The 46,250-nt window shown below is 39.1% G+C and carries 49 protein-coding genes; 27 read left to right on the forward strand and 22 right to left on the reverse strand.

All coding sequences use genetic code 11. The features are described 5' to 3' along the window. Positions 1-159: 159 nt before the first annotated feature. The 5 genes from VB713_RS23300 to VB713_RS23320 all read left to right on the forward strand — a co-directional run bounded on the left by VB713_RS23300 (position 160) and on the right by VB713_RS23320 (position 4,517). Positions 160-420, forward strand: coding sequence for a hypothetical protein (locus VB713_RS23300; protein ID WP_127056394.1), 261 nt, complete (start codon positions 160-162; stop codon positions 418-420). Beyond that, positions 410-814 carry a type II toxin-antitoxin system VapC family toxin gene (locus tag VB713_RS23305; RefSeq protein WP_323313887.1) on the forward strand — a complete coding sequence of 135 codons (405 nt, stop codon included), beginning with the start codon at positions 410-412 and terminating at the stop codon, positions 812-814. The genes VB713_RS23300 and VB713_RS23305 overlap by 11 nt, the downstream gene beginning before the upstream one ends. 190 nt (positions 815-1,004) lie before the next feature. Next, positions 1,005-1,919 (forward strand): homoserine kinase, encoded by a 915-nt coding sequence (gene thrB / locus VB713_RS23310; RefSeq protein WP_323313888.1) that lies wholly within the window; start codon positions 1,005-1,007, stop codon positions 1,917-1,919. 198 nt (positions 1,920-2,117) lie between these two features. Then, positions 2,118-2,651 (forward strand): hypothetical protein, encoded by a 534-nt coding sequence (locus VB713_RS23315; protein ID WP_323313929.1) that lies wholly within the window; start codon positions 2,118-2,120, stop codon positions 2,649-2,651. 261 nt (positions 2,652-2,912) lie between these two features. Beyond that, positions 2,913-4,517 (forward strand): NAD(P)H-quinone oxidoreductase subunit 4, encoded by a 1,605-nt coding sequence (locus VB713_RS23320; protein ID WP_323313889.1) that lies wholly within the window; start codon positions 2,913-2,915, stop codon positions 4,515-4,517. A 194-nt stretch (positions 4,518-4,711) separates the two neighbouring features. On the opposite strand, the gene VB713_RS23325 is transcribed toward VB713_RS23320, so the two are convergent. From VB713_RS23325 to VB713_RS23365, 9 genes are all read right to left on the reverse strand, one after another. Continuing rightward, positions 4,712-5,080 carry a 2TM domain-containing protein gene (locus VB713_RS23325; RefSeq protein WP_323313890.1) on the reverse strand — a complete coding sequence of 123 codons (369 nt, stop codon included), beginning with the start codon at positions 5,078-5,080 and terminating at the stop codon, positions 4,712-4,714. A gap of 365 nt (positions 5,081-5,445) precedes the next feature. Beyond that, positions 5,446-6,102: a DUF1361 domain-containing protein gene (locus VB713_RS23330; RefSeq protein WP_323313891.1), complete on the reverse strand. Its 657-nt coding sequence runs from the start codon at positions 6,100-6,102 to the stop codon at positions 5,446-5,448. 112 nt (positions 6,103-6,214) lie between these two features. Next, the gene (locus VB713_RS23335; protein WP_323313892.1) at positions 6,215-6,694 is read right to left on the reverse strand and encodes a hypothetical protein; all 480 of its coding nucleotides are present in this window, start codon (positions 6,692-6,694) and stop codon (positions 6,215-6,217) included. A 421-nt stretch (positions 6,695-7,115) separates the two neighbouring features. Then, a complete protein-coding gene (locus tag VB713_RS23340; RefSeq protein WP_323313893.1) occupies positions 7,116-7,880 on the reverse strand; it encodes an ABC transporter ATP-binding protein in 765 nt (254 codons plus the stop codon). 35 nt (positions 7,881-7,915) lie between these two features. Continuing rightward, on the reverse strand, positions 7,916-8,587 hold the full coding sequence (locus VB713_RS23345; RefSeq protein ID WP_323313894.1) for an energy-coupling factor transporter transmembrane protein EcfT: 672 nt from the start codon (positions 8,585-8,587) through the stop codon (positions 7,916-7,918). Beyond that, positions 8,580-9,503 (reverse strand): energy-coupling factor ABC transporter permease, encoded by a 924-nt coding sequence (locus tag VB713_RS23350; RefSeq protein ID WP_323313895.1) that lies wholly within the window; start codon positions 9,501-9,503, stop codon positions 8,580-8,582. Before VB713_RS23350 ends, VB713_RS23345 begins: the two co-directional genes overlap by 8 nt. Positions 9,504-9,752: 249 nt before the next feature. Next, positions 9,753-10,577, reverse strand: a complete 825-nt coding sequence (locus VB713_RS23355; RefSeq protein WP_323313896.1) for a hypothetical protein — start codon at positions 10,575-10,577, stop codon at positions 9,753-9,755. Between the two features lie 43 nt (positions 10,578-10,620). Further along, positions 10,621-10,779: an HNH endonuclease gene (locus VB713_RS23360; RefSeq protein ID WP_323313897.1), complete on the reverse strand. Its 159-nt coding sequence runs from the start codon at positions 10,777-10,779 to the stop codon at positions 10,621-10,623. A 5-nt stretch (positions 10,780-10,784) separates the two neighbouring features. After that, on the reverse strand, positions 10,785-11,147 hold the full coding sequence (locus tag VB713_RS23365) for a hypothetical protein (protein WP_323313898.1): 363 nt from the start codon (positions 11,145-11,147) through the stop codon (positions 10,785-10,787). Between the two features lie 346 nt (positions 11,148-11,493). Between VB713_RS23365 and VB713_RS23370 the strand changes: the two genes are divergently transcribed. Beyond that, complete coding sequence (locus VB713_RS23370; protein WP_323313899.1) at positions 11,494-11,736, forward strand: DUF433 domain-containing protein; 243 nt, start codon at positions 11,494-11,496, stop codon at positions 11,734-11,736. 108 nt (positions 11,737-11,844) lie between these two features. Here VB713_RS23370 and VB713_RS23375 read toward each other — a convergent pair whose 3' ends face one another. Together VB713_RS23375 and VB713_RS23380 are read right to left on the reverse strand one after the other, a co-directional pair. Beyond that, entirely contained in the window at positions 11,845-13,005 is a 1,161-nt protein-coding gene (locus tag VB713_RS23375) for a hypothetical protein (RefSeq protein ID WP_323313900.1), read from the reverse strand. A gap of 264 nt (positions 13,006-13,269) precedes the next feature. Beyond that, positions 13,270-13,461 carry a CbtB domain-containing protein gene (locus VB713_RS23380; protein ID WP_323313901.1) on the reverse strand — a complete coding sequence of 64 codons (192 nt, stop codon included), beginning with the start codon at positions 13,459-13,461 and terminating at the stop codon, positions 13,270-13,272. A 268-nt stretch (positions 13,462-13,729) separates the two neighbouring features. Here VB713_RS23380 and VB713_RS23385 point away from each other — a divergent pair, with 268 nt between their 5' ends. The 6 genes from VB713_RS23385 (at position 13,730) to VB713_RS23410 (ending at position 19,587) form a co-directional block, all read left to right on the forward strand. Next, entirely contained in the window at positions 13,730-14,755 is a 1,026-nt protein-coding gene (locus tag VB713_RS23385) for a multicopper oxidase domain-containing protein (RefSeq protein ID WP_323313930.1), read from the forward strand. Between the two features lie 154 nt (positions 14,756-14,909). After that, positions 14,910-15,440 carry a ferric reductase-like transmembrane domain-containing protein gene (locus VB713_RS23390; RefSeq protein ID WP_323313902.1) on the forward strand — a complete coding sequence of 177 codons (531 nt, stop codon included), beginning with the start codon at positions 14,910-14,912 and terminating at the stop codon, positions 15,438-15,440. Positions 15,441-15,576: 136 nt separating this feature from the next. Beyond that, on the forward strand, positions 15,577-16,803 hold the full coding sequence (locus VB713_RS23395; protein ID WP_323313903.1) for a WD40 repeat domain-containing protein: 1,227 nt from the start codon (positions 15,577-15,579) through the stop codon (positions 16,801-16,803). Positions 16,804-16,910: 107 nt separating this feature from the next. Further along, positions 16,911-17,939, forward strand: coding sequence for a helix-hairpin-helix domain-containing protein (locus tag VB713_RS23400; protein ID WP_323313904.1), 1,029 nt, complete (start codon positions 16,911-16,913; stop codon positions 17,937-17,939). A gap of 180 nt (positions 17,940-18,119) precedes the next feature. Then, positions 18,120-18,554 (forward strand): ferritin-like domain-containing protein, encoded by a 435-nt coding sequence (locus VB713_RS23405; RefSeq protein WP_323313905.1) that lies wholly within the window; start codon positions 18,120-18,122, stop codon positions 18,552-18,554. Positions 18,555-18,618: 64 nt separating this feature from the next. Continuing rightward, on the forward strand, positions 18,619-19,587 hold the full coding sequence (locus VB713_RS23410) for an FTR1 family protein (RefSeq protein ID WP_323313906.1): 969 nt from the start codon (positions 18,619-18,621) through the stop codon (positions 19,585-19,587). A gap of 95 nt (positions 19,588-19,682) precedes the next feature. Here the strand turns inward: VB713_RS23410 and VB713_RS23415 are convergent, their stop codons facing one another. The 3 genes from VB713_RS23415 to VB713_RS23425 form a co-directional block, all read right to left on the reverse strand. After that, positions 19,683-20,567: an ABC transporter substrate-binding protein gene (locus tag VB713_RS23415; RefSeq protein WP_323313907.1), complete on the reverse strand. Its 885-nt coding sequence runs from the start codon at positions 20,565-20,567 to the stop codon at positions 19,683-19,685. Between the two features lie 206 nt (positions 20,568-20,773). Then, a complete protein-coding gene (locus VB713_RS23420; RefSeq protein ID WP_323313908.1) occupies positions 20,774-22,855 on the reverse strand; it encodes a thioredoxin domain-containing protein in 2,082 nt (693 codons plus the stop codon). A 109-nt stretch (positions 22,856-22,964) separates the two neighbouring features. Next, complete coding sequence (locus VB713_RS23425) at positions 22,965-23,120, reverse strand: hypothetical protein (protein WP_323313909.1); 156 nt, start codon at positions 23,118-23,120, stop codon at positions 22,965-22,967. 508 nt (positions 23,121-23,628) lie between these two features. Here VB713_RS23425 and clpP point away from each other — a divergent pair. Beyond that, positions 23,629-24,234, forward strand: a complete 606-nt coding sequence (gene clpP / locus VB713_RS23430) for an ATP-dependent Clp endopeptidase proteolytic subunit ClpP (protein WP_015214995.1) — start codon at positions 23,629-23,631, stop codon at positions 24,232-24,234. A gap of 206 nt (positions 24,235-24,440) precedes the next feature. Here the strand turns inward: clpP and VB713_RS23435 are convergent, their stop codons facing one another. After that, positions 24,441-25,235: a hypothetical protein gene (locus VB713_RS23435; protein WP_323313910.1), complete on the reverse strand. Its 795-nt coding sequence runs from the start codon at positions 25,233-25,235 to the stop codon at positions 24,441-24,443. Between the two features lie 873 nt (positions 25,236-26,108). On the opposite strand from VB713_RS23435, the gene VB713_RS23440 reads away from it, so the two are divergent. The 3 genes from VB713_RS23440 (at position 26,109) to VB713_RS23450 (ending at position 29,834) form a co-directional block, all read left to right on the forward strand. Further along, positions 26,109-28,457 carry a ribonuclease R family protein gene (locus VB713_RS23440; protein ID WP_323313911.1) on the forward strand — a complete coding sequence of 783 codons (2,349 nt, stop codon included), beginning with the start codon at positions 26,109-26,111 and terminating at the stop codon, positions 28,455-28,457. A gap of 17 nt (positions 28,458-28,474) precedes the next feature. Further along, a complete protein-coding gene (locus VB713_RS23445) occupies positions 28,475-29,095 on the forward strand; it encodes a flavin prenyltransferase UbiX (protein WP_323313912.1) in 621 nt (206 codons plus the stop codon). Positions 29,096-29,165: 70 nt separating this feature from the next. Beyond that, positions 29,166-29,834: a LapA family protein gene (locus VB713_RS23450; protein ID WP_323313913.1), complete on the forward strand. Its 669-nt coding sequence runs from the start codon at positions 29,166-29,168 to the stop codon at positions 29,832-29,834. A 7-nt stretch (positions 29,835-29,841) separates the two neighbouring features. Here VB713_RS23450 and VB713_RS23455 read toward each other — a convergent pair whose 3' ends face one another. Then, on the reverse strand, positions 29,842-30,036 hold the full coding sequence (locus VB713_RS23455; protein WP_323313914.1) for a hypothetical protein: 195 nt from the start codon (positions 30,034-30,036) through the stop codon (positions 29,842-29,844). 395 nt (positions 30,037-30,431) lie between these two features. Here VB713_RS23455 and VB713_RS23460 point away from each other — a divergent pair, with 395 nt between their 5' ends. From VB713_RS23460 to VB713_RS23480, 5 genes are all read left to right on the forward strand, one after another. After that, positions 30,432-31,952, forward strand: a complete 1,521-nt coding sequence (locus tag VB713_RS23460) for a helix-turn-helix transcriptional regulator (RefSeq protein WP_323313915.1) — start codon at positions 30,432-30,434, stop codon at positions 31,950-31,952. A gap of 47 nt (positions 31,953-31,999) precedes the next feature. Further along, on the forward strand, positions 32,000-32,554 hold the full coding sequence (locus VB713_RS23465; RefSeq protein ID WP_323313916.1) for a shikimate kinase: 555 nt from the start codon (positions 32,000-32,002) through the stop codon (positions 32,552-32,554). 107 nt (positions 32,555-32,661) lie between these two features. Next, positions 32,662-33,552, forward strand: coding sequence for an acetylglutamate kinase (gene argB, locus VB713_RS23470; protein ID WP_323313917.1), 891 nt, complete (start codon positions 32,662-32,664; stop codon positions 33,550-33,552). Between the two features lie 113 nt (positions 33,553-33,665). Continuing rightward, complete coding sequence (locus tag VB713_RS23475; RefSeq protein ID WP_323313918.1) at positions 33,666-34,184, forward strand: hypothetical protein; 519 nt, start codon at positions 33,666-33,668, stop codon at positions 34,182-34,184. A 43-nt stretch (positions 34,185-34,227) separates the two neighbouring features. Beyond that, complete coding sequence (locus VB713_RS23480; protein ID WP_323313919.1) at positions 34,228-34,995, forward strand: DUF3153 domain-containing protein; 768 nt, start codon at positions 34,228-34,230, stop codon at positions 34,993-34,995. A gap of 352 nt (positions 34,996-35,347) precedes the next feature. Here the strand turns inward: VB713_RS23480 and pdxH are convergent, their stop codons facing one another. Further along, positions 35,348-35,992, reverse strand: a complete 645-nt coding sequence (pdxH, locus tag VB713_RS23485) for a pyridoxamine 5'-phosphate oxidase (RefSeq protein ID WP_323313920.1) — start codon at positions 35,990-35,992, stop codon at positions 35,348-35,350. Positions 35,993-36,175: 183 nt separating this feature from the next. Between pdxH and VB713_RS23490 the strand changes: the two genes are divergently transcribed. The 3 genes from VB713_RS23490 (at position 36,176) to VB713_RS23500 (ending at position 39,532) form a co-directional block, all read left to right on the forward strand. Further along, positions 36,176-37,270: an AI-2E family transporter gene (locus VB713_RS23490; protein ID WP_323313921.1), complete on the forward strand. Its 1,095-nt coding sequence runs from the start codon at positions 36,176-36,178 to the stop codon at positions 37,268-37,270. 120 nt (positions 37,271-37,390) lie between these two features. Continuing rightward, positions 37,391-38,206, forward strand: coding sequence for a ScpA family protein (locus VB713_RS23495; protein ID WP_323313922.1), 816 nt, complete (start codon positions 37,391-37,393; stop codon positions 38,204-38,206). 156 nt (positions 38,207-38,362) lie between these two features. Continuing rightward, the gene (locus tag VB713_RS23500) at positions 38,363-39,532 is read left to right on the forward strand and encodes an NDP-sugar synthase (protein WP_323313923.1); all 1,170 of its coding nucleotides are present in this window, start codon (positions 38,363-38,365) and stop codon (positions 39,530-39,532) included. A 75-nt stretch (positions 39,533-39,607) separates the two neighbouring features. Here the strand turns inward: VB713_RS23500 and speA are convergent, their stop codons facing one another. Then, positions 39,608-41,620: a biosynthetic arginine decarboxylase gene (gene speA, locus VB713_RS23505; RefSeq protein ID WP_323313924.1), complete on the reverse strand. Its 2,013-nt coding sequence runs from the start codon at positions 41,618-41,620 to the stop codon at positions 39,608-39,610. Between the two features lie 293 nt (positions 41,621-41,913). Between speA and ndk the strand changes: the two genes are divergently transcribed. Continuing rightward, positions 41,914-42,363, forward strand: coding sequence for a nucleoside-diphosphate kinase (gene ndk / locus VB713_RS23510; RefSeq protein ID WP_323313925.1), 450 nt, complete (start codon positions 41,914-41,916; stop codon positions 42,361-42,363). A gap of 87 nt (positions 42,364-42,450) precedes the next feature. Here the strand turns inward: ndk and VB713_RS23515 are convergent, their stop codons facing one another. Next, on the reverse strand, positions 42,451-43,176 hold the full coding sequence (locus VB713_RS23515; protein ID WP_323313926.1) for a TerC family protein: 726 nt from the start codon (positions 43,174-43,176) through the stop codon (positions 42,451-42,453). Positions 43,177-43,542: 366 nt separating this feature from the next. Here VB713_RS23515 and VB713_RS23520 point away from each other — a divergent pair, with 366 nt between their 5' ends. Further along, positions 43,543-43,977, forward strand: a complete 435-nt coding sequence (locus VB713_RS23520) for a hypothetical protein (RefSeq protein ID WP_323313927.1) — start codon at positions 43,543-43,545, stop codon at positions 43,975-43,977. Positions 43,978-44,455: 478 nt separating this feature from the next. Here the strand turns inward: VB713_RS23520 and VB713_RS23525 are convergent, their stop codons facing one another. The 3 genes from VB713_RS23525 to VB713_RS28340 form a co-directional block, all read right to left on the reverse strand. After that, positions 44,456-44,884, reverse strand: coding sequence for a hypothetical protein (locus VB713_RS23525; protein ID WP_323313931.1), 429 nt, complete (start codon positions 44,882-44,884; stop codon positions 44,456-44,458). A gap of 65 nt (positions 44,885-44,949) precedes the next feature. Beyond that, positions 44,950-45,642 carry a hypothetical protein gene (locus tag VB713_RS23530; protein WP_323313928.1) on the reverse strand — a complete coding sequence of 231 codons (693 nt, stop codon included), beginning with the start codon at positions 45,640-45,642 and terminating at the stop codon, positions 44,950-44,952. 387 nt (positions 45,643-46,029) lie between these two features. Next, positions 46,030-46,119: a PKD domain-containing protein gene (locus tag VB713_RS28340; RefSeq protein WP_416242477.1), complete on the reverse strand. Its 90-nt coding sequence runs from the start codon at positions 46,117-46,119 to the stop codon at positions 46,030-46,032. A 19-nt stretch (positions 46,120-46,138) separates the two neighbouring features. Here VB713_RS28340 and VB713_RS23535 point away from each other — a divergent pair. Continuing rightward, a partial coding sequence (locus tag VB713_RS23535; RefSeq protein WP_323313932.1) for a pentapeptide repeat-containing protein occupies positions 46,139-46,250 on the forward strand: 112 nt, incomplete at its 3' end.

Consider the following 46,250-nt stretch of genomic DNA (forward strand, 5'->3'; position numbering starts at 1 on the left):
GGAGATTCTTCACTTCGTTCAGAATGACACTTTTAACCCGTTTTTAGTATAGAAAGAATACTGCGATAGCTAATTTTGTAGATTGGGTTGATGAAAAGAAACCCAAGAGTAAAGGTTTCTAGCACTAAAATAGAAATATAATTCAATAGTGAGGTATTTATGGGTAAAGAAGAAGAACTACTAGAAAACTGGCGAGAACTCACACCGGAAAAGCAAAAAAAAGTCTTAGAATTTGTGGAACTCCTGAAATCTGAGTCAGAAACAACACCTCCCGAATCTGATTTTGTACCACAAACCCCCTTAGCCCAAAAATTATGGGAAATCCGACAACGAGCGATCGCTACTGGTTTACGACTGCTGAACGAGGACGAAATTGAACAGGAACTGGCTGCACGTCGAGGTGGATTCTGTGAGTCTTAGGAAGACATACTTGGACTCTGGTGTACTCATTGCCTCTTTTCAGGGTACGCAGTCAGTCAGCATCAGAGCAAATCAAATTCTTAACGACGAAAATCGGGAATTTGCCTCAAGTCGCTTTGTTCAGTTAGAAGTTTTGCCTAAAGCCATTTTTAACAAGCAACAAGACGAAACAGAATTTTACGAAACCTTTTTTAACGCGGTCATTCACTGGGCGACAGATTTAGAACAAATTATCCAAAATGCTCAACAAATTGCCTCTACTTACGGTTTAGCTGCGATGGATGCGATTCATGTTGCGGCTGCTTTGCAAATTCAAGCCGATCAACTGATCACCACAGAAAAGCCAACCAAACCAATGCACCGAGTCACAGAAATTCAGATTATTTCAATCTAAGGGCGATAGCGAAGCGCTGCTGCAAGCAGATCGCATATCTTCTAGCGACTATCTTGATTGTCAAGTGCGATAGCGCAAGCGCTGACTTGTAAGTTCGCTAATTTTTATTCTCCGCCAATGTCAGTTTTAGCAACAACTGAACCCTTAACATGAGATGCTGGTTAATCGATTGGTGAGTATTTACAAATAAATGTCTTTGGTTTCTACTGTTACTGTTAAAGTTCCCGCCACAACTGCTAATTTGGGGCCTGGTTTTGACTGCATTGGTGCTGCATTAAAGCTGTATAACGAAGTCAAGTTCACTCGCCTTGATGCTGGTGGGCTAATTATTGAAGTTTCTGGTGCTGAAGCCGAAAAGGTGCAAACTGATGAGAGTAACTTGCTCTATCAGGCGTTTGTCAAGTTATATCAATATATAGAACAGACACCGCCACCCGTGAAAATTGAAATTAAGTTGGGTGTACCTTTGGCTAGGGGTTTAGGGAGTTCGGCGACGGCAATTGTTGGGGGTTTGGTTGCTGCTAATCAACTAGCTGGTTCACCTTTGTCTGAGTTGCAGGTAATGGAACTTGCGATCGCAATGGAAGGACATCCTGATAATGTAGTACCAGCTTTATTAGGGGGATGTCGTCTGGCTGCTACTAGTCCAAAAGGTTGGGAAATTTGTGATATTACCTGGCATCGGCATATAGTACCAGTAGTGGCAATTCCTGATTTTGAGTTATCCACTTCCGAAGCACGGCGAGTTTTACCCACAGAAGTCAGTCGTGCAGATGCGATTTTTAATATTGCTCATTTTGGTTTATTGTTGCGTGGGTTGGCAACTAACCGCGAAGCATGGTTAAAAGCAGCTTTACAAGATAAGTTACATCAACCTTATCGACAAGCTTTAATTCCTGGTTACGATGCCGTGAATACTGCTGCTGTAGCTGCTGGTGCTTATGGCATGGTGATTAGTGGCGCAGGCCCCACACTCTTAGCTTTAGCAGATGCAACTGAGGCGAAAACAGTGGGAACAGCCATGTTAAATGCTTGGCAGCAAGCGGGAATTACATCTATTGTGCGATCGCTCCCCCTCGATACCCAAGGGGCAACAATTTTGTAGCAGGGGGCAGGGGGCAGGGAGCAGAAGAAAGATATAGCGGTATGCATTTGAATGAAATACATCATAGCCCCCTCATCGCTTGCGGGGAGGGGGTTGGGGGTGGGGTTCTTGTATCTCACTCAACCGAGAACCGCTATAAATACTCTTCTCCCCAATTACCAATTACCAATTACCAATTACCAAAATATATATATGGATATGCAGCAAATGCAGGTACAGATAAAAGAACTTAACTCGCAAATTCAGGCGCTTCAGCAAGAACGCAATACACTGACTAATAATAAAATAGAGTCTGGTGAAAATGATTCACCCCAGGCGATAGTTGAGGCTTACCGTCGTCAAGCTAGAGAAAATGTGCAATTGTCGGCTGAACTCAAAGGCATTGATGATGCGATCGCAGCACTCACCGGAAGTATCACATTTTTAGAAAAAGAGGCACAACAGAAACAAGGCTATCTAAGCAGGCGTTCAGCCCTATCTATTCGTATCTCTCAACAGCAAGAGCAGCTAGAAGAAGCCAAAAAAGTCGCTCAAGTTCACGCCCAGCGTGTGAATGAACTTGCACAGGAACTCGCCACCGAAATTAAATTCCTTAAAGCTTGTGCTGATGAACTTAGTCCCATGTATTGGCAAGTTTACTACAAACCCTTCATCACTGGATTTAAAACTATCTCCGTTCCCTACGTCCGTTCTGATGGTGAAGTATGGAATATTGTCAACCGCATTGTGTAAAGATATGGCAAGCAATTGTGTAGAAATGTAAACCCAATATTAAAAATCGAAATTATAACTCAAGACGGCAACATCAGTTGCCATTTTTTTGTTGACGTTACAAAACTTTGCTTTTAGAATGGACACGAGCCTATTTTAGTAAGTATTTATTACTAAAAATGCCCAAAACACTAAATATTAAGGCCAAAGTCGTTTACAAAAGTAACGATTCCTTAATATAATGTAATCAAAAGCGAAACCAAAAATATATTGTCAGAAGTGATGAATGCGATAGAACTTCCTTGGTTGTCAGCCATAATTTTTCTGCCTTTAGTCGCCACCCTAGCCATTCCCTTCATTCCCGATAAAGACGGCAAAACCGTTCGCTGGTATGGGTTAGGAGTAGCATTTGCAGACTTTGCCTTAATGATTTTTGCCTTCTGGCAGAGCTACGACTTCCAAAGTTCAGCCCTGCAACTGACAGAAAACTATGCTTGGATACCCCAGATTGGTTTTAACTGGGCTGTTGGGGTTGATGGTTTGTCAATGCCCCTAATACTTTTAACAGGCTTAATCAACACTCTCGCAGTATTCGCGGCTTGGAAAGTAGACAACAAGCCGCGATTATTTTATGCCTTGATGTTGGTGATGTACAGCGCCCAATTAGGCGTATTTCTCGCCCAAGACTTGCTAATGTTCTTCTTAATGTGGGAAATCGAGTTAGTACCCGTTTACTTACTAATTTCCATTTGGGGAGGAAAAAACCGCCGCTACGCAGCTACCAAATTCATTATTTATACCGCCGCAGCATCTATATTTATTCTGGTAGCTGGTTTTGCAATGGCATTCTATGGTGATAACTTCACCTTCAACATGACAGCATTGGGAATGAAAGAATATCCCCAAGCTTTAGAACTCGCACTATATGCAGGATTTTTAATTGCTTACGGTGTAAAACTACCAATTTTCCCCTTCCATACATGGTTGCCTGATGCTCACGGTGAAGCATCTGCTCCTGGTTCCATGATTTTGGCAGGTGTGTTATTGAAGATGGGTGGTTATGCACTTATCCGCTTCAACGTAGAAATGTTAACAGATGCCCACGCTGTTTTTGCTCCAGTCTTAGCAGTTTTAGGAGTAGTCAATATAGTTTATGGTGCTTGTTGCGCCTTTGCTCAAACCAACCTCAAACGCCGCTTGGCTTACTCTTCAATTGCCCACATGGGGTTTGTATTGATTGGGATTGCTTCTTACACAGAAATCGGTATCAGCGGTGCTGTATTACAGATGGTTTCTCACGGTTTAATTGCAGCTAGTTTGTTCTTTTTATCTGGTGTGACTTACGAACGTACCCACACCTTAATGATGGATAAAATGGGCGGCATGGCTAAGGTAATGCCCCGAACCTTCGCACTATTTACTATCGCTTCAATGGCTTCTCTAGCTTTACCCGGCATGAGTGGCTTCGTCGGTGAATTAATGATATTCTTGGGTATTGGTACCAGTGATGTTTACAGTTCTAGCTTCAAAATTGTCATCATCTTCTTATCAGCAGTTGGAGTAATTCTCACTCCCATTTATTTACTTTCCATGTTGCGTCAAGTGTTCTACGGTGAGCAAAGCCAAGAGTTACATTTAGATGCTGTAGTATCTGATGTTAAACCTCGTGAATTATTCATCACCGCTTGTTTATTGCTTCCTATCATCAGCATTGGTTTCTATCCTAAGTTAGCTACACAAGCTTATGATGTGAAAACAGTCGAAGTTGCTGCTCATGCTCGTCAAGCTTTACCAGTTTTTGCTCATCAACAACCAACAAACTTGTACTCGCAAATCTCCACAACACCAACATTAGCGAGTTCTGAAATTGTTAATATAGCCGAGTAATTATAAATCCCGAACAGGGTTCTGTAAGTAAATCTTAAATAAGAGGGTAATTAGGGGTAGTTTGATAACTACCCCTAATTAATATTTAGTAATGGTGGGTTAGGTTTATTTACGCCCACCTACTTACTATAAAAACTGGATAAGCATTGCATAAATTCAGATTGGATATTTTTATTTTCTAAATATCCTATTTATCAAGACTCAATTACATAAGTCTTTATCGCATGAAAAAATAAACCTAATCCCCATCCCAAAAGAGGAAAAATTGCCCAGAAATATGAAGGACTTACCAACAAGTTTAACAAAATCAAAAATCCATTTACCCCAATAAAAGCAACCAGATGTGATTTAAATTCCTTACGTTCTTGGGCTTTAGATTTATGTTGTTTTTTCACTTCTATTTCCCTTGTTAACCATTCTTGTTCCGCAGCTTGTAGTGAAGCTGATGAAAGTCCCAGTTCTGATGCTATTTCTATAATTTGCTCCCGTGTAAATTCTCCCTGTTGCTGACGGGCAAAAGCTACTTCCAGAATCTGTTGCATTTCTTCTGAGTTGTAAGCCATATAAATACCTAAGAATGTGAAAAATAGCCTGTAAAATTAACTTTTTTAGGTAAATATTCTTTTTAGAATTTTAATTAACTTCTGACGATTAATTAAAAAACTAGGTGCTGTAGCTAAAGCTTCAAAACCCTTAAAAAGTATTTGCCTGTTATTACGAACTAGTTAGAAATATATTTTATAGCTGAAAAAATAATCCATAAAGTAGTTGATAGTACAAATATGGATTTATTAGGTTTGTTTTTACAAAGTCCAGTTTTAAAGTATTTTATTAGACATCAAATTAATGGCAACCTTGGATAAGAAATTAGAAAATCTAATTCCTTTCTTGAGATAGAATCGGCATGAGTTGTAAATCAACCTGTTAATTATCCTGCCTTGGAGATGTGAGGATTACCTGGTGGTGAATTGGCATCTTTATTCACAAAACCTAAAGTTACTCGTTTCATAATCCAATACAGCCCGAAAAGAATAACAAAGGTGACATTAATAATCACGAAAGGCTGTTTACCAAAAAGTTCCTCCACACCTTTAGTGATTATGGCATCTGGTTGAGTAATAAAATCCCAACTGTTGAAACGCAAAAACCTGCCCCAATAAATACCAATAGCAGACAAAGCATGAGTAATTAATTCAACACCAAAAATCCATTTACTTTTACCAATGCGGTGCAAATAGTAACCTAAATTGATGAGGGAGATTACATAAGCTTCAAATCCACCGAGAATTACTATTAGATAAACGGGTATTAATACTAATGTAATTATCCACACAGATGGAATCTGACGGATATCATCTATTAAGTGAATGACATCAGTCAATAAATAAGGCGCATTTGGTAAAAAAGCATAAAAAGCTAGAAATCCTAGCCACCAAACCCAAGAACGTCTAATTTTAGTGCGAAATAGCCAAATACTCAAAGCCAAGGGGATAAAAGCCAGAAATAAATTCCAAGTCATCCAACGCATATTGGTTTGTAATACTTGGGTTACAATGGCTATTAATTCAAGTAATTCTGATTTCATATGCAATAAGTTTGATTAATCTAGAATCGGTTAATAAGTCCTATTAGAGTATGCTTGTTTTGGAATCCTTGTAGAGACATTCTATGGAATGTCTCTACTTGATCAGAGATGTCTATTTCGATTGACTACAGTACTCATTCAACTGATTCCCGAATGTATCTGATTGTTTACCAGCGGTTGTGGCTGCGACGGTGAGTGTGGAGTCAATGTCTGTTCTAGCTTTTTGGATTTTTTCTCTACCTTCTGTTGATGGTTTTGCCACTTTAGCTGCACCAAGAGCCTTAGCTGCTTTAGAAATTCCTTGACTGAGGTTATCAAAAACTTTGACAAAACTACTTTGAAATTCCTGGAGTTTGGGATCTGCTAATTTAAGTTCTTGAATCGACTTGGTAACGGTTTGCAAATCTCTGGATAATTGCAAGCTGGTTGTTACCTGTTTTCCTTTATTGTTATCAATCAGAGATGTTCCTTGATTAACGACTTTAATCAATCGTTGACACTGGGAAACTTTAGTCTCGTTACAACTAGTTACCAATAAAGAAATACTCAGACTAAGGGAAGTGATAATGGTATATTTACGTAGAATGAACATTAATATCCAGCAGCAGTAAAATCCTATTAATAGTACCGAATAATTTAGTAGTTGTGGTGTAAGTAAATAATCAATTCGCAATTTGAGTAAACAAAAGTTTTCGGTCGGATGTAATACAATCGAGGGCAGGGAAACCTATTGGTGTCAACTTACCTTAAAAGCCTTGTAAAAACTGGGTTTCATTCGGGAATGAATTCGCTGCGCTATCTTAATGACAGTAGAGGCGGAGCCTCTGTGATAGCATTCCTAGTCAGAGACTAGGAACGAGATAAACGAGATAATGGCGCTTATAACGAAGTGCTATTAATGAAAGGAGAGGCAGAACCTCTTGATAGCATTCCTAGTCGGAGATTAGGAACGAGTTCCCTCTCTCCAGTAATGAATTTAATTTAGTCCGACTACTTATTTTACGAATTACGAATTACCAATCTACTGGTAAACCTAACTGGTCTAAGGTTTTTCCGTCTTGCAAAAGTGGCTGAATAGGGCTGTCTATTTGAATTTGTCCAGCAGAGAGGACTAAAGCACGTTGTGTGACTCTGCCTAACCAATGTAGGTCATGGGAGGCAATTAACATGACCTGAACTGGCAATTTTAATAATACTTGGGCTAAATGCCGTCGCCATGAGGGATCAAGTCCCGTAGTTGGTTCATCTAGGATGAGAATTGCTGGCTCTAGGGCTAATATTGATGCTAGGGCTGCTAAACGTCTTTGTCCTCCTGATAGTTCATGGGCTGAACGGTGGGCGTATTCTTCTAGTCCAAAATCAGCTAATAATTGCAGTGCTTGATCAATTGCTGTTGCTGGTGAGACACCGTAGTTACGAGGGCCAAAGGTGACATCTTCTAAGATGGTGGGCATAAATAGTTGGTCGTTGGCATCTTGGAAGGTAAAGCCGATTTGCTTCCTGATTTGGGGTAGGGTTTTTGGTTCTACGGGAATGCCGTTGATGAAAATTGTGCCACTTTGGGGATGTTTTAAGCCGATGAGGTTTTCTAGGAGGGTGCTTTTGCCGGAGCCGGTAGCACCCATTAAAGCGACGCGATCGCCTGAATTTAGTTTAAAGGAAATTTCTTTTAATACTGGTTCCTGCTGGGAATAGGCATAAACCAGGCTCTGTACCTCAACTACAGCAGTATGAGGATGAGAGATAGAAGTTTGGGGATGAGATGTTAAAGATGTCAAAATTCACAATTCAAGATTCACAACTGCTCTTTTACTCACAAATTATGAGTAAAACTCTGAAGATAAGAACTGAGAGTTATACAAGTAGCGATCGCTCCAGCTGCTAATACTGTAAGACGTTCTTTTGGTCTGAGGGTGGAATCTATAGGCAGTTGCCCATGATAACCACGAGTGACCATTGCGGCGTAAACTCGCTCTGCCCTTTCCAGGGTACGGAGATATAAAGCCCCAATCATTGCACCACTAGCATAACGTATCCAGTCGGTTGCCCCATTAAGACCTCGTAATTGGGCGCTACGTTGCATTCTCACTACTTCTGAGAGCAAAATTTCTAAATATTGCCCTGCTAGGAGTAAATTTTCCTTTAATGGTAATGGCAGAGGTAGTCCTTTGAGGGCGATGCCAAAGCTGTGGGGGGGTAAGGTGAGCAAAAAGCTATTCATGGTAATTAAACAGATTAGCGATCGCACGAGCAAAAAACTAGCTCGCTCCCATCCCAAGGGTAAAGCCATCAATGACAGAAAGATTAATTCTGTACCTAGCAAACCGCCTAATTTACGAATGGGGACACGCAATAGCCACATCCACAAAAGTGCGATCGCACCATACACCATTAAGCTAGACCAAGCAGAATGCTTTAAAAAAGCTGCCCCAATCACAATTACTAAAGATAGTTGTAACCGTAAAGGCAAAGAAAGTTTAAGCATTCTTCGGTTTCATGACTTTGGCAATTCCAAAAGCCACCCCAAAACAAGCCGTTGCCCCTAGCAAACCAGCAATACTATTACCGATTGCTCCCAAACCATTAATCCCATAGTCAGCTAAGGGTGTGGGTACAATTACTCGCACATTCTCAGCTAAGTTGATAAAGCCGACATTTTCGGCAACTTTTTCTAATCCATCAGGCCATGCGGAAGCAAACAGCGATAACACACCTGCAACTAGAATAATACTGACGATGGGTACTAACCAGCCTTTAAATTTCTCTTCCTCTCCTGGTAACAAATCTGGTCTGGCGGTGGCTAGGTAAGTCAGCACACCCCCTGTAATCAACCCTTCACCAATTCCAATCAAAATATGTACACCTGTCATGGTGGGTAAAACTATGTTGACTGGTGCTGTTCCAGAAAGGGCTAATTCAATGGCACAAGCGATCGCGGCGACAACGACACCGAAAGCAGATGCAATCCCAGCGGCTAGGGGTAAACGCCCTTTGGAACCCCCAAATAGCCGTTGTAAGGTTTGGGTTAATCCCCAGCCTACCCAAACGCCAATAACTGCCATGTTCAAAATATTCGAGCCTAAAGCGGTAATCCCACCATCAGCAAATAATACTGCTTGTATAATTAACACCGTGGCAATACACAACATCCCTGCCCAAGGACTACCTAAAATAATGGCGGCTAAAGTGCCTCCTAATAGATGTCCACTGGTTCCTCCCGCTACGGGAAAGTTAATCATCTGGGCAGCAAAAATAAAGGCTGTGGTTAAACCAAGTATGGGAGCGCGGCGAATTCCATAGGCTTCTTGCGATCGCCCAAAGGCCACAAATAAAGCTGCCGCACTTGCTAAACTGGTAGCCCCTGCTACAGGAACTGAAATAAATCCATCTGGTATATGCATGAAAATCCCTGTTTTCGTGTTTTCTTTACACTAACTTAAGTAATATAACTACGTTCATCAATTTAATCAGAAAACCATAGTTTCACTTATTTTACAATGCCCTATCAGGGCATATTTTAGTATTACTAAAGATGGATTTGTTTTAAATAAAATACTGCAAATGATATATTTGTTTTTGTATTGTTAACTTTTGTAAAGCTTTATAACATAATCTCATATTTCTAACTGATTCAATATTTTGAGTATGGTTTAAAGTAATTGAAAGCCACCTAACTTTAATAAATATTGAGCGAATGGAGACTTTTCACAATTAGTAAATCCAAATCCTACTGTTAAATAACTTTTCTTAAACTCTTGAAATCCTGGTTGATCGTTAAGAATAACGTAGGGTTTAATAAATATTTTAGAATTACCACCATATACAATATAACTACGTTCGTAACTGTGATCAATTTCATATCCATAAGGAATAAATCGACTAATTAAAAGATAAATTTTTTCATGTTTATAGGTATCTAATTCATATAGATTATCATAATCTAAACTCTTATAATCTTGATAATTTCCAGATGCTATCAAAAAAATAGGACGCTTGTTTTCAATAGCTCTAGTTATAAAAGATAGTTTACTCTGGCTCGTATTAATTGCTAATTCTTCTCCGTCTTGCACATCGAAATGTGAACAATATCCTGCCATTGTAAGTTGATGAGTTTGAATATAAACCCCTCCAAGTGATAATTTAGGCTGAATAGGGACAGCTTTTCTATTAAGCTCTGGCTGATAATATTTAATAGCTTGCTTTTCTAGTCTCCTCAGACTTTCTGTAAGATTATAAATTCTATTTAATAAATCTTCGGTGACAACTCGATAACGTATCACAGCCTTTTCAATTACTTCAAACTCTGATTGGCGATGATGATTAATATGACGACTTCTCAAATTATGGGAAAATCCAACATACATTACTGGAGAATCACTATTACCGACATAATAAATACCAGGTTTGGCTGGTAAATTTTTCCGCTGATTATATGGTAAAAATGGCATCTCTTTAAAATTGAGATTTAATTTCATAACTTTTATATATATTTCAAATAAGACAAGCTAAACATGAAATTTATTCATTATTATTAACACCTTTAGCTATGGAAATAATATGTTCAATTTCCAAACGTGCCATTACTAAATGTTGAGGGCTTAAACAATAACCACAAAGATTTTGAGCATCTTTACGAACGCGACGTTCTATTTCAACAGGAATGTAAAAACGAGCCATGAATGTTAATTAATTGCAGGTATTAAACCACGTTCAACAGCCACTTTTAAGGCTTTGGCTTTACGTACTAAACCACGTCTGTAAACCTTCATAATTTCGTCTAGTTGGCTATTTTCTATATCATTTAGCTGTCCTTCTTGCTGACGTGCTAAAAGATCACTAAAAACTTCTTGTTGCTCAGTTTCCATTTGCAAATCGCACAAGGACAAAATCTGTTCATCTGGTAGTGATTCTACAGGTAATTCATTGCTGGCACGGTCAATCCATTCTAATAATACATCTTCAAGGCGGCGATGGCTGAAAGCAGCAATTTCTTTGGCTTTTTGAATCAGTGTTTCTGGTAGTTGGAGGGTGACATTTTCGGACATTTGGTTTTATTCGTTATACATCTAAGGGAATTATAGCTGTGAATCCAAATACAGTTTATAATTCATCCTGTCTTGATAAAGCGATTGCTAGTCGTGATTAAATCTCTTCGTAATTATTTTGCTCAAAAAAATTCTTACTTCTAAGTATATCAACTGAAACTATAATTGTCTACGCTATGCAATTTGTAGTTAATTTGAGTTACCCCGTCTTTAAATCAAGTATACACGCTTAAATAATCATGTATTATGTATGCCTTTGTGACTTTGTACAAAATAAAAAGGAGCGATCGCTTGAACTTGCTAACATTAAAATATAAAAACCAAGCAACCTGTAACTAATATGAATATGCAATATCAAAATATTATTACCATCGAACCAGGAAAAAGAGGAGGTAAACCTTGTATTCGAGGGATGCGAATGACTGTATATGATGTTTTATCATATCTTGCTTCTGGTATGACTTATGAAGAAATACTTTATGATTTTCCTTATTTGACACAAGAAGATATTTTAGCTTGTCTTAGTTATGCGGCTGATAGAGAAAGACAAATGCTGATGGTGCAAGGAAGATATCCAAGCTTTTACTGAAAATTCAGATTTAGGAGTTTTGACACTTTATTAAAAGTTCCTTCACTTCATGAGTGAATTTAATTTTGTCTTACTACTTGATACATTTTCCAATTTTTCAAACAACCTCTAAGACTTTAGAAATTCTCTTCTCTGCTGTATTAACAACCCAATCACCATGCCAATTCCGACAATTGCCGTAAAGTAGAATAAACCAATTAATCGGATGTATATTGGTGGTGCGATCGCATCCACTTCGACTTCCTGCGCTACTTTTATCGGTGTAAATGGCTTTTGAGAATCTGCTGAAGGCATTACTTCTACCTCGATTTTATGAGGTGCGCCATCAAAAAACTGTGACATCCATCTTAATTTACCTTCTTTGTTGGTAACGCCATTGTAGGCAAAGACTGTTAAATTATCTTCGAGTGCGATCGCTTTAACTTGCAATCTCACATCTGGGATAGGTTCTCCTGTAGTGCTATCTTTTACTTTTACTTCCAAGTTAGCGAGTCTGCCGACAGTTGCGGTTTTATCTCCCTCTAAACTAACTTCCATACCCTGAGATTTTTCAACTGAAGGTGCGGCAACTTCCTTATTATGAGAGTGTCCGTTACCGTGAGCTTCCGCCACTTCCGCAGTTACATTAATAAACAATAAAGTCACTATAGCCACCATTGTCAATGCACTTAACAACAAACGCACTGACTGCGGCGCAATTTCTCCTTGTTGCAGTTCTTCTTGTCCCCCAATCACCCAACCACCTAGCAATCCCAGTGACAACAAAATAGCTGCAATTACAGCAAAATATTTATATTTGACTGGATTTTCCCTAACATTTAAATCTAAAGTTTGCTGATAGGAAACAAAAGTATTTGCAACTAAAGGTGAAACATTTACTTTTAATTGATACTTCCCACGAATAGGAAAAATTTGCTGAATTTCTAATTTACCATCAGGTACTTTTGCTTCGATTTCCAACAATGTAGTTTCTTCAACAATAGGAAAATCCGTTGTTAATAAAGGATTACGTTGTGGTGTCAAAATTTCTAAATTAATCAGGGCATTTTTAAGAGGTTTACTAGCAGCATCCATCGCTTGCAACGTCAATTTAACAGGAGATTGTTCTTTTTCTGTTTGGGCTTCAAATGGTAAAATTTTTCCTAAAGCAGGATTGGTAGAAAGTTGCACATAAGGTTTAGTCGTTTGGGAAACTCCAACAACAGAATAGAGAATAGATAAGGTAATACAAACAGCACTGATAAATGCAAACAAGCGATATTTTTTCATCAAACTTTATGGTAAATAAAAAAGTAATAATTCAGGAGTCAGTATTTTCTTAGAGGACGTTTGAAAAGTCCCTCATTGTGTATCATATTATTTTCATCTCCCCCCAATCCCTCTTAGAAAGGGGGCTAAATTCATCAAAGTCCCCTTTTTTAAGGGGGATTTAGGGGGATCTGCCAGTGTTAAATACCACATGAAAAACTTTTCAAACAACCTCTTAGATGCGAAAACAGCATTATTGTCAAAAAATCTTCGAGTTATGATTATTTAGTGACAAGACACACCTAATGCATGGTGACGTAATGAGTGTGTAGTGTTATGCGCCGGAGAATAGTTGGAGAAAAGAACAGTCCAGATAATCAAAGAAGATAACATCATATAAAGCGTTACCTGTACAGGCTTGGACAGGGTAACACCTGCGGTCTTTTGCAATACTGAAGTAAGAGAAAAAGTAGTCATTTTTGACCTCGCATAAATTAGTTTGAGTTTAGGGATTTCCAAAAAATAAATTACCCAAGAATTATAAGGTGGGTAAGCGCAAAAAGCACGCCACTATTATCGCTTAAGTTAATGGTGGGTTACGAATTACCGTCCTCATACACCCTACACAGCAAACCAGTTGCTTAAGTCCTAGATAATTGACAATAATTCCTAATTCCTCTATTATACGCAGAAGTAATTGCAAATTATTTGCAATTTAATTCCTGTGCTTACCCTAATTAATCCCATGTTTGACAACTTTACCCTGAGTAAAGATAAACTTTGGAGTCGCCGTCAATTGCTGAAGCTAGGTTTAGCAGGTGCTGGTGTGACTGGTGCGGCTACAGTTTGGCAAATGTTAAATAGAAACAATCATGCCAATGTCAGAATACCACCAATGGAAATGGAGGCATCTAAGGGCGCGACCAATCCTATGCAGGTGCTACGCAATTTTGATTATGGGACACTCAAACAAGAAAATGGTCGCACAATCAGAGAATTTCAATTAACAGCGGGTACTTCCACAATTCAGCTTAATAGTGCCGTTTCATATAATATTTGGGATTTAAATGGTCGCATTCCAGGGCCAACCTTACGCGCCAAAGAAGGGGAACGGGTGCGGGTATTGTTTCTCAATCAAGCAGGACATTCCCATTCTCTCCATTTTCATGGTGTTCATCCCTCAGAAATGGATGGTGTGCGTCCAATTAGTAATAATAAGGCGACAATATACGAATTTGATGCTGAACCCTATGGCGTTCACTTGTATCACTGTCATGTAGCACCAGTTACCCGTCATATTGCTAAGGGTTTGTATGGAATGTTTATTATTGATCCTCCTCAACCCCGTCCTCCGGCTGATGAAATTGTGTTGATCATGTCTGGGTATGACGTGAATGATGATAACAAAAATGAATATTATGCGTTTAATGGTGTGCCACATCACTATATGCACCATCCAATTCCAATTTATCAAAATCAGTTAATTCGGGTTTATGTGCTGAATATTATTGAATTTGACCCTGCGGTGACGTTTCATCTCCACGCCAATTTTTTTGATGTTTATCGTTCAGGAATGACGATGATTCCTAGTGAGAAAACCGATGTTTTAACAATGGGTGTTGCAGAAAGGCATATCCTGGAATTTGCATTTCGTTATCCCGGTAAGTATATGTTTCATCCTCATCAAGATATTGTGGCCGAAAATGGATGTATGGGTCAATTTGAAGTCATAGCCGAAAAGGAAGTTAAAACACCTGGAAGGAACACCTGACCTAGTTTTTCAGTTTAGTCATTTGTCAATTTTCCTGTTTTTACTTCATTTTTAAGAATATTTAGTATTTGTCTAAAATCAATAAAAACCTAGTGTTTTATACTCATTTGTATTAAAGCCAAGTCATTTTTTAGATAATAAAGACTCAAATATTATGTTGATAAATGCTTCAGTTCCTTTAGCTAATCTACTAGGCTTTATTTCATTATTGAGTTATATATTAACCTTATTACCTAGTTCTATTAGAGCAGTTTTTCCACAAATTAAAAAAGCAAAAATCACCATTTATTTATTGAAATATCGTCGTCGATTAGGTATTATTACTTTTTTATTTGCACTAGTCCATGCAATATTAATAGTGAATAAAAGGAATTTAGATTTATTTGATATCCAAACTTATAAAATTTCTTTAGAAGGAACATTGACATTAATTATTTTTGCACTTCTAGCATTTACATCTAATGACTGGAGTATAAAAAAAATGAAGAACAACTGGCGAAAATTACATAAATTAACTTATATAGCTATGTTTTTATTATTGTGGCACATTCAAGAAAAAATGTCTGGACAATGGAATATTCTCACTCCTATAGAACTGATGCTAATAACAGTAATTATTAGCTTGTTTTGTAGACGAAGATGGTTGGAATATGCTAAGGAATATAATCAAAAACAAATAAGTTAAATTAGTAAAGATTCAGAATACAGAATATTTGATGCAGGGAACAGAAGAGAAAAATATTCTTCCTCCTGACTTCTTAAATTATTTATTAAATTGTTGAATTTGGAGTGTAACCTGAAAAAATTTGAGAGGATAAATAATGATAGTAAAAATATCTCATATTTCTAAAATAATTCTGAATATAGAAGGAGGTATTTTCTTCACTTTGTTAATGTTGGGCTTGATAAAATTCAATTTGAATAAAAGTAGTTATGGCGTAAATTTCAATCCTAAAACTATAAATAGTAAAGGTTTACGCGTTTATTCTTTAGCTATTAGCGCAGATGGAAAAACCATAGTTGATGGTAATTTAAATAAAGATATTGATGTCTGGGATTTACAAACTGGTAAAATTATTAATCAACTTTGTGGACATGGAAATTCCGTTAATTCTGTTGTTATTAGCCCAAATAATCAAATTATTGCTAGTGGTAGTTGGGATAAAACTATTAAAATTTGGAATTTACAAACTGGAAAATTAATTCGGACATTATCTGGACATACAGACGATGTGAAAACAGTTGCTTTTAGTCCAGATGCAAAATATTTAGCTAGTGGTAGCTGGGATAAAACTATTAAAATTTGGAATTTACAAACTGGAAATATTTTTATCAATTTACCACAATATGATGAAGTAAGAACAATTGCATTTAGTCCAGATGGTAAAATTTTGGCTGGTGGTGGAGAAGGTGGAAAAATAATGCTTTGGTATTTACCAACAGGAAAATTAAAAACTTCTTTAGCCGCACATCAAAAATCAATTTGGTCTATAGCTTTTAGTCCAGATGGTAAATATATTGCCAGTGCTAGTTCTGACCATACTATTAAATTATGGAATATCAAAAATGGAGCATTATCGACTGTGTTGACAGGACATAATAAAGCAGTTTATTCTGTAGTGTTTAGTCCTGATAGCCACACTTTAGCTAGTGGGAGTTATGATAAAACTGTTAAACTTTGGAATGTAGAAAATGGTAAATTAATTAATACTTTTACTGGTCATACTAAACCTGTTTGGTCTTTAGCTTTTAGCCCTAATACTCATACTCTATTAAGTGGTAGTGCAGATGCAACTATCAAAATTTGGACTTTACCTAAATCAGATATTTTTCGTCAAGCTGTTAACTATGCTATCAAAGCTGCTGATCTCACTCAAAGGGCGAAATCATCAGAGGAATGGAAAATAGTGATTAATAATTGGCAAAAGTCTATTAGTCTTCTATCTAAAATACCAACTTCTAGTATAGATTATGCGATCGCTCAAAAAAAGATTCTTGAGTATCAACGTAATTTACAATATGCGTATCATCCCGCTCATTTTAAGTAAAAAATCGCACTCATTATACTGTTTTTTTGAAAATAGTTGATAATAAATCTCATTTATGGTAGATAATTATCTAATGTTATAAATAAATTTCTTAATCAGGAACAAAAATGATCAAATCTCGGTACATATTTTTGTCGATCGCTGCTTGTGCCATAATTTCTCTAAGTTCTTGCACTGACAACGCACCAACAGCAGAAAGTCCGTCCAACCCAAGTACTACCCCAGTTACAGAAACAAAAAGTCACAGTAGTCACGGTGCTAAAGCGCAAATTAATATTAATACTGCTATTTTGTCCGAGTTAGATAAGTTTGAGGCTAAACTAGGTGTACCGGCATTATCAAACAAAATTCAAGCCAGCCGTCCCTATGGTTCTCCAGCAGATTTAGTTAGCAAAAAAGTAATTACTCAAGAACAGTTTGACCAAATTAAAGATATGGTGACTGTTCAGGAAGTAGTGCTGACAGGTGAGGCTAAAGATGTTGACTACATGACCAAGTTGGGATTAATGAAGGGACATCTTGTCGTCGCTAAAGAACTATTAGACCAAAATCAACCGAAACAAGCTGAACCACATATTGGACATCCGGTTGAAGAGATTTATGTGGATGTGGAAGATCAGCTCAATGAACGCAAAGTTAAAGAATTTAAAACAACTTTGGTAAGTTTGCAAGATTTAGTCAAATCTAACGCCAAGAGTGCCAAACTCAAAACAGACTTTGTTTCATCAGTACAAGCAGTGGATAATGCGATCGCAGCCTTACCAGCAGATCAACGTAATCAACCAGAATTTATCCTCCAAGTCATCAACGGTTTGCTAGATGCAGCTAACTCAGAATACGGTGCTGCAATCGCAAATGGCAAAATTAGCGCCCCAATTGAATATCAAGACTCCCGTGGCTTTGTAGTCTACTCTAATGAACTATATCAAGGCATTTCTAGCCAAATAGCACAAGAGAATCCGGAAGAACATAAAGCAATAGATACAGCTTTGGCTGAACTAGTGAAAGTTTGGCCGACTGCTATCCCACCAGCCCAAGCAATCAAAACTCCTGAAAATGTTACCAAACTAGTGAAAACCATAGAGGAAAACACTCAAAAAGTGCTGGAAAAAACTAGCACTAAAGCACAAAGTTAGTATTTTCATACCATTGGAAGTACAGAATAACAAGTTTAAAATGAATAAGAAGAGAAAAAAGAGTGAAGAGTTAAGAGTGAAGATAGTTTAGTTTTTCAACACCTGAAAAAAGTATAACTGCTAACTTAAAACTTGTAACTAAATATTCTCTAACGGTAATTTTGCTTATCTTAACAACTGATGCAAGAACTTGACCAAAAAAAGGCCATAGACCTACTAAATGCCATCATGGAATTTGAACTAGCTGGGGTAGTCCGCTACACCCATTATTCCTTAATGGTGACAGGGCCAAACCGCATTCCCATTGTAGCTTTTTTCAAAGCCCAAGCCGCTGAATCTCTACTCCATGCTCAACAAGTAGGCGAAATTCTCACAGGTTTAGATGGGCATCCCTCCCTCAAAATCGCTCAAATGGAGGAGACTTATAAGCACAACGTCAAGGACATTTTGCAAGAAAGCTTAACCCACGAAAAAACAGCACTGGATTTGTACAAAAATCTGCTAGAAACTGTAACTAATGCCAGCATCTATTTAGAAGAATTTGCTCGTGGCATGATTGGACAAGAAGAGATGCACAATCTCGAACTGAAAAAAATGTTACGCGATTTCAGCTAATAATCAATACTCATTAGTCCAAAACTTATTGGACTAATGACTCAATAACTAATAACTAATAACTATGAATTTTAGTACTGCTATACCTACTTTTGTAATTACCCTCCGAGAAGGCGTAGAAGCTGCCTTAGTGGTGGGTATTGTCTTGGCTTTATTAAAAAAAGCAAAACAATCTCGACTCAACCCTTGGGTATATGCAGGCGTTGCAGTCGGGCTTGTTGTTAGTGCATTGATAGGTATTTTATTTAGTTGGCTAATTAAAATATTAGGCGCAATTAACCCTCAATACACCCCTGTCGTTGAACCGATGTTAGAAGGTGTATTTAGTGTATTAGCAATAATTATGCTGAGTTGGATGCTGATCTGGATGACTAAACAAGCCAGATTTATGAAAGCACAAGTTGAAGGCGCAGTTACAGAAGCACTAACACAAAACTCAAATGCAGGTTGGGGAGTTTTTAGTTTAATTTTAGTCGCTGTTGTTCGTGAAGGGTTTGAAACGGTTCTATTTGTAGCGGCAAATTTTCAACAGGGATTAATACCTACATTAGGCGCACTTGGTGGTTTAGCATCAGCATCAGCAATTGGTGTGCTGTTATTTAAATGGGGTGTCAAAATTAATATCCGCCAGTTTTTCCAGGTAATGGGCATTTTATTAGTTTTGATTGTGGCTGGATTAGTAGTTTCAGCTTTACAACATTTTGATACCGCAATATCTACTCTTGCACTCAGCAGTCGCGCTTCCGAAAATCTTTGTTTCTATTACGAACGGTTTACCAAAATCCATTCTTGTATTTTAGGCCCAATGGTTTGGAATACTACCAATATCTTGTCTGATGACAATTTTCCCGGTATTATTTTTAAATCTTTGTTTGGCTACAGAGATAAAATCTATATCGTCCAAGCCGTAGGATATGTTGTGTTTCTACTCAGCATTGGTGGTTTGTATTTACGCAGTATTACAGGTGGTTCTCCTCAAGAGAAAAAGAATATTAGAGTTGATCAAAAATCAATTAGTCCTTTAAAGGATTAAAATAATTTGTAATATGCTCAACCACATCTAATTTTCCTATTCTTGTGGTGTGGGCAAGATGCCCGCCCTTGTATACCTCAATCAGATGAGATGTGCTATATTTCTTTTGCTACAAAGATTTTCTTTAACTCTAGAGAAGCTTTTTCAATTGTTTCTAGACTACCTGGATTTACAAGTCCGTAATAATCAAAAACATAAACTCGATTGTTTTTAGTGGCTTGTAACTGCTGCCAAAACGGTTCTTTTTTTAATGAATCTAACAGCGTTGGTTCAGCATTAACTACAATTAAAACTTCTGGGTTAGCCTCCAAAACTTTTTCAGCCGAGAGTGTCACATATCCACCTATGGGACTCGTACCTTGTAATTCTGCTGCAATATTTTTTGCACCAAATCTGGAAATTAAATCACCTGCCCAACTGTTTTTATTGGGTGTTAAAATCGGTTGACGACTAACCAGGACTAAAGTAGAAATATTTGGAGTTGAGTTAGCAGGTAAAAAGGTTTTGTAGCGATTTAATAAAGGCTGGGGATCTACATCAATTGTCTGAGCAAGTGTTTTAGTTAGTTCTTCAAGAGATTGCCAATTATTTACTTGAGTTGATAAAGTAGGTATTCCTAGTTGTTTAAGTTTCTGAATAGTTACATCAGAAAAACCTGCTGCACCAATAACTAAATCGGGTTTTAAAGAGACAATTTTTTCTAAATTTGGGATACTCCGACCTTCGCTAACGCGAGGAATATCTTGCAATTGGGGGTTATTTTTAAATAAGGTACTACCAGTTATTCCTACAAGTTTAGTTTGATCAAGTTGAGAAATAATATCAGCAGAAAGAGATGAAAGTGCTACAACTCTTTTAGCTGAGGTTTTTGGTAGTTGTTGTACTGGTATGACATTAGATTGGGTTTGAGTTGTTGCTGTGGTACAGGAGAATAGAAATAGAGTTAATATGAGTGCTATTACAGATGATTTCCAACGCATGATTATTGTTTTTTAACGCAGAGGTACGCGGAGGTAGCGCAGAGGAACACAGAGGTTTTTGAGGTTACTTACCTACTAGGGTCTTTGTGTTTCTGTGGATATTTCTTGAATAAATTCACATTCAGGTAAGTGCAAGTTTTTATTTCTGGCTTATGCAGCTTCAAATCAGTCGTTGATAGATTGTAATTTAGGGTTCAGATATAATACTACCCTCTATTTTGACTGCGCTGCACCTGTTCTAACAACTGCTCAATACTCGCTGGTGCGGGAAGACATTTCAAACCTTGACAGACTAAACCAACACTTCCTTCTGGTAAATCTGATACGATCGCAAAAGCAACAGTTGGCAGATATTTGTTGATTAATGATGTTATTTGTTCAGTACTAGTCCGAATTAAGGTTGAGTTACGATACCAATCTAAAGCAGTAAATAAACTAGGACAAGCTTGAGGAGAGTTACTCATTACACCTTGAAAGGCTGTCAAACCTTGTTCTGCTAAATCGAGATAATGCAAATTATCAGTCAATAAAGCTAGACGCACTAAATTAGCGATCGCAATCCCATTGGCTGAAGGTGTAGCATTATCAATATAACTACGCTCTCTGACAATTAAATCTTGACTATTATCACTAGATGTATTGAAGTAACCACCTAGTTCGATACTCCATAAAAATTCGTCAAATTCATCTTGGAGAGAAACAGCTTTTTCCAACCAATCAGAGTTCTGAGGGGAAGCATGATCAAGTTGTCCCACAGCCGCTTGGTGTAAATCTAGCAATGCTTTAATAAAAAAAGCATAATCTTCAGATTGAGCCAAAACCGTCGCTTCACCTTCATAATTGAGTCGGTGAAAACGTCCATCGACAAACTGATGATCTAAAATAAACTTAGCTGCACAAGCCGCTAATTCCAAATAATTTGGTTGTTGGAAAACCTCAGCAGCCCTAGCCAACCCAGAAATCATCAAGCTATTCCAGGCTACAATCATCTTAGTATCAGTCACCGCCGGAATCCGACCAGGCCAGTTAGTCGTTTTCGCTTCCTGATTATCTCGCGCTGGTGGAAAAGTTGACAGTGACTCAGGTGTAGCACCATAACGAGCCGTAAACAACTTACTCAAAGCAATTTCCAGCGTTTGGCTTAATTCCCCTGGATGTAACCTTTGTAAAACAATCTGTCCTTCAAAATTCCCGTTAGCAGTAACAGCAAACTGCTGTTGTAATTCTATTAGTTCTTCAGTCGTTAACAGTTGTTGTAATTCTCTGTAACTCCAAACATAAAAAGCACCTTCTTCTGGTTCTATAGCTGTGGAGTTAATGAAGCTATCAGCATCTTGAGCCGCATAAAAGTACCCTCCCTGTGCAGTCATTTCCCGTTGTAACCATTTTACAGTTCCAGTCACAGCCCTCTCAAAAGCTGGTTCCTGTATTCCTCCACTCCATAAATTCGCCAGATACTCGACAATTTGACCATTATCATAGAGCATCTTTTCAAAATGGGGGACAGTCCAAGTCGGGTCAACAGTGTAGCGATGAAAACCACCCCCCGCGTGATCATAAATACCACCCAAAGCTAAATCTAGTCCTCGTTGAGTACAAACTTGCTGTCCATCATATTGAGATTGATAATTAAACCGAGTTCCCCGCAATGCAAATTCAGCATAGGGGATCATCGGAAAACTATTACCAACCTGCTTAGAAGTGATGATCCCCGTGCAAGTTTCCCAACCTTTCTGCAATAATTGGTGATCTGCAACTTCCTGACTATTAACCTTTTGCAATACCGCAGATGTCAACAAAGCCTCAACAATTAACGCTTTGCGTTGGCGTAACTCTTCTTTTTCTGTATCGTAGTAACGGCGCAGAGCTTGCAAAACCTGTAAAAATCCAGGACGACCATAGCGGGGATCTACAGGAAAGTAAGTTCCAGCGTAAAACGGGACTAAATCATCTGCTGAAAGAAAAACATTTAACGGCCAACCCCCTTGACCACTCATGAATTGCAAAGTCTGCATATAGATACTATCAAGGTCGGGTCTTTCTTCCCTGTCTACTTTGATAGGTAGAAAGTTGCCATTCATATATTGAGCAATTTCTAAATCAGAAAATGCTTCCCCTTCCATCACAGTACACCAGTGGCAACTAGAGTAACCAATGGAGAGAAAAATCGGTTTATTTTGCACCCTTGCCGTTTCCAGTGCTTCATCACACCAAGGCCACCAATCAATCGGGTTTTCGGCGTGTTTGCGGAGATAAAGGCTTTTCTCTTCAGCAAGGCGATTAGTCATGATCAAAGCATCTGCTCTTTTATCACCAGTCTAGCCTGTTGATTGGGCATTGGAGAGATGGGGAGACTATTTATTGATATTTAGCCTGATCCTTGCCTTCTTGCATCTGTTACTTGAAAAAGTGAATCGTTGAACCGATAACAGCCGGCGGTATTTCTGTGATAGGTGATATAGTCTTGCGAGGAATTTGAGTACTAGCGTTTAGTCCAGCGATCAGATGCAGTAAAAAGGTAATTAAAGCAGCTTGTATAAATCTTTCGAGCATAGTACTTCTCTCTCTCTTGATGAATAGCATTTCAAGTAAGATTGGTTATTCTAAATACACCTCATACTCCCGGTTTACCGGATTTGCTAAATATGTCCGGATAATTAACCAAAAAAATGTGAAAAAATGTGAAAAAAGTTACTAACACCTGAAAAATAATTTCAACTAATCTGCGATCGCTAAATGAAGACAAACCAGCGGCATAAGTTACATAATTAGGGTGCAGTGTACAAAGGTTAGAAAAGGAATCTTCCTTTCATTTAGCCTCTTTTCACCTCACCATACCTAGTTAGACACCTATCGCTATCAAAAAGTGCCTGAGAAATTTTTGATTTGAGATATCTGATTTTAGACCGACCTTTCAGCCGAATCCGCTTGCTGAGAACCGATTAGGAAGTAAAAATTTTCGATTTATGAAGATTTTTGCCAAAGGTTAATTTAGCAGTCTCAACACAAATAGCCTTTGTCGTCGATAGAATAAATGACAAATAGCCTACAAATACGCTCAATGATTCCAATCGTTATTGAACAATCGGGTCGCGGCGAACGCGCCTTTGATATCTACTCACGGCTGTTACGTGAGCGCATTATCTTTTTAGGTCAACAGGTTGATAGCAGTCTCGCTAACTTGATTGTTGCCCAATTGTTGTTCTTAGATTCTGAAGACCCGGAGAAAGACATTTATATGTACATAAATTCTCCCGGTGGTTCGGTGACGGCGGGGATGGGTATTTTTGACACCATGAAACACATTCGCCCTGATGTTTGTACTATTTGTACCGGACTAGCCGCGAGTATGGGTGCTTTTCTTCTCAGTGCTGGTGCTAAGGGTAAACGGATGAGTTTACCCCATTCACGAATTATGATTCATCAACCTTTAGGTGGCGCTCAAGGACAAGCGACTGATATTGAAATTCAGGCGCGGGAAATTTTATACCACAAAAAACGGTTGAATGATTATTTAGCTGAACACACAGGCCAGCCAATTGAACGCATTGCTGAGGATACAGAACGTGACTTTTTCATGTCTCCAGAGGAAGCCCAGGAATACGGCTTAATTGATCAAGTGATTGACCGTCACGCCGTCGGTATTCGTCCAATGGCTGTAGTTTAAGAGAGTGCTGAGTGCTGAGTGCTGAGTGCTGAGTGCTGAGTGCTGAGTTCTGAGTTCTGAGTTCTGAGTTCTGAGTATGTAGTAACGGGTTTTGGGTAAATTTTTATCGCTCATTACTAATTTACTCATTACTCGTTACTCAGCACTCATTACTAATTTACTCATTACTCGTTACTCAGCACTCAGCACTCTTTACTCGGTACTCATTAAAACCCAGCGATAGGATCTGGTTCAGATTTCAGGTAGTTGAGAAAATCTAGTAACTCTTCTTCACTGAGTAAAGAACGTCCTAACTTACCGTAGGTTTTTTTGAGATATTCGCGTCCTTGTTCTTTTGTCCAGGCTAATCGCTCTATTTGTACATCTGTTTGAGCAATAACATCAGATAAATTGACTGGTTCATTTCTGTTTCTTGTTCCTATACCGGATGGAAAGCTCATATCTTCTGGAGCAGAATGACTGCGTGGTGTAAATGGGGTGACATTATTAGGAGTAATTTCTGGTAAAGATTGATGCTCAGGTTCTGAACTAGATGACATATCCCATTCTTCTAATGCTGTATCCAGTTGTTCTTTTCTGGTTAGACTTTTGGGAACACCTTGATTTGAGGTTTGGTTGTAGATATCACTATCGTTTTGGGCATACCTTTCTGTGTTTTTAATCACTGACCATTGAGTACTGGCAACATCCTCTGAAGAGGAGACAGACTCACGTAAAGCAGTTGTGGTATTTACGGTTGTCTTTACTGGGACTGGGGAAATAGGTTTTGGGGAAAATGCGATCGCACCCCCGGTAGCATTTGTGATTCCCAAAACCATCAACGCCCGATTTCTGGCCTGGTCTTCAGCGGCTTCTACGGTTTCTGCTGCTGCCATACCAGTGGCGCGGGTAACGCCTTCAATTTGTAGACTAACTCGGACGATATATTTTCCTTGGAAAATTTGTACTAATTCCGAAATCATGCTGCCATTGGGATACAAGCTCTGAAATTGAGCCAACATAATCATGCCACCCATCTAAATCTGTTTAACTTTAGTTGTACTTGTAAGATTTCCAGGTACTTTTCACGGTATGATCGTTTGTCACGATTGTAGCAGTAGCTGTTTTTTGCGAAAATTTTTAGCTACTGTTGACCAAATCAGGGTGTTCTTCCTTTCAATGCTATACTAATTACCCAATTCGATATCTAGAAGTATTTTGTGGAAGTGCGCTCTAAATCTACAATAATAAAGATAAGGTCCGCCCTCATTGCAAGTCACAGCTGCTTACCTGATTGTTACCGATTCTACAGATGGTAAAATTGGGTCAATAGGCAGTTTCTCTCAGTTAAATTTCAGATGATCATGGCGTGAAATTACCTTTAATCTAGACAATCAAACACCTGTACCTTCCCTGCGTAGCTGCTTTTGGGTAACATCGAGAGTTGTGTAAATCAAACCTCTCAACAATCCATTGGGTAATTACCGGGTGAGGCCAAGTAAAGTATCAGGAGTGCCTTGTTAAGATTGGTTAGCTGAAGAAAGTTTCACCCAGGTGAATTCTGAGAGTATCGTGCAGTGAGAAGTCCGAACAGAGGCTGACTCTGACAGGAACTTTGGCAGCCTTGCCTTAGCTTACTTCTTGGCAGGAGTACGGGCAATTCGTTGGTAGCAAGTGTCTGTAAGCCGTGAGGGTATACAGGTAAGAACCAGATTAAACACCGGACACTTTCACGCCAATCACAGGCCAGTTGCTACAACGGGAGGGAACTCCTGAAATGTAGTGGCTCCTCAAGTTGGGAAACTCTCCCATAGTGCTGGTTCCTGTACGGGGGGGAACTCCCGCACGCAGGTGTCCTCAAAAAATGATGTTTTGACCAAAGGTCGGTTCACTGCATGGAATTTTCAATCGCTACACTTCTTGCCAATTTTACGGATGATAAATTGGTAGCTCGTAAGGTTTTGGAAAAGAAACTGGGTTGTGAGGATGAAGACAGTTTAGAAAAACTTCACATTGCTTTGGAGGTGCTAGAAAAAATTGGGTTGTTGGTCAAGGAACGGGGTAAGTATCGTCGTGTATCCGAAGAGGGTCTAATTGAAGCTAAACTCCGTTGCTCTAGTAAGGGGTTTTGCTTTGCTATTCAAGATATAGAAGGCTCTGAGGATATTTATATCCGGGAAAGCTATCTGAGCAATGCCTGGAATGGCGATCGCGTTTTGGTCAGAGTTCTCAAGGAAGGTAGTCGCCGACGTTCTCCTGAAGGTGAGGTAAAGCTGATTCTGGAGCGTTCTAATCACACTTTACTAGCACGGATTAAACAGGTAGAAGGGGGTTTCCGTGCTGTTCCTTTAGACGATCGCTTGCTGTTTGAATTGAAACTGCTCACAAACGGCTTGAAATTGGCTGAAGCTATAGACCACCTAGCCCATGTAGAAGTCCTGCGTTATCCTCTGGCTCAGTATCCACCTTTGGGTCGGGTTGTACAAATCCTTGGTAGTGATGCAGAAGCTGCTGCTGATATAGATTTGGTAACTTGCAAACACGATTTATCACGGACTTTTTCAGATAATATCCTGGACGCAGCAGCTAAGTTGCCCAAAAAGTTGCTGAAAGCAGATTTAAAAAACCGCGTAGATTTACGCAGTTTGTTCACCATCACAATTGCGGGGGTAAATGGTGACGATAAAGTAGTAGAGAATGCCTTTAGCTTGGAAAAAACCCCAAGCGAACCTTGGCGATTGATGGTTCATATTACTGATTTATCTCACTACATTCAAGCTGATGAAGCCCTAGATAGGGAGGCACTCAAGCGCGGCCGGTCAGTATATCTGGGAGAATTAATTTTGCCGATGTTGCCAGAAGCAGTGGCTGAACGCTGTTCTTTGATATCTGGTAGCGATCGCCTAGCGCTCTCTTTTGTGATCACAATTGATCCCCAATCGGGAAAAGTGCTGGAGTGGGAAATTCAACCCAGCGTGATCAAAGTAGATACATCTGTCAGCAAAAAACAAGCAGAAGCAATACTCAGCGGTGATGCACCGAAAATGTCCGCTGAAACTATCCAGATGTTACATGACCTAGCAGCCCTAGCCAAAGCAGCTAAACAAGCTCGATTATCTCGCGGTAGCTTGCAATTAAATCTGCCACCTAGCCAAAATCCTTACTATGATGAGGGTCTGATGGGCGCTGTGGTAGTTAATGATTTACCAGTGCGATCGCTCCTCTCAGAGTTAGTACTATTGGTAAATGAACTAATAGCAGAACATCTCAATGCTTTGGGAGTTCCTGCCATTTGGCGAGTCCAAGGTACACCAGATCCTGAAGATGTTCAGGAAATGCTCAAACTAGCGATGAATTTAGGTGTGGAATTAACACTTGATCCAGAGTTAGACATTCAACCTCTCGATTATCAGCACTTAACCGGAGCTTTCGCTGAGTCACCATCTGAACAAGTTCTCACCTACCTGTTACAGGATACCCTCAAGCCATCTGCATACAACACAACCAAAGGATTACACTTTGGTTTGGCTCTGCCACAGTACATCCACTTTAGCGCCCCCTTACGGCGTTATCCAGATTTACTGATGCAACGGGTATATCATGCTTTATTAGAATACGGGCGCGATCGCCGCAACACCCGTGTCAAAGAGCGTGTCAACCTGCGCCATTCTTCTTCCCATGAAGAAATTAACTGGAATGTTCTCCCCCCAGAGTTACAACAAGAACTCCAAAGCGACTTAACTAGAGTACTCGTCCAGATTAATGACAGAGAAAAAGAAGTCCAAGAAGCCGAAGCTGATTTAGCAGGACTGCAAAAAGCCCAACTGATGAAACAGCGAATCGGTCAAGTATTTCCCGGTGTAATTACTGGGGTGCAATCTTACGGCTTCTTTGTCGAAATCGAAGTTCCCGCTACAGAGTCAGAAATCGGCTCCCAGCTAAGTACACCCCTACGAGTAGAAGGACTAGTACACGTCAGTTCACTCAAAGATGATTGGTATGAATACCGAGCTAGACAACAAGCTCTATTTGGCCGCAAAAATCGCGCTTCCTATAGATTGGGCGATCGCGTAGCCGTACAAGTCAAAAGTGTTGATTACTACCGCCAGCAAATTGATTTAGTCACCGTCGGCCCTGATGGTGTAGTCAAAGGCCTGGGAATTAACAATGAAGATACATCAGATATTTACTCACCCAACAACATGGAATCTTTTGACTTAGATCCCTATGGTGAAGATGAGTAAATTCCCTAGATAAATTCGTGTCCAATAACATAAAACCACTGATTTTAGGCGTATCAGGTGCATCCGGCCTGATTTACGCCGTTCGCGCCCTTAAATTTCTTCTAGAAGCAGAGTATAAAATTGAACTGGTTGCTTCAAAATCAACTTACATGGTTTGGCAAGCAGAACAAGATATCCGAATGCCGGCAGACCCTGAAGCACAAGAGCAATTCTGGCGAACTCAAGCCGGAATTCCCCTATCTGGGCAACTCCGCTGTCATCCTTGGAGTGATGTTGGTGCTGGTATCGCTAGTGGTTCCTTTAAAACTCTGGGGATGATCATCATGCCATGTAGCATGAGTACAGTAGCTAAACTAGCAGTAGGTCTGAGTTCAGACTTACTAGAACGGGCAGCAGATGTGCAAATTAAAGAAGGACGTAAACTGGTAATTGTCCCCAGGGAAACTCCTTTTAGCCTGATTCACCTACGGAACTTAACAACCTTAGCAGAAACAGGAGTGAGAGTTGTTCCCGCTATTCCAGCTTGGTATCACAACCCTCAAACCATTGAAGACTTAGTTGATTTTGTCGTAGCTCGTGCCTTAGATCAATTAGATATTGACTGCATTCCCATTCAGCGTTGGCAAGGTCATCTTTAAATAAGGGACTGAGGAGATGGGAGATGATAAGTATAACCACTAGTAACTGATAATTAATAACTGAATTAAAATGGCTGTAATTCGCTTAATTTTGTTGGTGGTGGTGCTGGGAGGACTAACACTGTTGTTAGTTCAAAACTTGTCTCCTACCCTCCCGCTAGTATTTTTAGGTATGCGGACTCAACCATTACCACTGGCATTATGGATTTTATTGAGCATCGCCGCTGGTGCTTTTACATCTTTGTTAATTTCTGCCTTGTTTAAAGTTGCTAATTATGTATCGACTCAACAGGTATCAACAAATTCATTTACATCAAATGCCACTACACCGCGTGCGAAGACAACTACTAGTAAAAAAACTACGCAGCCTACTAGTACTCCACGGATACCAGTAAATCCAACCGAGTACACTACCAGTAACGACTTTGATGATTGGGAGACAGATTCAAATCAAGGTGATGATTGGGATGATCAAGAATCACGACGTACTTCCAGCCCGAAAACCTACGAAAATCAACAAGCACCTCAAAATACTTCCCAATCTGACTCGGTTTACTCCTACAGTTCCCAAGAACCTAAAAATACTGGTGTAGGCAAAACTGAATCTATTTACGACGCTGATTACCGGGTAATTATCCCTCCTTATCAACCACCAACCACCAATCAAACAGATGATGATGATTGGGATTTTTTTGAAGACGAGGATTTAGATGATGAAAATAAACGCCCCCGTCGGTAAATTGAGTCTATTTTCTGGCACACTGTTCTCGTGACTCTTGCTTGATTTGACCCATCATCGCAGCTTCCTGTAAAGCCATAAAGGCATTTAAGTCTTCACAGTCATACTGACAAGTTAAAAGTTCTCTGAGTTGGTTTTCTGCTTGCAACGTTAAGTAGCCAGTTGCTAAAGCCATTTTCACAACGTCTCTAATTCGAGTCATAGCTGACATCCTATGCGTACCACATTATTTGATGAGAGCTTACTCAAGGGAGAAAAGCTTGTTTGTAAAAAGATAGAAACTCTGGTTATTTTTAGCACCTAGAAAACAATAGCCATTTGATTTAGAGAACTCCACAGCAGCATAATCTTGTGTTGTAAACAACATCATTGTGATGTACAACTCATTTCGCCTTTTTATATTGACAGAATTTATTTCCTTAAAGTTTCAAACAAGTTATATGAAATTTCCATTAAGCATAAGCATACCTAAGTAATAAATAAAAATGCACCTAACACTTGTTATGAAATTCGTTATAAATTTACTGTTACTTTACTCGGATTTTACGGAATAACCGTTAATATATCCCTAACGTAACTGTAAATACACTAATAACAATGGTGGTCGTAAATTCCCAAGTAACAGAAGAAGAATTTATAGAAGCTCAAAAAAATTGGGATTTAGAAAAATTATATGTAGATTTAGCTTCTGTCAAAAGAAAAGCTTTAACACCTGTTGAAAAGAAGCTTTTGAGGGGCTTGCTTTGTGGTTGTAGTCCTGCGGAAATAGCAAATAAAGTGTATCAAAGTCGCAGTAGTAGTACTGTGAGAGTTTATTTATCAAATGGATTATATAAATACATAGAAGATATGTTGGGTAATCAATTGGGACACTCAGTGAAGGTGAAAAATTGGAGTCATGTGACTCATTTATTAGAAAAAGCTGGGTATAAAAAAAATTGGTTTGATTTGAAATCAATAAATACTTTTAATAAAAGTACGAGAGAACAAGAAACTGAATTACTGAAAGTTAAATCCCCAAATATTCAAGATTGGGGTGAAGCTGTTGATGTTAATGGCTTCTCTGGAAGAATGAAAGAACTAACTACAGCCTCAAAATGGATTTTACAACAGCGCTGTCGGTTAGTTGTACTGTTAGGGATGGGTGGAATTGGTAAAACGGCTTTTTCGATTAAGTTAGCTGAGGAGATTCAAGACCAGTTTGAATATGTGATTTGGCGATCGCTACATCTATCTCCTTCGATAGATGCGATGTTGAATAATCTTGTGCAGATATTATCACCAACTCTACAGATAGACCAGTCTGTAACTTTGAATACTAAAATTTCCCAATTGATTAATTGTTTACGTAAGGTGCGTTGTCTTTTGGTCTTAGATAACATTGACTCGATTTTATCTAGCAATGACGGAGATGAGTCACAAGCTAAATCTTCCATAGCAGCTAGTAAACCTGATCTGGGTTCACAAATCCAATATCGTCCTGGTTATGAAGGTTACGGTGAATTAATTAGAAGGATAGGAGATTCTCAACATCAGAGTTGCTTGTTATTAGCTAGTCGGGAGAAACCACCAGAAATTGCTGTGATTGAAGGAGAAAAGCTACCTGTTCGGTCTTTAAAATTGACTGGTTTGAGCAAAACAGAAAGCTTGGTTATCCTCAATACTAAAGGATTAGGCGAATTAGAATATACAGAATGTACTGCATTGATTGACTTGTATGCGGGTAATCCGTTATTTTTGAAATTAGTGGCCACTACTATTCAAGATTTATTTGGTGGTAGTGTTTATCAGTTTTTGGAACAGGGTACTCTAGTTTTTGGTGAGATTCGCAGAAGTCTAGAACAGCAGTTTAATCGCTTGTCTGAGTTAGAGAAGTATATTATATATTGGCTGGTACTCAACCCAGATTGTACTTCTGTGATAACTTTAAAAACTAATATGATATCAGGATGGTCTGTGCGATTAGGACAGAGATTAATTCTGGAAACTATAGAATTGCTGCAACGGAGATCTTTGTTGGATATAGAAGCAGCCAATTTATCCCTCAGCAGAGTGTGGAGAGACTATCTAATTGAGCGGTTAATGGAAAAAGATTTTCAATCTTGGACTAAGTTCTGAGTAAAAATAAGAGAATTAAGAATTTTTAACTGGAGTTAAGGGTATTTGTGAGTAACTTATTAAGAGGAGTCAACCTGTATTTAATTGGGATGATGGGTGTTGGTAAGACAACTGTAGGGCGCTTACTAGCAAAGGAACTTGGTTATGGGTTTTTAGATACTGATGATGTGATAGTTAAAGCGGCTGGGAAATCTATCAATGAGATATTTGTTGATGAGGGTGAAGCAGAGTTTCGTCGGTTAGAAAGTGATGTTTTGGCTCAAGTTTGTGCTTATACAAAATTAACTATAGCTACTGGTGGGGGTATTGTGTTACGGCGGGAAAACTGGGGTTATCTGCATCATGGTTTGATTATATGGCTAGATGCACCAGTGGAAATATTATTAAATCGGTTAGCTGAGGATGATACAAGACCGCTGTTACAGGATTCTGACCTTGAAGGTAAATTGCTATCGCTCCTTGAACAACGTCAATCACTTTACTCCCAAGCGGATTTACATATTACCATCACCACAGCACAAACACCAGAACAAATTGTCACCTGCATCCTAGATGCAATTCCTCGTGTTCTCAAAAATCAGGATTCTCAACAGCAAAATTGATAGTCAAGAAATTTTATGATCTTAAAGTTGCTAAAGTTTTTGATAACACATAGACCTTGTCACCAAAGTCTCTAAAATTCAAAATCTAAAATTGGAAGATCCTCGGAATGGTAAACGATAAGGAATATATCAGGCAAGCTGAAGCTAATCGCGTTGAAATTCTCAGCGAAGCACTACCTTACATTCAAAAATTTGCAGGTCGCACTGTTGTTGTCAAATACGGAGGTGCGGCGATGAAAGATAGTACCCTGAAAGATAAAGTTATCCGCGACATTGTATTTTTATCCTGCGTCGGGTTGCGACCAATTTTAGTACATGGTGGTGGACCAGAAATTAACAGTTGGTTAGGTAAACTGGGTATTGAAGCTCAGTTTAAGAATGGTTTACGTGTCACTGATGCAGCGACAATGGATGTGGTCGAAATGGTGTTAGTGGGTAGAGTCAATAAAGAAATTGTCTCCCTGATTAACCAAGCTGGTGGTATGGCTGTGGGACTTTGTGGTAAAGATGGGAACTTAATTATGGCTCGTCCCCAAGGTGATGAGGGTATTGGTTTTGTCGGGGAAGTCAGTAATGTGAATATCAAGATTTTAGAAACTCTCTCTAGTAACGGCTATATTCCTGTAGTTTCTAGCGTCGCTGCTGATGATAGCGGACAAGCTTACAATATTAATGCTGACACTGTAGCGGGGGAAATAGCGGCTGCATTAGGAGCAGAAAAACTGATTTTGTTGACTGATACGCGGGGCATTTTAACAGATTACAAAGACCCATCTACCTTGATTCCCAAAGTAGATATTCGGGAAGCTCGCCAACTGATTAACGATGGTGTTGTCAGTGGGGGTATGATACCTAAAGTAACTTGTTGTGTGCGATCGCTCGCCCAAGGAGTCAAAGCTTCACATATCATTGATGGCCGCATTCCCCACGCCCTCCTGTTAGAAATATTTACAGATGTCGGGATTGGAACAATGATTCTAGGTTCTCAGTTTAAATAATTTGAGGACTGGTGATTGGTGATTGGTGATTGGAAAAACTGTAATCTGCTTGCTCTTCTTAATTCCCTATTACAAATCACCACCAATGACAACTGACTAATAACCAATGACTAATGACAGAAAGTTTAGAAATTGCTAAATCTCGTTACGAAACTGGAAAACTTGCCTTTGAAAATGGACAATATCGAGAAGCGGTAGAAAATTTGGAAAAAGCCAGTGCTTTATTAGCTCGGAATACGCGCTTTGCCGGTGAAGTGGATATTTGGTTAGTGACAGCTTATGAGGCTGCCGAAAGAACCGAAGATGCGATCGCACTTTGTCAACAACTTCGTCGTCATCCCCACGCGGAAACCAAAAAACAAGCACGACAACTAATTTATATCTTACAAGCTCCCAAACTCAAAAGACCAAAAGAGTGGATGAGCGAAATTCCCGATTTGGGCGCAATTGCAGACAAAGACTCCAAAAGACTTGTCACCGTCAAGCCCACCAAATCTACCCTAAAACAGAAGTCAGCAGAACCAGAATATGTTGATCTCAGCACAGTCAATACAAAAGATAATCGTTTTATCTGGGTAGCCTTTATTGCTGTTGCTATCACCATTTCTTATCTAGTTCGGTTAAGTATGTAAACAGGTAATCAAAATTTAAACTTTGTGGAGATGCCTAATTTTTATGAAAATATCTAATTTCCGAATCAAACCTATTTTGTGGTTGTTAATATGCGCCTCTTTCATATTATCTGGTTGTGTTCAATATGATTTAGGCATTAACTTTAATAATGCCAATAATGGCGAAATAATACAGCACATTCAATTATCTGAAAAACTAACCAGTTTTAGCAGTGATTATATTTCTGAATGGTTAAATAGTCTAGAGCGTCGCGCCCGAAAATTAGAAGGATCAGCAAGGAGAATTTCTCCAGAGGAAATTATTCTCAAAATTCCCTTTAGTAATGGAAGAGAATTACAAGAAAAATTTAGCGGATTCTTCAACTATCGCACTTCCCAAAAACCTGAAACCGTCTCCAGTGATTCAGAATTGCCGAATATTACCTCAAACTTACTCGTACAAAATAACAATTTTTTACTCTTATCTAGAAATCGCTTGATTTATGATTTAGATTTGCGTTCTCTTTCAGTTTTAACCAGCAAAGGAAATGTTTTAACTGGTACAGGTTCAATTATCAATTTAGACTTTAGCTTACAGACACCTTGGGGAGTTAAAAATATTCAACAAACTGAAGATGCTACCCAACTCGAAAAAAATGGCAATCAAATGGTATGGAAACTCAAACCAGGTGAATTAAACCATATAGAAGTAGTTTTTTGGCTTCCCAATATGTTGGGTATTGGGGCTTTGATAATTATTCTGTTTGTTTGGGGTGGTTTTTATTTGAGATATACATTGTTAGAATCAGGATTACAGGATTTGCAGAATTAAAAAATTGTTATTGTCTGAATCAGGATGTCCAGGATTTAAGGATTTACAGGATGAAATTGTCAAATACCTCTAAAACCTATTACCTTCGTGTCCTTTGCGTCTTTCGTGGTTCATTCTTCCATGACTTGTACGTAACCAAGCATCATTAAATAACATCCTGAAAATCCTGAAATCCTGGTTATCCTGATTCAGACAAAAAAGGTCAGACTATTCTCGTTCCCATACTCTGTATGGGGATGAATTATCGAAGGCTCTGCTTCCTTTATCAGGAAAGGCAGGAGGCAGAAGGGAATGCTGGCTCCTGTCCCTCTTGCCCGTGACCGTAGGAAGGGTCTAATAGCCCGCTAAAAAATTAAGGTGATAACCGCTCTATTTTCCAACTGCCATGATCTAAGCGAGTATAAAGCAAGCGATCGTGTAAACGGCTAGAACGTCCTTGCCAAAATTCAATTTCTTGGGGAATTACCCGAAATCCTCCCCAATGGGGTGGTCTGGGAACTTCTTGATTTTCATATTTGCGCTGGAATTCTTGTAATTGTTGTTCCAAAACTTCTCTTCCAGCAATTACTTCACTTTGATTAGAAGCCCATGCACCTAAGCGGCTTTTTGCTGGACGCATCTCAAAATACCCATCAGACTGCTCTTGGGAAATCTTTTCTACAGTCCCCACAATTCTGACTTGGCGTTCTAGTTCAGCCCACCAGAAAACCAAAGCTGCATGGGGATTTGCTGTGAGTTCTTGTCCTTTGTGACTGTTATAGTTAGTGAATAAGACAAAGCCTTGCTCATCAAAATCTTTGAGTAGCACCATTCTGGCTGAGGGTTTACCATCTGGTGTGCAGGTAGCCAGAGTCATTGCATTAGGTTCAGGTAATTGTGCTGTTGTTGCCTGATCAAACCAAGTTTTAAATTGTATAAAAGGGTTAGGGTCAATTTGATGTTTATTTAAATCTTGCAAAGTGTAATCTTTGCGTAGGTCTGCTATGTTTTTATCCATAGGTTTTTGCTTCCTTATTATTCAGAATTATTCAGATACGCTGATACTATTGTTGGATTGTTGGAGAAAAATATCTATCATAGAAATCAGTAGCAACACAGAGTCAAAAACCTACACTATCAAAAATTATGGTGGAGGACTTCTGTCGGGTTTAGTTGATAAATTCTCTTTAGTTTTCTCAAGATGCGCCGTTCAACCTCCCTTAAAAGTTTGCTAATTTACGGTTTGAGTGGCCCGATTATTGCTCTCAATGTTTGGCTACTGTCGGTGCTATTTCGCTATTTTCAGCACCCAATTACGATTTTGAGTATTGCGGCTATTTTGGCGTTTTTACTCAATTATCCGGTGAAATTATTTGAGAAGGCTAGAATTACTCACACTCAATCGGTGATTATAGTTTTACTCTTGACTTTAACTTTGTTAATTATTTTGGGTGTTACGCTTGTACCAATGGTAGTTGACCAAGCAATCCAACTTTTAAATAAGCTTCCTGATTGGTTGGTCTCTAGTCAAGACAGCCTAGGTAAATTACAGTTATTGGCGCGTCAACGACGTATAAATATTGATTTAAGCTTAGTGACTAATCAAGTCAATGCTAATATTCAAAATTTGGTACAACAGATAGCTTCTGGTGCGGTGGGATTTGCTGGGACGCTATTATCAGGATTATTGAACATAGTCTTAGTGGTTGTGCTGGCGTTTTATATGCTGTTATATGGCGATCGCGTCTGGTCTGGTCTGGTGAATCTCTTACCATCTAATATTGGAGTCCCTTTAACTAAATCCTTGCAACTAAATTTTCAGAACTTTTTCCTGAGCCAATTATTGCTGGGACTGTTTATGGTAGTAGGACTCACACCAATTTTCTTATTTATGAAAGTACCATTTGCTCTGCTATTTGCGATCATTATTGGTATTTCTGAACTGATTCCGTTTGTGGGGGCAGCTTTAGGTATAGGCTTAGTAACATTGTTGGTTTTATTACAAAATTCATGGTTAGCATTTCCAGTGGCAATGGTAGCAACCATCTTACAGCAAATTAAAGATAATCTCTTAGCGCCTAAGTTAATGGGCGAATTTATCGGACTCAATCCCATCTGGATTTTTGTATCTATTTTGATGGGATTTGAAATTGCTGGTTTGTTGGGAACACTGGTGGCAGTGCCAATAGCTGGTACTATCAAAGGCACTTTCGATGCTATTAAAAACAGTAAAAATAATGATTTCGTATCAAATTTTACAATAGACTATGATTCTCAATCCGATACAGAGCATTAAAATCATTGGTAATAGTGCCTCCGGCAGGCTACGCCAACGTAATTCGTAATTTAAGTTGTATCAATACAAACCTTGTCTTTAAAGGACAAGACAAATCTAAAATCTAAAATCTAAAAATTGATGGATGCTACCGAGCTATTAGAAACAATTACACATTTAATCCACCAAGCTGAACAGGGGGAAATTGATCCTTGGGATGTGCAGGTAATTGAGGTAATAGACCGCTACTTAGAGCTAATGGCACCAGAGTCAACAGCAAGAGGTTATGAGGCTGACTTGTCTCAATCTGGACAGGCTTTTTTATCAGCATCAATGCTTGTATTATTCAAAGCTAATACTTTGGTTCAATTGTCAACAGTAGACAATATCATAGATAATGTGTCCGATGATTCACTTTTGGATGGTGAAGATGGTGAGTTGTATCCCATTCAGCGGTTGCAATTAGAACGCCAGTTGCGTCGCCGTCCAGCCGCAATGCCACCACCAAAACGTCGTGTGACGCTGCAAGAGTTAATCGAGCAATTGCAGATTATGGCTAACCAGCTAAAACGGGTAGAAAAGGCCAACAAGCCTCACCGTCCTAAGCGTCAGCCTAGTATGCAAACCATGCGGGAAGCACTAGAATTAGCTCACCAAGAGAATCTAACAGAAGTAGCTTCAGAACTAGAACAGGTGTTGCATCTTTCGGCTCAAGACCTAAATTTAGAGGGACAATGTTTGAATTTAGAACAATTAGTACAGTTGTGGACACAAACAAAGCAACCAAATAAGCCTGGAGAGTCACATGAGTCGGAACATGGTAACTTAGTCAGTGTTTTTTGGGCCTTACTGCTGCTGTCTGCTCAATCTAAGGTAGAGCTATTTCAAGAAGAATTTTACCAGGAGATAAAAATCCGCTTGCCTAGTTTAGCCAACAGTTCCAACTCGATCAACTAAATTTTTGCTTCAGCAAAACCCAGAATCCTAGTAAATTGAAAAGATAACTGACTAATGATCATCTAGTTATACCTTTAGCTGAGAACAGAATAAAAACTGATGATTAAGAAGCTCTCGATGAAAGTAAACTGACCTGTGGTGGAGGTATAAAATCTTATGAAAGCAATGATTCTCGCAGCGGGTAAGGGTACTCGTGTACGTCCGATTACTTACACAATTCCTAAGCCGATGATTCCTATCCTGCAAAAGCCAGTGATGGAATTTTTATTAGAACTACTGCGCCAACACGGATTTGACGAGATTATGGTCAATGTTAGCCATTTGGCTGAGGAAATAGAAAATTATTTCCGTGATGGTCAACGGTTTGGGGTGCAGATTGCCTATTCTTTTGAAGGTAAAATTGATGATGATGGCAAGTTAGTAGGGGAAGCAATTGGTTCTGCTGGAGGGATGCGGCGTATCCAAGACTTCTCGCCATTTTTTGATGATACTTTTGTTGTGTTGTGCGGTGATGCTTTAATTGACTTAGATTTAACTGCGGCGGTGAAGTGGCATAAATCTAAGGGGTCTATTGCGACGATCATTACTAAATCTGTTCCACAGGAAGAGGTTTCTAGCTATGGGGTAGTGGTTACTGATGAGGATAATCGCATTAAAGCTTTCCAAGAAAAACCTTCAACGGAAGAAGCTCTTAGCACTAATATCAATACAGGTATTTACATTTTTGAACCAGAAGTATTTAACTATATTCCTTCTGGGGTGGAATATGATATTGGTGGCGATTTGTTTCCCAAATTGGTGGAAATTAATGCGCCTTTCTATGCTATCCCGATGGATTTTGAATGGGTAGATATTGGAAAAGTTCCAGATTATTGGCGGGCTATTCGCGGTGTGTTGCTAGGAGAAATCAAAAATGTGCAAATTCCTGGTCATGAGGTAGCACCGGGTATATACACTGGCTTAAATGTAGCGGTAAATTGGGATAAGGTAGATATTACAGGGCCAGTTTACATTGGTGGTATGACCAGAATTGAAGATGGAGCGAAGATTGTTGGCCCGGCGATGATTGGCCCCAATTGTTGGATTTGTAGCGGTGCAACTGTAGACAATAGTGTGATTTTTGAATGGTCGCGTCTAGCGCCGGGAGTGCGTTTGGTAGATAAGCTGGTGTTTGGACGTTATTGTGTAGATAAGACTGGGGCGGCGATTGATGTGCAAGCGGCTGCTTTAGATTGGCTGATTACAGATGCTCGTCAAACCCCACCTGCGGAGACTCCTTTGGAACACCAAGCGATCGCAGAATTGTTGGGAACGAATATCAATTAGGTAATGGGTAAGAGGTAATGGGTAATAGCTTTTTACCATTACCAATTACCAATTACCAATTACCAATTACCAATTCTAACTATTCAAGTAAGTGTATCTCCTGAGACTTTGTTCATAAGTTTGTAGCAGTCGCTGAGACTCAGCTAGGGTAATACGATTTTCTTCTAAGGCTTTTTCACAACGCTGGCGGATGTTTTCCACCATATCCTCAGAGTCATACTGCACGTAGCTAACTACTTCACTCATTGTATCACCCTTGACAACGTGTTTAATTTGGTAGCCTTTGGGTGTTAATTGGATATGAACAGCGTTAGTGTCACCAAAAAGATTATGTAAGTTGCCCATGATTTCTTGGTACGCTCCATTCAGGAACATTCCCAAATAATAGGGTTGTTCAGGTTTGAATTTATGCAATTCTAAAACTGATTTGACATCGCGCAGGTCAATAAAGCGGTCAATTTTACCATCACTATCACAGGTGAGGTCTGCTAAAATTCCTCGTTGTGTGGGTTCTTGATCTAGCTGATGTATGGGCATGATGGGAAATAGTTGATCAATTGCCCAACAATCCGGTGCTGATTGAAATACGGAAAGATTGATGTAGTAGATGGAAGCCATGATTTTCTCTAGGTCTTCCAATTCATCAGGTACGTATTCCTGCTGTCTGGTAATCTCCAGAATTTTTTGACAACAAGCCCAGTAGAGACGCTCGGCCTTTGCACGTTCTTTCAGGCGCAAAATTCCTAAGTTAAAGCGGCTGATGGCTTCTTCTTTAAATTGAGCAGCGTCGTGGTAAAACTCCTGATAGTTCTCTTGACTGATGGATTGGTAGGTTTCCCAAAGGTAATTAATAATTGGTGATTCTCCCTCTTGTGGGGGTTCTGGGAGTTCAAGGGGGACATCGCTAGTGCTAAGAACGTCAAAGATGAGGACTGATTGATGGGAAGCGATCGCTCTGCCACTTTCACTAATCAGTGTAGGTACGGGTAATTGACGTTCAGCACAAGTATCTTTTAATTCGGCTACAATATCGTTGGCATAGTTTTGCATATTGTAGTTTTTGGAGGCGTAGAAGTTGGTTTGAGAGCCATCGTAATCTACACCCAAGCCACCACCAACATCCAGATATTTCATATCTGCGCCTAACATCGCCAATTCTACATAAATGCGACTGGCTTCTTGAATGGCATCTTTAATGACATTGATGGCAGAGATTTGTGAACCGATATGGAAGTGTAGCAACTGCAAGGAATCGAGTAAATCAGCTTCCCGTAGCTTGTCAACCGCTTCCATAATTTCGGGAATGGTTAACCCAAATTTAGCGCGATCGCCTGTGGATGTTCCCCAACGTCCCATTCCTTGGGTGCTTAACTTCGCGCGTACTCCCAAAATTGGCTTGATTCCCAATTGCTTGTTAGCAGCAATCACCAAATCGACTTCTTCAATCTGTTCTATGACGATAATTGGTGTTTGTCCGAGCCTTTGGGATAACATTGCCGTTTCAATGTATTCTGCGTCTTTGTAGCCATTGCAAATTAACAATGCTCCTGGTGTATCCAGTACAGCCAGGGCAATCATTAATTCTGGCTTAGAACCAGCTTCTAGACCAAATTGATGGGGTTTGCCAAAACGCACCAAATCTTCAATTAAGTGCCTTTCCTGGTTGCATTTGACTGGAAATACACCACGATAAACACCAGTATAGTTATAACGAGCGATCGCTTTCGCAAAACAGGCATTCAACCGCTCAATCCGATCTTCCAAAATATCGGAAAAGCGAATTAACATGGGAAGCCCCAAATTACGCTGCTTTAAAGACTTAACTAATTCAAACAAATCTAGAGAACCGCCGCGATCGCCCTTGGGGGAAACTGTAACGTGTCCAGCCGCATTAATAGAAAAATAAGGCTTTCCCCAACCTTCAATTCGATAAAGGTCTTCGCTGTCCTCAATTTTCCAAGTACGAGGTAAATCGCTTGTCGTGGTAATAGGTGGCAGCAGCTTCTTGTGTTTGTGGTTTTTCAATTCAAATTTATGCCCGTTGGCAGGCATTTTGACAATCTCATCAGCGGTTGACTCGACACCCATTGATTCCTGACCTCTATTTTTCGCCCACGAGATAATAATTTAACAAATTAGTCCGGCAAGCGATATGTACCTAGCAATAATTTTTGATTGGTAATGGGTAATTGGGTAATGGGTAATGGGTAATGGGTAATGGGTAATTGGATTATTAACCTCCCCATCTCCCCTATCTCCCCATCTCTCCCATCCTCCCCATCGCCCTCATCTTCAGAGAATATTCTGGGAGTACTAGACAAAAAACTAAAGACGACTGACAATTAACGCATAAAAGCTTTATTAAGTTTTGGGAGATAGCTTTGGAACGCACATTTTTAGCAATTAAGCCTGATGGAGTCCAGCGCAGACTAGTGGGTGAAATTATCCGTCGCTTTGAAACTAAAGGCTTTACCCTCGTTGGCTTGAAGTTCCAGAAAGTCAGCCGGGAATTAGCTGAACAACACTATGATGTTCACCGGGAAAGACCATTTTTTCCAGGTTTAGTCGAATTTATCACTTCCGGACCTGTTGTGGCGATGGTTTGGGAAGGTGATGGCGTTATTGCTTCTGCCAGAAAAATCATTGGTGCAACAAATCCCTTAAACTCAGAACCAGGAACGATTCGCGGCGATTTTGGTATTAATGTTGGCCGCAATTTGATCCACGGTTCTGATGCTCCAGAAACTGCACAAAAGGAAATTGCACTGTGGTTCAAAGATGAAGAATTAGTAGCTTGGCAACCACACTCAACACCTTGGTTACATGAGTAATTAGGAACTGGTAATGGGTGATTGGTGATTGGTGATTGGAAAAAACTCTTACCCATTACCCATTACCCATTACCCATTACCCAATTCCTATTTCGATACTTCGCTTTTTTCTGGTTCTTCTGGGACTAATTCTTCAATAATGGTGCGTTTGGAAAATCCCCAGGCTAAGATAATAGCGATCGCACTAATCATGATCCATTGTGGTGGCACTAGATTATCATTAACGACTCTCAACAGTAGGCGTAAACCCACAAAAGCTACGGTGATATAGCCGGCATCTTCTAAATTTTCATATTCATCTAACCAGCGAATAAATAACCCAGCCATGAATCGGAGTGCAACAATACCGATTGTGGTTCCTGTGATTACCAACCACCATTCTTGAGAAACTGCGATCGCTGTTGTCACACTATCTAAGGAAAAAGCCAAATCGGTAAAAGCAATCACGGGTATAGCTTGCCACAGAGATTTAAAACGTGGACCGTGATGGTGATTTTCCTCGTCTTCCTGTGATGTAAAGTGTTGGAATACTAGCCACAGTAGGTAAGCAGCCCCCATTAGTTCAAATTGCCAGAATTTTTGTACCCAAGTGGCGGTGAGTAGTAGGGTAATTCTTAGTACATAGGCAAATACTAAACCGATGTTTAGCGCCTGATTTTCCAGCTTTTTGTCTTCTAGTCCCTGTGCGATCGCAGCCAGTGCGATCGCATTATCCGCCGATAGCACAGCCTCTAAAAACACTAGGATTAAGAGGACTATAAAGGCTTCTATGCTGAAATGTAAGTTTAATTGATTAAAAATTTGGTCTAGCATTCCAATTTCTCAGACAGTGAAAATCTCAATTAACAGGATTTAGATATTTTTTATGATCAAGAGTGCAAGAAATTGCTACTTTAGTCCAGTTTAACGTGTAGTTAGCGCATTTAATGACGACTTTCTTGAAAAATAAACCCCAAAAAATTTTATCATACTAGTATATTTACGGTGTTAACAATCCTCAAAAGCTGGCAGATATACAAGCATTTGTGATCATTAAGTTACACTTTTATACACAAAATGATTTATTAACGTTCGTTAGTATGAAATTAATATTGCGTGGGTAATTAACTACAAACAGAATTTATGCAAAAATGGTTTTATTAACATCTAAGGTAAAACTAAACAATCAAGAAAATCAAAATGAAAATTAGTAACATTAGATTACGTCCTCAGCAATTACTCTTATCACTGTCGGTGGTATGTGGTATTTTAGGTATAATAAATACCGATACTGTATCTTCTCAAACTACTTCTGTAGACCGAATTTTAAAGGTTAAACCTAATTTAAGTACTACTTTTAAGCGGCGAGAAAACTGGTATCAACAATCGAAAGATATAACCAGTAATGAGGAAAAATGCTCAGTTAGACAAGGTACGAAATTTTTTGTTTCTACCATCAGAAGACAAATTCAGAATGCACCAGCACGTCCTCAAGGTAACACTGAGAAATTGAGTGATTATTGGGAAGTTACATTTGAACAACCACTCCCTTGTCAACAGGATACAGACAATAATCCCACCTGGTTTGTCTATAAACAACACGTACAAGAACTAAGAACTATTCTTGTTCCTTAGAGGTTGTTTGAAAAGTCTCAATTATTACTCGCCCTGGCGACTAGAAGTCGCGGCTACACAGACAAAACCCACCTGCGTGGGTTTGAAAACCTTAATTTTGTGTTAGTCAACGGAGGTGGACTTCTCGGAGGGAAGCCACTTCGTGTCCTGCTTGTGTAGTAGCGTTCGCCCTTGGCGTGGCGAAGCCATATTATAATCGCCGAAAACTTTTAAAACATCCTCTTAGTGGTTGCTTTAAAATTCTAAAATGTCATCAGAAAGATGAAAGCATTACCTACTTTGAGTAATGCTCATTTTTTAGCGAATAAGTCAGGAGTTAGGAGTTAGAATTCAGGAGGAAGAAGAATATTTTTCTCTTCTGTTCCCTGCTATATCAAATATTCTGTATCCTGAATCCTTACGCGAATAAATTTGACTAGATGACTTAATAGGGCTTGCTGATAGTGTGCTGTAAGCCCTAAATATTTAATTTCCCGATTTACGAAAACCTAGAAAACCTATCAACTAGATTATTTGCTAAATCTAATAATTCTTGATTGCAAATATCACCATTACCAATTAAAATATCCCGCACAGCAAATAATTTTTCATCTCCTCTATAAATCCGCAAAGATTCTTCCAAATTTACGGCTAAATCAAACAGTGATTCATTTCTCAAATAATACCTAATTTTCACAGCTACATCATCATCACTAACTAGAAATTCCTTAATAGCATCAAATAAAGAATTAGAGATTTCATCATCTCCCCAAGTTTCTAACCAATCTCCATCTACATCTTCAACATAGAGATGAACAAAATTTAGCCCATTTTCTAACCAGTCTTGTTGCATTCTGCGGGCTGCTGCTAAAATTTCAGCAAATTCATCTACTTGAGTAGTGCTGTTCATTGTTTGTTGGTTAACCATAAATGCTGTTGTAAGCAGATAGCGATGTAGGAAAGGACTGAGATATTCAATATCGAAATTTGACATCAGGAAAAATTGACATACTTTCCTTGAGCAAGATGGTCGCTGTTATAGAGTGCCACGTTGACTAACTGATTAATGAAATCACTTTCTCCGGGGTTGTAACTTAAAAACAATCCTCTTTCTATTTCCCACAATTGCAGTGAATTTTGCCACTTCTCATACTTTCTGACATGAAACTCTTCACTAACACTGGTAACTTGAATACAAAGTGGTTTTTGCTGATGATTACTAATGATTAAGTCTGTTGCCATAGAGAGATCAGCAATATAGCGCTGCCAAAAGCTCCCTTCACGACGGACAATATCTTGAGCTATTGATTTAATGATATCACTATCAAACTGATTAAACTCTCCTGCCATTATTTTTTTCTTCCAAATATAAAATTTGGCATCTGTTGAGTTTATCCATCGAGGAAATAGGTAACTGTACCAATATCTTTCATTTGCGGTCATTTGGTCAAATTTTGCTTGTCGTTCTGCTTCCGAAGGTAAAGATTGAATGATCAGCCAAATTGTAGAGTCTGTAATTACCTCTAGAAGAAACGCTAGGACAAATGGTTTTGCAGTCAGGGAACCAGGCCGAATGAATTTTACCCAACGATTGATCTCGTTTAGTCTTTTTGCTAACTGAGGATCTATCGTTGATGCTTTCTCGGTCAGTGACTTTAGTTTATCCTTTATCTCTTTTGCTTGCAAACTAGGCCCTACTTTTCAGTGACTAACAGTTTTGTTGAAAATTTATACCTTGTATCAGGATGAACCGAATCATAGTTTATTATTAAAATCTGGTTTTAAAAGGAGATTCCCTTAAAAAGCTAATTGTTCCAAAGTATTTTAATTAACAATCTGTGAGTATGTAACAACACAGGTTTTTCCCCGGCTAATGGGTGTAATATACCTATTAATTTAGGGAGGTGTTGCTATTTTACCCTCTAGGAAGGGACAAGAGGTGTAATTTTTATTTTCCTAAATCACACTTAACATTTCCTTTAGGTTTAACCAAATTCTGGAGGGTTTTGAGTCAAGATCGACTAAATCAGCAGCGAATTAAGAATTATTTTAATCTGCTATTGCACGTTAAATTTATTTAATATTGGTGTAGGTGTGGGTGGGGTTAAGGATGCCTGTGGCTGTGCTGTTGTCGCCAAAGTCCCATGTAATTGTATGTGTTATTTAATGAGGGATCTGAGTTATGGATGCTGAAGAGTTGTTGCAGCGTTATGCTGCTGGGGAAAGAAACTTTAGTGGGGTTGATTTGAGGGAAGCCGATTTGAGTAGTGCTGAATTGGGTAGAGCCAATTTGA

It is taken from the genome of Anabaena cylindrica UHCC 0172 (assembly GCF_034931625.1).
In the GTDB taxonomy this organism is placed as follows: domain Bacteria; phylum Cyanobacteriota; class Cyanobacteriia; order Cyanobacteriales; family Nostocaceae; genus Anabaena; species Anabaena cylindrica_A.

What these genes read in the sequence shown, in the direction of transcription:
- VB713_RS23300 (WP_127056394.1), top strand. Translation starts at nt 160, where the DNA reads ATGGGTAAAGAAGAAGAACTACTAGAAAACTGGCGAGAACTCACACCG.
- thrB (WP_323313888.1), top strand. Translation starts at nt 1,005, where the DNA reads ATGTCTTTGGTTTCTACTGTTACTGTTAAAGTTCCCGCCACAACTGCT.
- VB713_RS23315 (WP_323313929.1), top strand. Translation starts at nt 2,118, where the DNA reads ATGCAGCAAATGCAGGTACAGATAAAAGAACTTAACTCGCAAATTCAG.
- VB713_RS23320 (WP_323313889.1), top strand. Translation starts at nt 2,913, where the DNA reads ATGAATGCGATAGAACTTCCTTGGTTGTCAGCCATAATTTTTCTGCCT.
- VB713_RS23325 (WP_323313890.1), bottom strand. Translation starts at nt 5,080, where the DNA reads ATGGCTTACAACTCAGAAGAAATGCAACAGATTCTGGAAGTAGCTTTT.
- VB713_RS23330 (WP_323313891.1), bottom strand. Translation starts at nt 6,102, where the DNA reads ATGAAATCAGAATTACTTGAATTAATAGCCATTGTAACCCAAGTATTA.
- VB713_RS23335 (WP_323313892.1), bottom strand. Translation starts at nt 6,694, where the DNA reads ATGTTCATTCTACGTAAATATACCATTATCACTTCCCTTAGTCTGAGT.
- VB713_RS23345 (WP_323313894.1), bottom strand. Translation starts at nt 8,587, where the DNA reads ATGCTTAAACTTTCTTTGCCTTTACGGTTACAACTATCTTTAGTAATT.
- VB713_RS23350 (WP_323313895.1), bottom strand. Translation starts at nt 9,503, where the DNA reads ATGCATATACCAGATGGATTTATTTCAGTTCCTGTAGCAGGGGCTACC.
- VB713_RS23355 (WP_323313896.1), bottom strand. Translation starts at nt 10,577, where the DNA reads ATGAAATTAAATCTCAATTTTAAAGAGATGCCATTTTTACCATATAAT.
- VB713_RS23360 (WP_323313897.1), bottom strand. Translation starts at nt 10,779, where the DNA reads ATGGCTCGTTTTTACATTCCTGTTGAAATAGAACGTCGCGTTCGTAAA.
- VB713_RS23365 (WP_323313898.1), bottom strand. Translation starts at nt 11,147, where the DNA reads ATGTCCGAAAATGTCACCCTCCAACTACCAGAAACACTGATTCAAAAA.
- VB713_RS23370 (WP_323313899.1), top strand. Translation starts at nt 11,494, where the DNA reads ATGCAATATCAAAATATTATTACCATCGAACCAGGAAAAAGAGGAGGT.
- VB713_RS23375 (WP_323313900.1), bottom strand. Translation starts at nt 13,005, where the DNA reads ATGAAAAAATATCGCTTGTTTGCATTTATCAGTGCTGTTTGTATTACC.
- VB713_RS23380 (WP_323313901.1), bottom strand. Translation starts at nt 13,461, where the DNA reads ATGACTACTTTTTCTCTTACTTCAGTATTGCAAAAGACCGCAGGTGTT.
- VB713_RS23385 (WP_323313930.1), top strand. Translation starts at nt 13,730, where the DNA reads ATGTTTGACAACTTTACCCTGAGTAAAGATAAACTTTGGAGTCGCCGT.
- VB713_RS23390 (WP_323313902.1), top strand. Translation starts at nt 14,910, where the DNA reads ATGTTGATAAATGCTTCAGTTCCTTTAGCTAATCTACTAGGCTTTATT.
- VB713_RS23395 (WP_323313903.1), top strand. Translation starts at nt 15,577, where the DNA reads ATGATAGTAAAAATATCTCATATTTCTAAAATAATTCTGAATATAGAA.
- VB713_RS23400 (WP_323313904.1), top strand. Translation starts at nt 16,911, where the DNA reads ATGATCAAATCTCGGTACATATTTTTGTCGATCGCTGCTTGTGCCATA.
- VB713_RS23405 (WP_323313905.1), top strand. Translation starts at nt 18,120, where the DNA reads ATGCAAGAACTTGACCAAAAAAAGGCCATAGACCTACTAAATGCCATC.
- VB713_RS23410 (WP_323313906.1), top strand. Translation starts at nt 18,619, where the DNA reads ATGAATTTTAGTACTGCTATACCTACTTTTGTAATTACCCTCCGAGAA.
- VB713_RS23415 (WP_323313907.1), bottom strand. Translation starts at nt 20,567, where the DNA reads ATGCGTTGGAAATCATCTGTAATAGCACTCATATTAACTCTATTTCTA.
- VB713_RS23420 (WP_323313908.1), bottom strand. Translation starts at nt 22,855, where the DNA reads ATGACTAATCGCCTTGCTGAAGAGAAAAGCCTTTATCTCCGCAAACAC.
- VB713_RS23425 (WP_323313909.1), bottom strand. Translation starts at nt 23,120, where the DNA reads ATGCTCGAAAGATTTATACAAGCTGCTTTAATTACCTTTTTACTGCAT.
- clpP (WP_015214995.1), top strand. Translation starts at nt 23,629, where the DNA reads ATGATTCCAATCGTTATTGAACAATCGGGTCGCGGCGAACGCGCCTTT.
- VB713_RS23435 (WP_323313910.1), bottom strand. Translation starts at nt 25,235, where the DNA reads ATGTTGGCTCAATTTCAGAGCTTGTATCCCAATGGCAGCATGATTTCG.
- VB713_RS23440 (WP_323313911.1), top strand. Translation starts at nt 26,109, where the DNA reads ATGGAATTTTCAATCGCTACACTTCTTGCCAATTTTACGGATGATAAA.
- VB713_RS23450 (WP_323313913.1), top strand. Translation starts at nt 29,166, where the DNA reads ATGGCTGTAATTCGCTTAATTTTGTTGGTGGTGGTGCTGGGAGGACTA.
- VB713_RS23455 (WP_323313914.1), bottom strand. Translation starts at nt 30,036, where the DNA reads ATGACTCGAATTAGAGACGTTGTGAAAATGGCTTTAGCAACTGGCTAC.
- VB713_RS23460 (WP_323313915.1), top strand. Translation starts at nt 30,432, where the DNA reads ATGGTGGTCGTAAATTCCCAAGTAACAGAAGAAGAATTTATAGAAGCT.
- argB (WP_323313917.1), top strand. Translation starts at nt 32,662, where the DNA reads ATGGTAAACGATAAGGAATATATCAGGCAAGCTGAAGCTAATCGCGTT.
- VB713_RS23475 (WP_323313918.1), top strand. Translation starts at nt 33,666, where the DNA reads ATGACAGAAAGTTTAGAAATTGCTAAATCTCGTTACGAAACTGGAAAA.
- VB713_RS23480 (WP_323313919.1), top strand. Translation starts at nt 34,228, where the DNA reads ATGAAAATATCTAATTTCCGAATCAAACCTATTTTGTGGTTGTTAATA.
- pdxH (WP_323313920.1), bottom strand. Translation starts at nt 35,992, where the DNA reads ATGGATAAAAACATAGCAGACCTACGCAAAGATTACACTTTGCAAGAT.
- VB713_RS23490 (WP_323313921.1), top strand. Translation starts at nt 36,176, where the DNA reads ATGCGCCGTTCAACCTCCCTTAAAAGTTTGCTAATTTACGGTTTGAGT.
- VB713_RS23495 (WP_323313922.1), top strand. Translation starts at nt 37,391, where the DNA reads ATGGATGCTACCGAGCTATTAGAAACAATTACACATTTAATCCACCAA.
- VB713_RS23500 (WP_323313923.1), top strand. Translation starts at nt 38,363, where the DNA reads ATGAAAGCAATGATTCTCGCAGCGGGTAAGGGTACTCGTGTACGTCCG.
- speA (WP_323313924.1), bottom strand. Translation starts at nt 41,620, where the DNA reads ATGGGTGTCGAGTCAACCGCTGATGAGATTGTCAAAATGCCTGCCAAC.
- VB713_RS23515 (WP_323313926.1), bottom strand. Translation starts at nt 43,176, where the DNA reads ATGCTAGACCAAATTTTTAATCAATTAAACTTACATTTCAGCATAGAA.
- VB713_RS23520 (WP_323313927.1), top strand. Translation starts at nt 43,543, where the DNA reads ATGAAAATTAGTAACATTAGATTACGTCCTCAGCAATTACTCTTATCA.
- VB713_RS23525 (WP_323313931.1), bottom strand. Translation starts at nt 44,884, where the DNA reads ATGGTTAACCAACAAACAATGAACAGCACTACTCAAGTAGATGAATTT.